Origin of the sequence: Prochlorococcus marinus (assembly GCF_001180245.1) — a bacterium.
In the GTDB taxonomy this organism is placed as follows: Bacteria; Cyanobacteriota; Cyanobacteriia; order PCC-6307; family Cyanobiaceae; genus Prochlorococcus_A; species Prochlorococcus_A marinus_F.
In genome coordinates, this window is the sequence record NZ_CVSV01000131.1 from 226744 (window position 1) to 283978 (window position 57235).

Here is a 57235-nt window from a genome sequence, read left to right on the forward strand (position 1 = left end):
AAAGAGATTTATCAACAGCTTGTGGGGTTTTAATTTCTAAATAATCATTTTTTTTGAGTATTTCTCTTATGTACTTTTCCAGTACTTGGTAGATTGTCCATCCATTTGGATGCCAAAAAATCATTCCTGGAGATTCTTCTTGTATATGAAATAGTGAATGTTTTTTACCAAGTTTTCTGTGATCTCTTTTTTCTGCTTCTTCAATTCTTGTTAAGTAGTCATTGAGTTCTTTTTCTTTTGCCCATGCAGTTCCATAGATTCTCTGTAATGATTCATTCTCACTATTACCTCTCCAATATGAACCTGATAATTTTAGTAATTTAAAGTGCCTTAAATGCTTAGTGTTAGGTACGTGAGGCCCTCTACACATGTCGATGTATTCTTCGTGCTTATATAAATTGATGAGACCTTCTTCAGGAATTTCTTCAATTATTCTTAATTTAAAAGTCTCATCTCTTTCTTTAAAAGTTTTAATTGCCTCTTCTTTAGAAACTTGTAAAATTTCAACGTCATAGTTTGTTTTTATTAATTTATGAATTCTATTTTCAATTTTTCTTAAATCATCAGGAGTAAATCTGTATTCAGAGAAAATATCGTAATAAAAACCATCTTCAATTACAGGCCCAATCGCCATTTTAATATCAGAGTAAATTTGTTTAACTGCATGACCAATAAGGTGAGCGAAGGAATGTCTTATTATTTCAATTCCTTCTTTATCTTTTGATGTGATGATTACAACCTTAGAATCTTTATTTATAGGAATTGTTGCATCAAGAAGAACATCATTTACTTTTCCAGCAATTGTTGCTTTAGCTAATCCAGCGCCTATACTCTCGGCAATTTCTAAAATAGTTACGGATTTTTCGAAAACCTTTTTTGAACCATCAGGCAATGTAATTATTGGCATAATTTATTTCTCCATTTCAAAGAATCCCAATTTTGATTTAACTCTTTTTAAAGTCTGATTTGCTAAATCTTCAGCTTTTTCCTTACCTTCATCAAGGATCTTATTTAGTTGATAGGGATCATTAATTAATAATTTATATTTTTTCTGAATAGGTTCTAGTGATTCAATAAGTTGTTCAGTAATTAATTTTTTAAATGTCCCCCATCCAGTCTCTAAGAATTCATTTTCACATTGAGAAATTTCTTTGCCAGATAATATTGAATAAATCATCAAAAGATTTTTAGATTCTGGTCTTTCAGGGTTGTTAAATTCAATTCCAATAGAACTGTCACTTTTTGCTCTTTTAATTTTTTTTGTGATTATTTCAGGAGGATCTAATAAGTTAATGCGACTGCCCTCATTAGGATCGCTTTTGCTCATCTTTTTTGAACCATCAATTAAACTCATTATTTTTGAACCATTCTTCATGATGATTGGTTGAGGGATCTTTAAAATATTTTTATCCTTACTAAATCTGGCATTAATTCTCTGTTGTGCAATATCTCTCGCAAGTTCAAGATGTTGTTTTTGATCCTCGCCTACTGGAACGAAGTCAGCATCATAAAGAAGGATGTCTGCAGCCATAAGTATTGGATAGTCAAATAATCCAATAGATACATTATTACCTTGTTGTATGGATTTTTCTTTGAATTGAATCATTCTTTCCATCCAATTTATTGGGGTCATGCAATTTAATATCCAACAAAGTTCTGAATGCGCTGAAATCTGACTTTGTACAAAAATTGAGCATATATTGGGATCTATTCCACAAGCGATATACAAAGCCGCAGTAGAGAAAGTGTTTTTAGATAATTCTTTGGGATTATATGAGGCTGTTATCGCGTGCAAATCAACTACACATAGAAATGTTTCATATTGCTCTTGAAGCGTAACCCAATTATTTATGGCCCCAAGCCAATTCCCAATATGTAATTCACCAGTTGGTTGAACTCCTGAAAGAATTCTTTTTTTATTTGCCATCCTCTTCTACTTCGCTAGATTGGATATTTTCAGTTGATGTACTTTTTACAGGTCTTGCAAAAGGGTTTGGTGCTATTTTTGTCTTTTCTTCATAAGGATTTTGTGATTGTCTACTCGGCGAAGAGTTTTTATTATTTTTTGCATATTCTTTGATTGATTCAATTAATTTTTCGTCTTTGATCATTTCGCTAAGTGTTCTAACAGAGAAACCCAGAACTGCAACGGTAGATCTTAATTGAAAGGCATCTTGTATTGATTTGACAGCTTTCATTTCGTTATCACTCAATCTTATGCGGAATCCTCCTCCATCTCTTCTGCCGCCCGATCTATCTCTGAAATTAGACCTTTCATTGTTAGAACGACCTCTGTAATTTTCTTGTCCAGGATTATTGCTGAAATTTGAATTAGACATCTTGATGTTTATTAAGTTATTTAAATAGTCTATTAACTTAGCATCTTGTTATGCAATAAGTATTTTAAAAGGGTTAAATTTTTTATCTTTTGATTAAAGACTTATGAAATTTTGCTTTTCTCATTCACAACTTGCACTAAAATAAAATTAGAAAAAAAAAGTATTGTGTTTGATATTAGTAAAGACAACCTTCTAAAGGATTTCATAAAGTTTCCAAAAAAAAATCTTCTTATTATTTTTTTATTGTTAGGTTTTGGTGAATGGTTTGTAAGTGACTTAATTCATTTTGCAGGAGGCTCAATAGGATTTTTTGCGTTGTGTTTGGGGGGATTTTTTTACTTGAAGAATGATAAGCCTAAATTTAGTGAGCCAAATAATTTAGATGGATGGATAAAACTATGTAATGAAGATTTAACTTTTTTTGAAGAACTTGAAACTACAAACGAATTAGAAAAAAAGAATTCAAAAAGACAAAAAATACTTGAATCGATTCTTAATAGATGTGAAAAAGAAAAAATAAGTTGCATTGGACAAAAAAATTATCAAAGTTTTCAATCTGTTTTGAAAAGTAATTTTAAAGCAGATAAGTTTGATTTTGATTTATACGAAAAACTGCCTAAATACAATTCTTCTCAAGTTATTCCAGAAGAAGCTTTAAAGAGTGATGCAATCTTGTATTTTATAAACTTGCCTTTGTCGGCAAATGACTTTTTGTGGCTGGAAAAGTTTCCTAAAAATATGCCAATTTGGTTGGTGGCTTTAACTGCCAACCAAATAGAAGCCAAAAATCAAATAGAAGACCTAAAGTCTCAAATTTCAAGTGACTTTATAAATAAAATTATTACTTTTGATTTGAATAAGAGTGAAATAACAAATATACCTCTTTCTTTAAGGAAGTTTTTCATAAGTTCATCTAATAATATTGAAAATACAAAAAAAAGGCTCCTGAAAGAACTTCATGTTGACTGGCAATCTGAAATCGAAGGAATAAGAAGAATGCAGTTAAAAGGTATACAAAGAAAAAATCAAATTCTTGTGGCAACAACTGTTTTCTTATCTCCTATCCCATCAATTGATGTTATGGCAATGACAGTACTAAATTCTTTAATGATTAAAGAAATTAAGTCTGTATGGGGATGTAATTGGTCTCCTGAAATTTTAGATAAAGTATCCAAAGAGATTTTAAAGACTGCAATTGCTCAGGGAGTTATTGAATGGAGTGGACAGACTCTAATTGGCATAACAAAATTACATGGCCCAAATTGGCTTGTCTCTGGAACATTTCAGGCTGTCAGTGCTGCTTATTTAACAAGAGTAGTATCAAGTTCTTTAGCTGATTTTATGGCAATAACAAAAGGAGTAGAAGAACCTGATTTGGATTTTATAAAGAAAAATTCTGAGAAAATTGTTGAAAAAGCTTTTGAAAAAGAAAAAATAAATTGGAAAGGATTTATTTATGATCTTAGAAAACCACTTATGAAACTTTCTTTTAATTCATAATCTAAAGATGAATGTTAAATATGAAAAAAAATATTCTTTTTTTAAGTTTGATACTTCTTCTTTCTCTTGCTACAGGATCATGTAAGAGAATATCAAATAAAAATGAAAGTAAAGAAGTAATACTGGCAAGTTTCACTGTTTTGGCAGACATAATTAGCAATGTTGCTAAAGATGATTTTATTGTTAGATCAATAACAAAACCCGGAGTTGAAGTTCATGGCTACCAACCAACTCCAAGCGATTTGGTAAAAGCCTCTAGTGCTTTTGTTTTTGTTGATAATGGATTTGGATTTGAATTATGGGCTGAAAAATTTGTTTCTAATTTAAAAGTTAAAAGAATTACTGTCGCCGAAGATTTAGATCCTATTTTTATCAGTGAAGATTTCTATAATGGTAAACCTAATCCTCATGCCTGGATTTCTCCAAAAAGAGGGATCCTATACGTAGATATTCTCGTGGATTCTTTATCAGAATTGAGACCATCAAAAAGGACATTATTTGAAGAAAATGGAAAAATTTATAAAGATAAACTTTCTAAAATAGATAAAGAATTCTCACTTTTTATTAATAACTTAAATAAAGAAAGGAGGTATCTAGTAAGTTGTGAAGGTGCTTTTTCATATCTAACAAATGATTATGGATTAGAGGAGGTTTATTTGTGGCCAGTTAATGCTGAGAGTCAAATTACTCCCAAAAGAATGACAAGAACAATCTCAATAGTGAAAGAAAAAAATGTTCCATCCGTATTTTGCGAGAGTACTGTAAGTAACGAGTCTCAAATGGTCGTTGCAAACGAAACTGGGGCTAATTTTGGAGGAAATCTTTTTGTTGATTCATTATCTAATGATAGTGGACCTGCTAGTTCCTATATAAAAATGCTTGAGCATAATTTGGATTTGATTAAAAAAGGCCTTTTTTGAATTATGGAAACAATCAATTATCAAAATTTTAGGATTGATGCAGAGAATATATGCGTAGATTACAACGGTAAGGTGGCTTTGTATGATGCCAATTTGAGATTGAAACCTGGCCAGATTTGTGGGTTAGTAGGGATGAACGGGGCTGGTAAAACAACTTTTTTTAATGCTTTAACTGGTTTTGTAAATATTTCAAAGGGAAAAATCAGAATAAATGGAGAGTCTGTAAGATCTGCCCAAAAAGATCAGACAATTGCTTATGTTCCTCAAAATGAGGGAATTGATAGTCAATTTCCAATAAGTGTTTGGGATGTAGTGATGATGGGAAGATATGGTTCGATGAATATTTTTAGGTGTCCTAGAGAGTCTGATGTTCAGGCGGTTAAAGATGCTATTGAGAGAGTTGATCTTACTGATCATTTATCTACACCTATTGGGAACTTATCTGGAGGTCAGCGAAAACGAACTTTTTTAGCTAGAGCAATAGCGCAAAGAGCTTCAATATTACTCCTTGATGAGCCTTTTTCAGGTGTTGATATAAGAACTGAGAAACTCATCTCGGAATTATTTATTCAATTTAAAAATGAGGGAAAAACTATATTATTATCAACGCACGATATGATTCATGTTCGTGAATTTTGTGATTTGGTTCTTTTAATAAATAAAACTGTTGTAGCTTATGGCGAGACCTCTGAAGTGTTTACCCCTGAAAATATTACAACTACTTTTGGAGGGATCTCACCTGATTTCTTGTTTGGACCTGAATCCTAATTTTTAAATTTTATGGAGCTCTGTTCTTTTTTAACTTTAGATAAATTCATTACAGATCCTTTAACTCATGACTTTATGAGAAAAGCACTTCTTATGAGTTCATTAGTTGCCGCTGTTTGTGGTTTACTATCAAGTTATTTGACTCTTAAAGGATGGGCTTTAATGGGAGATGCAGTTTCACATTCAGTAATGCCTGGTGTTGTGGTTGCTTATGCACTAGGTCTTCCTTTCTCATTAGGGGCATTTATTTTCGGAGTTGGTTCTGTAGCCTTAATAGGGTTTATTAAGCAGAAATCTAGAGTTAAGGAAGATACTGTTATTGGGTTAGTATTTACTGGATTTTTCGCTCTTGGAATCGTATTGGTTTCTAAGATTAAAAGTAATATTGATCTGCACTCTATTCTTTTTGGTAGTCCATTAGGAATATCACTTTCAGATGTAAAACAAACCATATTTATTTCTTTATTGGTAGTTATCCTTTTATCAATTTTTAGAAAAGATTTAATGCTTTATTGTTTTGATCCAAGGCATGCAAAAACAGTTGGGATTAACGTTTTTTTTCTTCATTATTTACTCCTCACATGTTTATCTTTGGCAGCTGTTGTGGGCTTGCAGTCTGTTGGAATTATTTTAGTAGTTGCAATGTTGATTACACCAGGGGCTACAGCATATTTACTTACGGATAAGTTTGATAATATGACAGTGATTTCAGTATTAAGTGCAATTATCTCAAGCTTAATAGGTATCTATGTTAGTTTTTGGTTTGATCTTGAAACAGGTGGATCAATTGTCTTAGCACAAACTTTTATATTTTTATTTGCCTTTTTATTCGCTCCAAGATACGGAATATTTAAGTTAAAGAAATTGTTTGCTGGGCATAAATGATAGTGGTGGAAGATTCTTTAAATAAAAAATGGAATTGGTGGCCATTATTCCCCTTATATCCTTATGGAAAAAAGAAAACAATTTTTAGGGAATTAATTCCTGATCAAATATGGTCCTTGGAACAAATACAGGGACTTTATTATGTTGCGGTTCCAATAAGAATGACGGTAATGAAAGTTGATGATGGATTGATGCTAATAAATCCACTGCCTCCGACAAAAGAACTAATAAATGAGTTAGAAAAACTAATTGCGACTCACGGCAACGTAAAAACAATAATTCTACCGAGTGCCTCTGGACTAGAACATAAAATCGGACTGCCAGCTCTTTCAAGAATTTTTAAAGATGCAGAAATTTGGCTTTGTCCTGGACAATGGAGTTTCCCCATAAATCTCCCACTAGATTTTTTAGGAATTCCATCAAAAAGATCAAAAATACTGTTTGAGGATGGTAATCCGCATTCAAACTCCTTTAAATGGTCTTCATTAGGTCCACTGAATTTAGGTCTTGGAAGATATCAGGAGATAAGCTTTTACCATTATCCTACAAAAACTCTTCATGTAACAGATGCAATAGTTGGAATAGACTCAACACCACCTGAGATATTTAATTTTGATCCAACACCACTTCTTTTTCATGCTAGAGAGAGAGGCGATGAACCTTTGATTGACTCCATCGAACAAAGAAAAAAAGGATGGAAAAGGTTAGTCTTATTTTCTTCTTTTTTGAAACCAGGTAAATTAAACATTCCACCTTTAAAAAAAATATTTAAGTATTCATTCAAAAAAGATCTTAGAAATTGGAGATCTCATTTCGGTATTTATCCCTTTTTATGGGATGAAGATTGGGAATCCTCTCTTATTGAAATAATGGGTAAAGATACTCCTAAGATTCAAATTGCACCAGTTTTACAAAAATTAATTTTTCCGCGTTCAAAAGAAGTTTTACTTAAATGGTTAGAAAATATCAAGTCTTTTGAAGATATGGAATATTTGATTCCAGCTCATTTTACGGCCCCGATAAAATTTACAATAGAAGATTGTCAAAAATTAATTGATGAAATTAACTCCCAACAGTGGGACAAACTTCCTGAGGATAATAAATTTTTAATGGGTTTATATAAAAAGTTATTTGAACTAGGAATAATTCCTGAAGAAGTAAATCTCTAAAAACTATTCTTCAATAGACATGTTTTCATCATTTTTAAGAGTTTGTTCCAGCTCTTTTCTTTGCTCCATTTGTCTTAAGAAATATCCTGTCATCATTGCAGAAGATAATAAATTAGCAATGTTGTCTTTTGAAGATGTTATTTTTACATCAAATTGATCTGAAGGAAGCATTCCAAGAAGACCTTGAACATTATGTCTAATAATTTCTTGAATATCTTCACTAGCTGATTTTGCTACTCTTTGCAAAACTTCTGGAGATTGTTTTTGTAAATATTGGATTAAATCATTTTCATCGTTTGGATCATTATTTTCAGTAGCAAGAAATTCTGGATTAAACATTTCTACAACTTCAAGATATACAAACACTACAACATCACGTACCCATTAATCTAAATTATTAAGGGCAGGGAACCGAATAGGTCCAATTTTATTGAACGGCCAATATCTAAAAATAGCTTTACCAATAACCTTTTCATAGGGTAAAAATCCCCAAATATGTGAGTCCATACTGTTATTTCTATTATCTCCCATCACCCATAATGATTCTTCTGGGACAATAAAAGGCCCCATTGAATAATTAATATTTTTGTCAAAAACGTAATTGTTTTGAGCGATATCATTTAAGTAAAGGTTACCATCTCTTACTTCTACCTTGTCTCCAGGTATTCCAATTACTCTTTTTATTAGTGCAGTATCTGCTTCATAACCAGCATTAATTAATTGTTCCGGAACGTTAAAAACAACTATTTTATTTTTTAATTTTGAAAGATTTGATTTAGATGTGATTTTGGGGGTTAGTTTCTCAACAAGAATTTTATCTTGTATTTGAAGAGTTGGAAGCATTGAACCAGATGGGATCCATCTTGGCTCTATAACCTGCCATCGTATAATTAAAGCTATAGATATCCAGATTAAAAGATTTTTTAAATCCTTTATTATTGAATTTCTTTTTTCTTGAGTTGTAGACATGATTTATTTAATTCAGTTATAAGGAAAATCCCAAAGCATTTATATAAATTATGACATCATCTATTGAATGCAAAAATTTTCTTAGAAGTTTACAACTTTTGAATCTTCTTATAAAAATAGGAGTTCAAAATTTAATAATATGTCCTGGAAGTAGATCCGCACCTTTAGCAATAGCTGCTGGAGAATTAAATAAATTAGGACTGGTAAATATTTTTAATTCAATAGATGAGAGATCTGCGGGATTCCACTCTCTTGGGATTTCTGCTGCATCAGGTAATCTTTCTTTAGTTATAACGACTTCTGGGACTGCTGTAAGTAACTTATTGCCAGCAGCAGTTGAGGCAGACAGATCTTGTAAAAGTATTATATTTCTTACTGCAGATAGACCCTTAAGATTAAAAGATTGTGGCGCTAATCAAACAGTAAATCAAGAAGATTTTTTGAGTTCAGTCTGCAGAAGAGTTTTAAGTACAAATCTAAATGGACTTCATGAAACACAAGAAAATGAAATCTTGAATTTAGTTCGAACTATTGAGAAACAAATATTCACCTTCCCTGGCCCTATTCATTTAAATATTCCTATAGATAAGCCTTTAGGTATTTCATTTTTAAATAAAAAAAATGTTTTAGAGGTTTTTGAGAGAATTTATTTAAAGAAAAAATATATATTTCAGGAAGTTGAAATAAAGTCTGATAAAAACAAATTCCTTGAAATTTCAGAAAATTTAAATTTAGATGAATCCGGCATTATTTTGGTAGGTCCCTATCAAGGTTCCATAAACGATTTAACTTCTTTCAATAAGTCTTTAGAACGATTACAAGAGATTACTGGTTGGCCAGTATTTGCTGATCCTGTTTCAGGTGTTTATTCTAGTTTGAGAGGACTAGTCGTGAATTGGGAATTAGTCTTAAGAAAAAATAAAAACTCAATAAATTGTGATCAACTTTTGAGGCTTGGCCCTATGTCATCCTCAATTGATTTGGAGAAGTTCTTGACAAACTTCAAAGGGATACAAATTCTAATAAAAGAAAAAAACTATAGAAAATTGGACCCTATAAAAAAATCATTGGAATATGATTTTGGGCTATCAAATTTCACTACTCAATTGTTAGAAGAATTATCAATCAACGAAAAGAACAAAAAGTCTCTTACTCCGATGGCTTTAAATCTAATAGAGGAAGGCGAGCAGATTAAAGAAATTTTAAAAGAGAAAATTAATCAAGATAATCAAATTACTGAGTATATGCTTGCAAATCTTGTTCCAAAACTTTGGCCAACTGAAAATCCTATAATGCTCTCCGCGAGTAGTCCGATTAGAGATTGGCTCACATTTTCAGAGAATGGTACTTTAACAAGAAATTGTTTCAGCTTTAGGGGCGCTTCTGGCATAGACGGTACTTTATCTCTTGCATTAGGTATTTCTAGAATTAAAAATCCTCTACTTCTTGTGACTGGAGATTTGGCTTTTATTCATGATATAAACGGTTGGCTGATTGAAAATTCAATCGACATGAATTTAACAATTCTTCTAATAAATAATAATGGCGGAAATATATTTAATCGTATTTATAAGAAAAATTTAAAAGAAGATGAATTAAAAAAACTATTTCTTATGCCAAAAGAAATAAACTGGCCAAAACTCGCAGAGGGTTATCAAGTAATCTTTAAAAGTGTGGCAAATTTTAAAAAATTACGAGAGGCATTAGATTGGAGCATTTCTAGCCAGAAATCTGTAATAATTAAAGTTGATGTTGATCCAGAAAATGAAATTTGTGAAAAAAATGCCTTGCTAGAAAAAATAATTGGCAGTTAAATTTATCATTTTCTATCTATGAATAATTAGGTTTCATGAAAGTATTACCTGGAAAAACAACTTTAAATTGGTCAGAATGCAAATCTTATGAGGATATATTGTTTCACAAATCAGATGAGGGAATCGCGAGAATTGCAATTAATCGGCCTGAAAAAAGAAATGCATTTAGGCCACAAACTGTAGATGAACTCATTGACGCATTTGATATCGTAAGAAATGATGAAACTATTGGCGTAGTTCTCTTTACAGGTGCGGGACCTGACAAGAAAGGCATTTATTCTTTTTGCTCTGGAGGTGATCAGAGTGTAAGGGGTAAAAATGGATATAAAAATGATGAAGGGAAGCAGAGATTAAATGTACTTGAACTTCAAAGATTAATAAGAAGTTTGCCTAAAGTGGTAATTGCTTTAGTTCCTGGTTTCGCAATTGGAGGAGGGCAGGTACTTCATCTAATTTGTGATCTCAGTATCGCCTCTGAAAATGCAATATTTGGTCAAACAGGTCCAAGAGTTGGTAGTTTTGATGCGGGTTTTGGATCTAGTTATTTAGCAAGACTTGTTGGTCAAAGAAAAGCAAAAGAAATTTGGTTTTTGTGTAGAAAATATAATTCCAAGGAAGCTCTGAAGATGGGCTTGATAAATGCAATTACAAAGATTGAAGAATTAGAAGCTGAGGGTGTAATCTGGGCAAGAGAGATTTTACGAAATAGTCCAACTGCTATTCGTATTCTTAAAGCTTCATTCAATGCAGAGAATGATGGGATTGCAGGTATTCAAGAATTATCTGGATACACAACTCAATTATTCTATTCGACTGAAGAAGCTCAAGAAGGTAGAGATGCCTTTCTTGAAAAGCGTCCACCAGACTTTTCTGACTATAAGTGGACACCCTAGTTTATTTTTCAAAAGAACTTTTTTAAATAATTATCAATGAGAATTCTTCTTGCCGCTGCTGAATGTGCTCCAATGATCAAAGTTGGAGGTATGGGAGATGTGGTTGGTTCGTTGCCTCCATCTTTGATAAAACTTGGTCACGATGTAAGGGTAATAATTCCAGGGTATGGAAAATTGTGGAGTCTTTTAGAGGTGTCGAATGAACCAGTCTTTAGAGCAAATACAATGGGCACTGATTTTGCCGTATATGAAGCAAAACATCCTATTCATAATTATGTGATTTACCTTGTGGGTCATCCAACATTTGACTCTGACCAAATATATGGAGGCGAAAATGAGGACTGGCGCTTTACATTTTTTGCTAGTGCCACTGCAGAATTTTCCTGGAATTGTTGGAAGCCTCAAGTTCTCCATTGCCATGATTGGCATACTGGAATGATTCCTGTCTGGATGCATCAGGATCCCGAAATTAGTACTGTCTTCACAATTCATAATTTAAAATACCAAGGCCCTTGGAGGTGGAAACTTGAAAAAATGACTTGGTGTCCTTGGTATATGCATGGAGACCACACGATGGCTGCGGCAATGTTGTATGCAGATAGGGTCAATGCTGTTTCTCCGACTTATGCAGATGAGATTAAAACCCATGAATACGGTGAGAGTCTAGAAGGATTACTTAATTACATTTCAGGTAAATTAAGGGGAATTCTTAATGGCATAGATCTTGATGAATGGAATCCAGCCAAAGATCCAGTTTTACCTGCACAATTCAGTATTAAGAATTTAGAAAATAGGCTAGAAAATAAAAAAATTCTGCAGAGAGAAATGGGTCTTGAAGTTAATCCTAAAAAATATCTTTTAGGTATGGTCAGTAGGTTAGTTGATCAGAAAGGGGTTGACTTACTTTTACAAGTTTCAAGAAGACTATTAGCCTATACAGATTCTCAAATTGCTGTTTTAGGGACTGGAGATAGATATTTAGAGTCTGGGTTATGGCAACTGGCATTAGATTACCCTGGAAGATTCTCAGTATTTCTTACCTATGATGATTCTTTATCAAGGCTTATCTACGGTGGCTCTGATGCATTTTTAATGCCAAGTAGATTTGAACCTTGTGGGATTAGTCAACTCCTTGCTATGAGATATGGCTCTATCCCTATAGTGAGGCGAGTTGGAGGTTTAGTTGATACAGTTTTACCTCATGACCCAGAAAATAATAGTGGTACGGGATTTTGCTTTGATCGCTTTGAACCTATAGATTTTTATACTTCTTTAGTAAGATCCTGGGAAGCCTTTAGGCATAAAGATAGTTGGGAATTACTGCAAAAAAGAGCCATGAGCCAAGAGTTTAGTTGGCAAAGATCAGCTCTTGAATACGAAGTTATGTATAAGGATGTTTGCGGAATAAAAGAACCATCGCCAGATGTTGCTGAAGTTGAAAAATTTTCTTACGGACAATCAGCTGATCCATCTTTAAAAAAAAGTATGACTTAATTTTTTAATGGAATTCTCTTTATCAGAATTAAATGATGTTTTGGGAGATATTAGAAATCTTAGAGAGGGGGAAAGAGATTTTTTGAATTTTAAAAATATAAGTATTGATAGTAGAACTCTATTAAAAAATGATCTTTTTATAGCTATCAAGGGTAAAAATTTTGACGGACATAGTTTTCTTCCAGAGGTTTTAAATAAAGGAGTTAAATCTGTTGTAATTAAAAAAGGGATGCAGAGATTACTGCCTAGTAATTTTCCTTATTGGGTTGTAAATGATACAACAGAGGCTTTTCAAAAATTAGCATTGCTAAAAAGAAAAAAATTAAATATCCCTATTGTTGCAATAACTGGCTCAGTGGGTAAAACCACAACAAAAGAAATGATTGGTGGAGTTTTAAATAAACTTGGAAGAATTAAATTATCTCATGCAAATTTCAATAATGAGATTGGTGTTGGTCTTACTATTCTTGCTACAGATATAGAAGATAAAGTTTTAGTTCTTGAGATGGGGATGAGAGGTCTTGGACAGATCGAGAATTTATCTAAATATAGTGAACCCGATATTGCAATTATTACTAACATTGGGACAGCTCATATTGGATTGTTGGGCTCAAAAAAAAATATTACTCATGCAAAGTGTGAAATTAGCAAGTTCTTAAATCCAAAGGGAGTTGTAATAATTCCAGCAGATGATCCATTCCTAGAAAAAACTTTAAAAGGATTTTGGAAAGGTAGAGTGATAAAAGTAAAACTATTAAATATAGAAAATCAAAAGGATAGTTTTAAGAAAGATGATAATTTGCGAGGATTTTATAATCCTTCGAGTAAAACAATTTTAATTGAAGAAAATACCTTTGAAATTTCATTTGAGGGATTTCACAATGCTTCGAATTTCTTATTTGCTTATGCAGTTGCTAAAGAGCTAGGCATTGATTTTGCAAGTTTTAATAAATTTGATTTTGTAAGTTTAGGTGGAAGAAATAAAATTCTTAAATCAGTAAAAACAACAATATATGATGAATCATATAATGCTTCGCCGGAGTCAGTAAAAGCATGTATTAAAAACCTACTTGAAAAACCGAGAAATAAATTTTTCATATTTGGAAGTATGCAAGAATTGGGAAAAGAATCTGAAAAGTATCACAAAGAAATATTCAACTTAATAAATAATTCCGATATAGAAAAGTGTTTATTTATTTGCGATAAAGAAAATGAAAAAATTTACTCCAATTATCTAAAAGACAAGAATAAATTCTTAGTTTTAAATAATATTAAAGAAGTACCTCAAGAGATAAACAAATCTACAAAAAAAGGTGATTCTATTCTTATAAAAGGGAGCAGATGTTGGCAACTTGAAAAAATTATTGAATTAATTAACTAAATCAGGATTTCTTTTTTTCCAATTCTCTATATTTACTTGCTTAGTTCTTGAGATCGCTAATGAATTATCTTTAGAGTCTTTTGTGATCACTGAACCAGCACCTGTTGTTACTGATTCTCCTAGATTTATTGGTGCTACAAAAACTGTGTTTGCTCCAATACTGGAATTTTTGCCAATTTTTGTTTGATGTTTTTTCTGTCCATCAAAATTTGCAGTAATAGTGCCTGCTCCAATATTTGTAGAGCTTCCAATAATAGAATCACCAATATAACTAAGATGGTTTACTTTAGATTCTTCCTCTAGTTGACTATTTTTGATCTCAACAAAATTACCTATTTTGCTATGGGAAGATATTTTGGAATTAGGTCTTATATGACTATAAGGTCCAATTTTTATATTATCCATTATCTGAGAATCATAAACAGTAGAGTTTAAAACTTCACAATTTAATCCCACATTAGAATTCTCAATAAAAGTATTTGGACCGATAATGCAATGACTATTTATTTTCGTATTTCCTCTAATGTGAGTATTAGCGTCTATGATTACATCCTTACCAATTTCAGCTTCTTCACTAATTGAACAACTTGCTTTATTTATAAAAGTTACACCATTAAGCATATGTTTTTCTTTAATTGAATTCTGAATACATTCCTCGCACTCTGACAGTTGAATTCTGTTATTGATTCCTTGAAGCTCACCATTATCCTCTACCTCGAGACTTGAGGAATTTTTTAGCAGAGATATTGTATCTGTTAAGTAAATCTCATTTTGATTATTATTACTTTGTAAGTTATTAATAATTTCTGATAAGTTACCCCAGTTAAAACAGTAAACACCTGCATTGATTAATGGATTTTCTCTTTCTAAATCATTGCAATCTTTTTCTTCAACAATTCTCTCTATAAAACTCCCCTTCAAAAAAACTCTGCCATATCCATGTGGATTTGTTTTCTTTGTAGTAATTAAAGAAACATCAGCATTTTTTGAATCGTGTAAACATAGAAGTCTTTTAAGAGTACTAGGCCTAATGAGTGGCACATCGCCGTTTAGTACCAAAAGTTTTCCTTCATGTTTTTTTACTTCTTTACAAAGTACCTGGATAGCATGACCGGTTCCTGATTGAGGTTCTTGAACAACAACATGGATTCTTTTATCGTTTGGGATTGACTTTTGCACTTCTTTTGATTTGTGTCCAGTAATTACGAAAATCTTATCGGGCTTTAATTCGACACATGAGTCAATTACTCTTTGTAGAAGACTTTTGCCAGAAATTTTATGTAAAACTTTTGGCAATGAGCTTTCCATCCTAGTGCCCTTACCTGCCGCTAATATCGCAACACTTAACATGTTTATTTGAAATCCTAATTCAAATCTAACTCTTAAAGGATAACTTCGTCATTCCCCACTTCTCTCTCCATTTATTTGTTGATAATAGATTTGAGAATAATTGCTCATCTAGTCTTCTCCTGATTATATCGTCTTTACTTGAGTTCAAATCTAGATCTCTATATGGAATACTAGCTTTAGTTAAGAGATGTTCTTCTTCCATTAAAGATAACTTTTCAAAATTGAAATTAGGTTTCAATTTATCCTTATCAAATTTTGATATTGCGACAGTTCCCTGACTCCAAAAAGGTCTGTTTTTAAAACTTGGCTTAATAGTAAAAATTTCTAATCCAAAATTTCTTAGAGTTTTTCTTACTGCCGCTGATGAAGAATAAGTTATTAAATAACCATAAGGATTGAGATTTTCTGTTACTTTGGATAAAAATTCAATCGTCCATACTTGTGGGCATTTTTGAGGAGAAAAACCATCTAAATAAATCAGATCGAATTTAATAGAGGAAGGAATAATGTTGATTTTTTTTCTAGCATCACCCCACAAAATATTGCATTTAAAAAATTGATCCTCAAAGTAATCTTTTCGATAAAGTGATTCAAATATTTTTTTGACTTTTGGATCCCATAATTTAAGGAAAGATTCATTTCTAAGCGAATATTCAAGAGGCTTTTTATCAAGCTCCAATGCATACAAATTTAAATATGATTTTTGTTTAATTAATTCATCTAATAAAGAAGCGGAATTGTATCCTAAACCAAAACATATATCCAAAACACTTAGAGATTTGCCCTTAAATCTTTGCAAATTAGAAGTAGCTGTAAACTTTGACTTTGTTTCCTCCAATGCACCCAATAAACTATGGAAGTTCTCTTGAAAAAACACACTTCTTAAAGAGTATGTACCATCTTTAGTTAAAATTTCTATTAATTCAGACAAAAACTTTTTTAGGCTAATTAGTTAGTTGGGCCAGCTCTTCCCAAAAAGTGGGATACGAGACGCTAGCAGCATCAGATCTCATGATTTTTGAGGTACCTTTAGCAAGAAGTGAAGCGATAGCAAGACTCATTGCTACTCGATGATCTGTCTCACTATCTACCTCCGCAGAATGAAATTTTGATTGCCCATTAATAATTAACCCATCCTCTTTTTCTGTTATTTCAGCACCGAATTTTTGTAACTGTCTTGCCATGACTTTTAATCGATCTGTCTCTTTAACTCTTAATTCTTGTGCATCCTTAATTTCAGAAACCCCATTACAAAAACAGGCAGCCACAGTAAGGATAGGAATTTCATCTATAAGTTTAGGGAGAATATCTCCTTCAATAGTGAATGATCTTAAATTATTTGAAGTCTTTACTTTAATAGATCCAATAGGTTCACCTGCAATAGTCGATTTATCTAAAATCTCATAATCACACCCCATTGAATCCATTACATTTAAAATCCCGGTTCTAGTGGGATTTAGTCCTACATTCTGAATTAAAATCTCTGAATTTGGAACAATAGATGCCGCAATCATCCAAAAAGAAGCCGAGCTTATGTCTCCAGGAATCAATATTCTCTGGCCAATTAAGTTACCCCCTGACTTGATAACGACATTCCTTCCTAATTCTCCTCTTATACTGATGTCTGCTCCAAATGCTTTTAACATTCTTTCAGTATGATCTCTTGAAGAAGCTGGTTCAATAACAGAAGTGGTTCCAGAAGCTTTGAGGCCTGCCAATAAGATTGCAGATTTTACTTGAGCACTCGCTACAGGGGTTCCAATTACACACCCTTTTAATTTATTACCATCAATTGAGATTGGAGCTTTGTTACCCCTTTCCCTTCCATAAATTTTGCCACCCATCAAAGATAATGGTTTGCCCACTCTCCCCATTGGCCTTTCATTAAGAGAAATGTCACCATTTAAGATGAAATTCTTGCCTTCTTGACCGGCAAGTAACCCCATTAATAATCTCATGGTGGTTCCCGAATTCCCGCAATTTAGAATTTCTTTGGGCTCTTTAAATCCATTTAGACCCAATCCTGAAATCCTAAAAGGCTCATTTTTTTTTATTTCAGGTATTTTTACACCTAACTTTCTTAGGCAATCAGCAGTTGAAAGTGGATCTTCAGAATGTAAGAACCCCTCAATAGTCGTCTCACCCTTAGCAATACTTCCAATTATTAGAGCTCTATGAGAAATAGATTTATCTCCAGGTACTTTTACTTTTCCTTTTAAATTTACTCCACCTTTTATTGTGCGGATATTATTCATTTTCAAATTAATTACTTGATAAAATTTCTGTAAAAACAAATTATTTTTATATTATCAATAAGTTTGTTTTTTAAAAAAAAATAATCAAATTAAGTAACTGTTTTCTATAATAAAAACAGAAAAGGGATTTGATTATTAATCTTACTTATTATCACGTTGCAAAGGATGTTCCTGAAAATAATCCAGACGTCGCAGTGGTCATTGATGTTTTAAGAGCTACAACCACAATTTCTTGGGCTTTAAAAAATGGAGCTGATTCAATACAAGTTTTTGCAGATTTAGATTTATTAAAAGAATCTGCAATTAAGTGGCAAGCTGAAAAAAGACTAATGCTTGGAGAGAGAGGCGGAAAGAAGATTGAGGGCTTTAATTTGGGAAATTCTCCTTTATCAGTTACAAAAAAAGTTGTTAATGGTAAAAGACTATTTATGAGTACGACTAATGGGACTAAATCATTGCAAAAAGTTCAAAATGCTAAGCATTTATTTGCTATGGGTCTCCCAAACAGAAAAGCAGTTGCCGAAAAAATAATTTCATTAAAAAGTGAAAATGTTTTAATACTTGGTAGTGGTTGGGAAGGTTCTTATTCACTTGAGGATTCTTTAGCGGCTGGTGCTTTGGCTTCTTACCTAAAACAGAACTGTGATTTCGAAATTAATATTATGAATGACGAATTACAATCTGCTTTGGCACTTTGGGATTTCTGGAAAAATGATATTTTGAAATGTTTAAAAACAGCAACCCATGGCAAAAGATTGACAAGTCTTGGAGATTATGAGGATGATTTTAAATGTTGCTCTGAACTTGATTGCTTAGATATTGTTCCGGCTCAAGTTGAAAGAGGTGTGATTCGTGCATCATGATTTACGAATTGGTTCATTAGGAGTAAAGTCTTGACTGATTTTTTGGTAGCTGCATTGCAAATTACGAGTACTTCAAATGTTGAAGAAAATTTTACTGAAGCAGAAGAACAGATTGAATTAGCTGCTAGAAGAGGTGCTGAGTTAATAGGATTGCCTGAGAATTTTGCTTTTTTAGGAGGAGATGATGAAAAACTTAGATTAGCTTCTGAATTGTCAGAGAAGTGTACAAATTTTCTAAAAACTATGTCACAAAGATATCAAGTATTTCTTTTGGGAGGAGGGTATCCTGTCCCTGCTGGTGATGATAGTCATACTTTTAATAGGTCAGCCTTATTTGGGAAAGATGGACAGATTTTGGCAAAATACGACAAGATTCATTTGTTTGATGTTGATTTGCCAGATGGAAATCTATACAAGGAATCATCCACTATCTTATCTGGAGAAGAGTATCCACCTGTTGTAGATGTCCCAGGTTTATGCAAAATAGGATTATCGATTTGTTACGACGTTAGGTTTCCTGAACTCTATAGATATTTGTCTTCCAATGGTGCTGAGCTAATTATGATTCCCGCAGCTTTTACAGCATTCACTGGAAAAGATCATTGGCAAATCCTATTACAAGCAAGAGCAATTGAGAATACAGCATATGTAGTCGCTCCAGCTCAAACTGGCATTCATTATGGAAGAAGGCAAAGTCATGGCCATGCAATGGTAATCGACCCTTGGGGTACAGTTTTATCTGATGCGGGAAAAACTCAGGGAGCTGCAATAGCTCCAGCTGATAAAGAAAGAGTGAAGAAAATTAGGGAGCAGATGCCAAGCCTTAAACATAGAAAAAACAAATTGTTTTCAAAGTAATGATAAAGTTTTTAGCTAATAAACTTTTTCGTTATTTATCCGTTTTTTTATTTTTAAATTCTTCAATCCTTCCAGTTAAATCTTCAAGTGCCCTTGCCGCATGGGCTATTAATACTAATGGGGTTTTAGAATTAAGAACTAAATCAAATACAAATTTAAAAGCATACTTTCAGAAGGCTAACCAAATATCGGGAGATAGATTCTGGGTAGATTTCCCAGGAGAATTAAAAACTCCCAGAACAATAAAAGGTAATGGCCCAATAAAAGAAATTAGATTAGGTAAACCAGACAAGGGTAAAACAAGACTAGTAATTGAATTTAAGGAAGAGACTTATTTGAACCCTTTGACTTGGCAAATGGTTGGCTTAGATCAAAATAGATGGAGAATTAAACTATTTAACTCAAAATATTCATTTAAAAAAATTGGTGAAGGTTTAGTTGAAAAGAAAAGAGGAAATTTCAAAGCAAATCAAAATGTAATTCATAAGAAGAAAAATAATTATGGTTACTTGAAACTACCAGAGGTAAAACTAAACAAGTTTGAGGTTGTAATCGATCCAGGGCATGGAGGACCTGATCCAGGAGCGATAGGTATAGGTGGTATTAGAGAAACAGATGTTGTCCTAGAGGTTTCAAAAATAGTTAAAAATTTACTTTCTGAAAAAGGTGTCAAAGTAAGGTTGACTAGAACAAATGAAGTTGATTTGGATTTGCCTCCAAGAGTTTCCATTGCTAATAATACGGATGCAGATATTTTTGTAAGTATTCATGCAAATGCCTCAAGAGGTAAAAGAAGAGACATAAATGGATTGGAAACCTTTTATTACAGAGGGTGGAGAGGAAGATTACTCGCGAAAAAAATTCAAAAACAAATTTTAAGAGTTTCCCCTGGAAGTCCTGATCGAGGGGTTAAACAAGGTCGTTTTTATGTAATTAAAAATACTAGGATGCCCGCAGTTCTTGTAGAAATTGGATTTTTAACGGGAAGGTTAGATGCAAGAAGATTAGAGAAAATAACCCACCGAAAAAGATTAGCCTATGCAATTGCAAAAGGCATCCTCGAATATTTAGATAAAGTAGGGTGAAACTTAAAATAGGTATTTTTGATAGCGGAATAGGTGGTTTTACTATCCTTAATTCTTTACTAAAAACTCGTAAAGATGTAGAAGTTTTTTATTTGGCGGATACAAAAAGGATACCTTTTGGGAACAAAAATCCTAAAGAGATTAGATTAATTGCAAAGGAGATTTGTACTTTTTTTGTTGATAAGAATTTAGATGCACTTTTAGTTGCTTGTAACACTACAAATGCGTGTGCGCTTGATATTCTAGAAGATAAGCTAAAGGTCCCTTGTTTTGATCTTATAAACTCAGTATCGGAAATTGTTGATAAACAAATAATTGGTGTCCTGGCAACGCAAACAACTGTTCGATCATCGTATTACGAGAAAGCTATAAATGCTAAAAAAGAGAATAAAATAATATTTCAGCAAGAATGTCCAGAATTTGTATCAGAAATTGAAAAAGAAAAATTAAATCTTGATAAGTTAAATATCCTATCAGACTTATACTTAAGACCACTTATAAACAAAAATATTGAAGAATTAATACTTGGATGTACTCACTATCCTTTAATTTATGACTTTTTAAGAAAAAAATTAGATTCAAATATAAAAATTATTGATCCATCAGTAGCATTAATAAAAAAATTTAATGAAACTTTTAATATTCCAGAAACTGACCGCTATGAGAGTATTTCTTTCGACAATGTAAAATTTTTTGTTACTTCAGAAAGAGATGAGTTTTCCAATAAAGTAAAATTTTGGCTTGGAATTAATAAAGAAATTAGGTTGGTTAACCTCCGAAGTAATGTTTGATTCCTTAAGATATAAAAGAGGTCAATCATGAATACAGTAACAGAGCTACTACAACCAGTTGAAAATGATCTTGATGATCTTATTTTGGAACTGAAAAATCTAATAGGAGCTGGTCACCCAATTCTTCAAGCCGCAGCAGAACACCTTTTTAGTGCTGGGGGGAAAAGGTTGAGACCTGGAATAGTTTTGTTGATTTCAAAAGCCATATCTCCTGAATTTTGCTTGACAACCAAACATAAAAGGCTTGCTGAAATAACTGAGATGATTCATACAGCCTCATTAGTCCATGATGATGTGGTTGATGAGGCGTCTACAAGAAGAGGAGTTGATACAGTTCATAGTAGATTTAATACCAGAGTAGCTGTTTTGGCGGGAGACTTTTTATTCGCTCAAGCAAGTTGGCACTTAGCAAATCTAGACAATGTAAATGTAGTTAAATTACTTAGTAGAGTAATAATGGATCTTGCAGAGGGTGAGATTAAACAAAATTTAAATAGATTTGATTCAGCTCAATCTTTTTCCAAATACATCAATAAAAGTTATTGTAAAACAGCATCACTAATAGCCAATAGTTGCAAAGCAGCTGGAGTTTTGAGTCGGATTAATGACGAAAACTTAACCTCTTTGTACGATTTTGGCAAAAATATTGGTTTGGCTTTCCAAGTTGTAGATGACATTCTTGACTTTACTGGAAATGATAAACAACTTGGAAAACCTGCTGTAAGTGATCTTGCCAGTGGTTATCTTACCGCCCCTGTTTTATATGCCTTAGAAGAAAATAAACAATTGTCAGTTCTAATAAACAGAGAACTTGCTGAAAAAGATGATTTAGATGATGCACTTAACATCATCATGAACTCTAAAGCTATTGAAAGTTCAAGGAAACTAGCTGAGGATTTTGCAATGCTTTCTAAAGAAGCTATAGTCTGGCTTCCTGATTCAGAATATAAAAGAGCTTTAATGGCTCTTCCAGAATTTGTCCTAAGCCGTATTTTTTAGATTTACTAGAAATAAATTTTTTGAGCTAAATTAATATTAAAATTTCTGAAAACCCTAATTTTTTCGACTAAATTTATTAAGCATAGATTTATTTAATGTCATTAGATAAAAAAAATTCAATCAATAACATACTTGAAGAAAAGAGAATTTTCCCACCATCAAAAAAATTTGCAGAAAACTCAAATATTAGTTCTCAAGAAGAATTACTAAGTCTAAGAAAACAAGCATCAGATAATCCTATTCAATTTTGGGAATCTTTTGCAAAATCAGAATTAGATTGGTTTGAGCCATTTCAAACTGTATTAGATAACGAAAATGCGCCCTTTTTTGAATGGTTCAAAGAAGGGAAACTCAATATTACATACAACTGCTTAGATAGACACATTAAGAGAGGGCTTGGAGGAAAAACTGCACTTATATGGGAAGGCGAACCTGGAGATAGCAAAAAATATACTTACGAAGAACTTCTTAAAGAGGTATGTAAAGCAGCTAATGCATTAAAAGCAATAGGTGTAAAAAAAGGAGATTTGGTATGTATTTACATGCCCATGATTCCAGAAGCGATGTTTGCGATGTTAGCTTGTGCAAGAATTGGCGCGCCTCATTCAGTTGTCTTTGGAGGATTTTCTTCAGAAGCGTTAAAAGATAGGTTAATTGATGGAAACGCCAGATTTGTTGTTACTGCTGATGGTGGCTTTAGAAAAGATAAGGTAATTGAACTTAAGAAAGCAGTTGATGCGGCCATTGAAAGTGGGGCAGATAAAGTTGTTGAAAAAGTAGTAGTTGTTCAACGAACCAAAAAAAATATTTCGATGGTTGATGATAGAGATTTATGGTGGCACGAATTATTAAAAGATCAAAAAGATCAGTGCGAACCAGAAGTAATGAATAGCGAGGATAGACTTTTTATTCTCTATACATCAGGCTCTACTGGAAAGCCCAAAGGTGTAGTGCATACAACAGGTGGTTACAATCTTTGGTCCCATTTAACATTTAAATGGATTTTTGATTTGAAAGATGACGACATTTACTGGTGTACTGCTGATGTCGGTTGGATTACAGGACATAGTTATATAGTTTATGGGCCTTTATCTAATGGTGCTACAACCTTGATGTATGAGGGAGTGCCAAGACCCTCAAATTTAGGGGCTTTTTGGGAAATTGTTCAAAAATATAAGGTTTCTATTTTTTATACTGCACCAACTGCAATAAGAGCATTTATGAAGTCAGGACGTGGAATCCCTGATAAATATAATCTTGAGAGTCTTAGACTCTTGGGAACAGTTGGAGAACCAATTAATCCTGAAGCATGGATGTGGTACAAAGATGTTATTGGTAATAACAAATGCCCTATTGTTGATACTTGGTGGCAAACTGAGACTGGTGGTGTGATGATAAGTCCCTTGCCTGGAGTCGTTGCTACAAAACCAGGTTCAGCTACTTTCCCTCTGCCAGGAATTGAAATTGAAATCGTCGATAAGAATGGAAATAAGGTTAAAGAGAATGAGGGTGGCTATTTAATTATTAAGAAACCATGGCCAGGAATGATGAGAACAATTCACGGAAACTCAGAGAGATATTTGGAGAGTTATTGGGAATATATTTCCTTTAAAGGTGAAGAAAATGTTTATTTTGCTGGAGATGGAGCACGTATTGATGAAGATGGATATATATGGATTATGGGAAGAGTTGATGATGTCATAAGTGTTTCAGGACATCGGTTAGGAACAATGGAAATAGAATCTGCTTTGGTAAGTCATCAATCAGTTGCAGAGTCTGCAGTCGTTGGCAAAAAAGATGATTTAAAAGGTGAAGTTATAGTTGCTTTTGTATCTCTCGAGAAAGATGTGAAAGGTTCTTCAGAATTAGAAGAGAATCTAAAGAAACATGTTGTTAATGAAATTGGAATTATCGCAAAACCTGAAAAAATTATAATTTCTGATTCTCTTCCGAAAACACGTAGTGGAAAAATTATGAGGAGAATTTTGAGATCTTTGGCTGCTGGAGAAAAAATTAGTGGGGATATAAGCACTCTCGAAGATAGTTCTGTTTTGGAAAAATTGAAAGAATTATCCTAATTAAGATTCATCAATTAAATTAGAAATTTTTTTTATAGTATTTCTTTTGAATTCATCATCGGCCCAGTCTCCTAAAAAATTCTCTCTTAGTCCTGCGCTTGCAATTATGGTATGTGTACCTTTTAGCATTATCCCCTTAGAATTATCTTCTTTTCTTGCTTTTAGACAAGAAAATAATTTATCTGTTTGATCTAATTCGTCTGAGTTGAATTTTATTAGGAAGTTATTTTTTTGACTATATGTTTTTTCAATTAATCGCAAAGTTCTTTCGGGACTTGGGCTAAATTCACTGTTGAATTCTAATTTTTGAGAAATTTGTCTCAATAATGGAATTGATTTGTTAGCACTAAAATTATTAAAACTAATAGATATGAATTTTTCGCAATTTCTTCCGCCATCAGGAGAAATTAAATGAAGTTTACAACCTAGGCTATGACCAATTCTTATTGAAGGAATTGATGCCCCTATTCTCTTGGATAAAGATATTCGGCAATTCTTAAAATCTTTCCATGCTTTGATAGCAAGTTGTTGGTGATCAAATTGTGGTGTGTATTGATATGCATGTACTGCATAATTTTTATTAATTAAACTCTCTATGAATCTTCTATAAGTTAAATCTGGCTTAGAAGCTAAATAACTTCCACCAATAAATTCAATAATTTTTTTTGGATTTGAAGGCCAATAACAGAAATTGTTAAATTGAAATTTTGTAAAAGTCATCTTTCATAAACTAAAAATGTTTCAAAAAATATTTTCTAGCCTTTTTTTAAATTTATATTAATTTAAAAGAAATATTTTTTAAATGCGTCAAGATAAATGAAAGTATATTGAGTTAATTGGAACTATTTAACAAAAAAGAATTAAATCAATTGGATTTTCTTCATAAACAAATAAACACAAATCCCTCTGAAGAGAGAGTAAAGAATAAAAATAAAAAAATTGAAAAAATTTTAATTCTTGATACTGAAACAACAGGTTTAGACGAAAATAAAGATGAAGTGATAGAAATAGGTTGTATTTTATTTGATGTATCTTTTAAATGTGTACTCTCACAAGTTTCTTTTTTATTTCCAACTAATAATAATGAAGCCGAATATGTAAATGGTATATCTGCAGAAGTAACTAATATCTCTCAACCATGGGAAGATGGATTGAATTTCTTTCTAAAACTTGTTGATTCTTCAGATTTCATCGTTGCTCATAATGCGGAGTTTGATAAGAAATGGTTTGGGAAAGGAAGATTGCCTAAGCTTAATAAGAAATGGATATGTAGTTTAGAGGATATTAATTGGTCTTTTCAAAAATCACTAAAAACAAGACCTTCAGTAACTGATCTAGCCTTATCTTTTTCAATACCAGTTTGGAATTTACATAGAGCTTTATCTGATTGCATTTATATATCTGAGGTCTTTAAAAAATGCGACAACTTAGAGGAACTTTTACTTAAAGCTACTGAACCGAGGTTTTTATACAAGGCTTTGGTTAGTTATGAAGATAGGTCTTTAGCTAAAAATGCTGGGTTTAGATGGAATAGTCCTGTGCAAGGAGCTTGGTCAAGAAAATTAACTACTGATGAGGCAAAAAATCTTGATTTTAGAGTTGAGATTTTGAATTAATATTTTTTTAATTTTTTACTTAGAAAATATTTAGTGCATCTTACAAGGCATCCATTTATTACCCATTTTATGTGCTCCAGTACATCCGTATTTTGAAGCAGCTTTTTCAGCCTCTTGTTTAGTGTTAAATAGATCTGACATCATATTTTCCTTATTTGAATTTGAAATTTGTTTGGAATGATTATGATGATTTTTATGAGAATTAGGTGAATACTCCCATATCCCCATAGTAGTAACACCTGCAGAGATAATTCCCATCCCGACTACTGATAAATTGACTATTCCCATTGCAACTGCACCAAAAGAAAATACACCCATTGGGACTACCCCTATACTTATTACTCCCATTGGCACTATTCCTATTGAAACTATACCAAGAGGTGCTATTCCAAAAGCAATTTTTTTGGGTTTTGTACCGCAATGTTGATTCTCTTTACTTTTTTTAATTCCCAATAGTTTTTCTAAATGTTAAATTAAAATTGTCTCACAAAATAACCAATCAAAGATTAATTTCTAGATGAATTAAAAATTTTGAATTATTTTTTAGAACTTTGAATAACTTAAAAAACCTAAGAGGAACAGTAGACCTATTTCCTGATCAATTAATAAAGTGGCAAAACGTTGAAAAAATTTTATTAGAACAGCTTTCAAGGGCATCCATCAAAGAAATAAGAACACCAATATTGGAAATGACCGAATTATTTATAAGAGGGATTGGTGAAGGGACAGATGTTGTCAGTAAGGAAATGTATTCATTTCTTGATAGGGGGGAGAGATCCTGCACTCTAAGACCTGAAGGAACAGCCTCAGTCGCACGAGCGTTAATACAAAATGGAATATCGTCTAATCCGCTTCAAAAACTTTGGTACATGGGTCCTATGTTTCGATACGAAAGACCTCAAGCAGGCAGGCAAAGACAGTTTCATCAATTAGGTGTTGAGTTTATAGGATATGATTCAGTTAGAAGTGATGTTGAAATTATTGCGTTAGCTTGGGATATCTTAGGTAAATTAGGAATAAAAGAACTCAATCTTGAAATAAATACATTAGGTGATAAAAATGACAGGTCAAATTTTCAAAAATCTTTTTTAAAATGGTTAGAAACAAATAAAAATTCTCTAGATTTAGATTCTCAGAACAGAATTAATAAAAATCCCTTAAGGATTTTGGACTCAAAGAATATTCAAACTAAAAAAGTTCTTGAAAATGCACCAAGATTATTTAATTTTTTATCTGAAAAAAGTTATAACAGATATTTAGACTTAAAAAGACAATTAGAGGTTTTAAAAATACCTTATGTAGAAAATTTTAATCTTGTAAGAGGTTTAGATTACTACACTCATACAGCTTTTGAAATTACTAGTGGAGCTCTGGGCTCCCAAGCCACAGTTTGCGGAGGAGGGAGATACGACGATTTAATAAAACAAATGGGAGGGCCAAACACTCCTGCAATTGGTTTCGCTATTGGTTTAGAAAGATTAATTTTACTCGCAGGAAAAGAGCTTGAAATTCCAAGAAATACTGATATTTACATCATTAATCAAGGCTTAATTGCTGAATCATTAGCAATGGATTTATCTAGAAAATTAAGAAATTACGATTTGTTAGTTGAGTTAGATTTAAGCGGAGCCTCATTCTCTAAGCAATTTAAAAAGGCAAATAAACTTAAATCTAAAAGTATTATTGTGATTGGTGATGATGAGGCAGTTAATGGGGAATTTATTATAAGGCTCTTTGATCAATCAGGTAATGGTAATGAAGAGGAGGTTATATCTTTTGAAAATGATATTAAATTAGAAAATTGGATAAACAATAACTTACATGTAAAGTGATGTTCTTGAAGATAGTGATAATTTTTCTTTTAATATTTATTTTTTTTAATTTAAGGAATTTTCTTAAATTAATTAGAAAACAAAAAGTTTTTAATTCTAAAAAAATAACAACTTTCAATAAAAAGAATCTTAATAATTGGATGAATTTAACTAAAAAAGAAAGATATAACTTAACAAAACAAGATTCTCTTAACTACATGGATAAAAGAAAACTTTTATTAGACGAAATTAGAAATGAATATAAGAAAATATCTAGAAAAAATTCTGAGGAGAACATTAAGAAAAAATAATTATGGAAAATTACTGGACTTCTAATAAAACCATAAAAGGATTAAGACATTTTGTTTTAGTAAATGAGACTAAAGAAAAAGGAAATATTAGTTTTTTAATGGTTTCCGTCCTTGATTCTGAAATCAACTTAAAAACTAATTATGAAGAATTAATAAATAGTGGAAATTGGCACAAGGGTTGGATCAATCTTTCAAGGCATCAATCGATTACAGAAGAATACGCTAACTATAAATCCATCAATAAAGGAAAAGGCATGGATGAGATATTCATTAATGAAGATTCTTTATTTAATATTTCTTAATTAGATATAAATCTTTGAAATCTCTTTTCTTTGCAAATACTAGTTTTTTTGTGACTTAATAATTATTTAAAAGTTTTACCCCTTTCAAAAAAATAAAATTAACGTTATCAAGGATTAATAATATTTACTCAATTCAATGTTAGGGGATATGTGGAGCTCATCTGAGTTGACCTCGGAAAAGCTGGGAATAACTGAAATTAAACTTTCTTTTTTACGTGAAAATGGAATACTTAAGCCTGGGATTCATTGGAAAAGCTCTCCACTTGGTCAGAAAAAACCTTGGAAACCCAAAGCGCTTTATAATATAAAAATGTGCAGAGAAATTATTAATAAATTTTATTCTGAAGAACACTATAATATTGCAGCCTAAAAATGATATTATCCTGTTTATTTGGGAAAATATAAAAAATTTATTCGATTAGATTCTCATCCCTACACTCAATAAGAGTGTTTTGCAAAGTTGGATATAAGTTAATCATATTTATATATTGTTTCGATTTTCTGTAAGATTTCGCAGCCTTTTTGTAATGAACTTCAGATTTCATTTCTAGTGAAATTTTTCTAGAAGACTCTTGAGAAGTAGTCATAATATTAGATGTCTTATCCCATATTTAATAATTGTTTGAAAATGAGGCAATAACCACCACGGTGTAATGAAACAAAACATCGTTTAATGTCAGCAAAATAAAATTTATTTAACTTATTTGAATTTAAAAATACTGATTTATTTGATAAAACTTATATCTCTGAGAATAATTTTTCTTCATTAAATCTACCTTCTTTACTCTTGTCTTGCCCTACGAACAATTTTTGTTTAGTAATAGTTAGGATTACTAACCTTTACAATTTTGTTATGAATTCAACTGTTTGGTGAAATATAAAGTATTCTCAAAACGTTTAAGCTAATCAATTCCTAAATGCAAACCTATGGAAATCCAGATACTACCTATGGATGGTGGGCTGGTAATTCAGGTGTAGCAAATCGCTCAGGAAAATTCATTGCTGCTCATGTAGCTCATGCAGGATTAATTGTTTTCTGGGCGGGTGCATTCACCCTTTTTGAACTTTCACGATTTGACCCAAGCGTCCCAATGGGTCATCAACCTCTAATCGTTCTTCCTCACTTAGCAACTCTTGGAATAGGGTTTGATGCTAATGGTGTTGCGATGGGAGATACTAAACCTGTTTTAGCGATAGCTATAGTCCACTTAGTCTCTTCTATGGTTTTAGCCGCCGGAGGACTTTTACACTCTTTACTTCTTCCTGGAAATCTAGAAGATTCTGATGTAGCAAGAGCTAGAAAATTCAATATTGAATGGGATAATCCAGACAAATTGACATTTATTCTTGGTCACCATTTAATTATTCTTGGTTTCGCAGTTATTGCTTTTGTTGAATGGGCAAGGGTTCATGGAATTTATGATCCAGCTATTGGTTCTGTAAGACAGGTTGAGTACGAATTAAATTTGGCCAAAATTTGGAATCACCAAACAGACTTTTTGACTATTGATAGCCTTGAAGAAGTAATGGGAGGCCATGCTTTTCTTGCTTTCGTTGAGATCACTGGTGGTGCTTGGCATATTGCTACTAAGCAAGTTGGTGAATATACCAAATTTAAAGGTAAAGGACTTCTCTCTGCGGAAGCTGTTCTCTCATGGTCACTAGCTGGAATAGGCTGGATGGCTATTATTGCAGCCTTCTGGAGTGCAGCTAACACAACAGTTTATCCAACTGAATTCTTTGGTGAACCACTTGAATTGAAGTTTAGTATTTCTCCTTATTGGGTAGATACTGTTGATCTTCCTGATGGTGAGTACACTTCAAGGGCATGGTTAGCTAATGTTCATTACTATTTTGGATTCTTCTTTATTCAAGGTCATTTATGGCATGCTTTAAGAGCACTAGGCTTTGATTTCAAGAGAGTTACAAATGCTATCAGTAATATTGATAGTGCAACAGTTACTCTTAAAGATTAATTTTCAAAATTTCTTACCAATATCAAAAAGGCTCCTCCTAAAGGAGCCTTTTTTATTTGAAAAATATTGATTATTAATTTAGATTTAGAATTATATGTTTTTGAAATCATTGAATATTTTTTCGATACAGAACAAAGATATTTTTTCAAATTCTCTATTGATAAGTTTTTTGGGATTGTTAATTATATTTTTTTTGTTGATTTTTGGAAGGAAATTTAAACTAGCTGTTCAACTCGAGAGATTTGGATTGCCGATAGCAGTCATATCAGGAATTTTAGGTATATTTATAGGCCCATTTGGTGCGATACACTTTTTACCAAAGGAAACAATAAATGTTTGGAGTAATTTTCCTACTCCTCTTTTATCATTAGTCTTCGCAACTTTAATGATGGGAAGACCTATACCGAATATAAATGGTTTAGTTAAACCGATTTTTAATCAATTTCTATTAGCTCTTTCACTAGGTTTCGGACAATTTTTTATCGGAGGCCTTGTTGTTAAATATTTTCTGCCTCCATCTATGGACGCAAATCCTCTAATGGGTTGTTTAATAGAGGTAGGTTTTGAGGGCGGTCATGGAGCTGCATCAATAATCGGTGAAAGTTTTAATAAACTAGGTTTCCCAAATGGTTTAGATCTTGGTTTGGCTATGGCAACAATGGGTCTTTTATCCTCTTCAATATTGGGTAGCATATTCATCTTCCTTGGTAGAACTTTAGGTCTTTCAGATACTGAGGAAATTCTTGAACAAAAAGATACTCTTAAGGGAAAAAATAATATAGGAATTTTTGCAGATTTAAGAATTTTTATAATAAATCTTGGATTCTCTGGTTTGGCAATTTCTTTTGGTATTTTGCTACTTAGATTTTTAAGGTATGTTTCAAGTTCTTTTGGAGATTTTTCGAAGGAAATTATTTTTTCACTACCAGTATTCCCTTTTATCCTTATAGGTTCGCTTCTTATAAGATATATTTTAGAGAAAACCAAAAATACAGAATTTATTTCAAATATTCTGCAAAGGGAGATTGGTATTTTATCCACAGATTTGTTGATTTTTACAGCTATGGCAAGTTTAGATATCGCAGTTGTTTTTGATAATTGGATACTTATTTTAGTGTTTACTATTTTCGGTTTATTTTGGAATTTAATCTGCATTGCTTATTTCGCATACTTTATTTTTGATGATTATTGGTTTGAAAAAAGCTTGATAGAGTTTGGAAATTCTACAGGTGTAGTAGCTTCTGGGTTACTTCTTTTAAGGCTTGCAGATCCTAAAAATATTTCTAAAACTTTACCAATTTTTACGTCAAAACAGCTTTTCGCTCAGTTAATTCTCTCTGGGGGACTATTTACAGTTCTTGCACCATTAATGATTTCTAAAATTGGGTTAGATTATTGGACAGAAATTTGTGCCCTAATTACATTCGCAATTCTTTTTATTGCATTGATTTTTAATAAGGTAGAGATGAAAAAGTTTCAATAAGAACCCTAGAATAGTATTATCCTAAATTTTATTTTAATGTCATTTACTCCCTACGATATTCCACCTCAAGAAAATAAAGGGAAGTGGTTTAGGAGTCATTTACTCGGAAGAGAAATAGAACTAGGAGAATTGTATAGTCTTGGATCAAATGATTTAGATTTGCTAATGGCGGAGACTGCAGAAATTAGAAGCGATCTTGATTTTAAGGAAAAAAATATTGGAAAATTTAGGACTGCAGGATATTTTTTGGAGTTAGCAAGAATAATTGAAAAAAGGAAGTTGTTAGAAAGTTAATTAAAAGGAAAATAATTCTTTCTATAATATGGTTCCCACAATTCGTATTTATACATTAAGGGTTTAAATTCTTTATTTTTCTCAAATGAATCTAACCAGTTTTTTATAGAGGGTTCAAAATAATTTATCCTTTTTTGACTTTCACAAGCGATTCTAAATTGTCTTACAAAAGGCCAAACAGACCAATCAGCGATTGTGGGGCTATCTCCAAAAAAATATTTGTTTTCTGTAAGTAGTTCGTTCCATCTCTTTATAAATTTAATAGCATTTGTGAAATGAAATTCTTCATCACTATCTTTATATCTTGTGGCATATTTAAATCGATCTAAATGATATTTGAATTCGTTATCGTTTTCATTAATTATTTCCAAAATATCTTCCTTTTTGTTCTCAGGGAAATACATTAATTTGATGTTTTCCTTTTTCGACTCTGAGAGAGCCCACAGGATGATTTCAAGACTTTCTTCAATAACTTCACTATTTTTTTTTATAAGAATCGGAACCGTTTTCGTCTTTGAATTATTTAAAAAATCTAGAGGTTTATTTTTTAAATTAATTTCTCTTATCTCAACTTTTATTTCGCAAATTAACAGGGCCCATCTTGCACGAATTGCATATGGACATCTTCGAAATGAATATAAAATATCGTTTTTCATATTGTAAAAACTTTTAATTTCCCTAATTCTTTTAGTATTATCTAAGTAGGAACAGTTTTAATTTTACAAGGCAAATGTCGGGATATGTTTATCTTATTAGAGTAGGAGACCTTTATAGGATTGGGAAAACGGATAATCTTGAAAAGAAAATTAAAAAATTAAAGCCAGATGAATTACTAACATCAATTATGACTAAGGAGCCAGAAACTCTTGAAGCAAGACTATTAAGAAAATATAAGTCGCAAAGAATTCCTGAAACTGGTTATTTAAAGCTTTCTAAAAGACAAATTAAAGAATGTAAAAAGCAATTTGAATTAAAGGGTAGCTTACCGCACACTTTAGATGCTGAAGTTTCTATAACTCTATTTGCATCTTTTTTATTGTTTTCATTAGGTTCTTTTATTTTTAATTATTTAAATTTTGGATTTGTAAGATCTATTTCTTATTCTTTCGGAATGGCATCTCTACCAATGGTTATATTATTTATAACAGGTAGTTTTGGCGGATACTTTTCTGAAGATTTATCTCTTTTTTCATTGTTTACTAATCGAATAAAAGGTTTATTTATTGCAATTGCAATGCTTTCAATAGCTTACTTAATTTTTAATTTAGGTTAAATTTCATAGTTACAATTTAAGGCAATTTCAAATGGAACTGATTGGGTAGGTAACTTAAGAATAGTTGAGCATATTTCAGCAATATCTTCAGGTTGTGTCATGCTTGATTTGTCTAAAGAAGAGATATTTTGGGCCATTTTTGTATTAACCCAGCTTGGGCAAATTGCAGAAATCCTTATATTTTTATCCCAACCTTTATTTTTCATAGTTTGGCATAATCCCATCAAAGCAAACTTTGAAGAAGAATAAGCGGCTAAATCACCTTTGGATCTTTTTCCACTCATTGAAACCAAAACAATAATTCTTCCTCTTCCAGAGGTACATAAATGATCCCAAGAAAGCCTACATAAATGCCAAATTGCTAAAAAATTGATATTTAATGTATTTAAAATATCTTCTTCATCACCATCTTTGTATAAGAAAGGAACTTTCGATAATACTCCAGAACAATTTATTACTGAATCAAATCCTCCAAATTCATCTACGGTATTTTTTATCCAATTTTTGGCTGTAATTTTTTTTAAAGCATCATAGTGGTTGATTATAATTTTCCCTTCTGGCCATTTTTTTGGATCAATAGCGCTTCCTTTTAATGATTCTAAATCTCTAATGCCAACACTAATTCTATTGCCTTCTTTTAATGCTTTATGTGCAATTTTTAGTCCAATTCCTCTACTGGCTCCACTAATTAATATGGTTCTCATTTTTTAACTATATGTTTGGAAATATTATCCTAAGTAACATTTTAAATTCTCTTCCATGCATAATCATAAGACCTTTCTTTACACTCCATGGAGCCTTTATAAACATTACGCACATAGCATATACAATCTCTTTTAAAGAAAGAGTATCAGTTAGAAAACCATACCATTGATTTTTAGGTAGTTGGAAAAAACTGCCAAAAAATTCTCTCAATAGTTTCTCATCAAACCTCATGAGTTTTTCTAATCCAAATTGGTAAAGTGATTTCTTCCTAATTAATTCTTTTGACCATAAAGTTTCCCAACCTTTTCTAGCAATATGATAGGTACTTAGATTTTTGTTCTTAATTGCTTCTGAGACTGCCTTTGCGACAAGTGGAGCTCTTCTTAAAACATTACCAATTAAATATCCAGATGCAGGATGTACCATTGAAGCAGCACCACCATATCCAAGTATTTGTTGTTTGAAATCAGGGATTGGCATATTCATAGGAAGAAATAAGCCAAGCTCTTCGTGCTGCATGCTTGTGATTGATATATTTCGATAAGAAAGCCTCTTCTCTAGTCTCTCTTTTAAATTTTCCATTGTTAGAGGATTTACCAAACCAAGAGATGTCTCTTCAAGAAAATATTTCCCATCCCCCATATCCATGGCATAAAGAAAAGTTGGCGGTTCTTTTTTTTGCTCATCGTTAAGATGATCATTTCTATAGTCCATCAATACAAACTGCCCTTTCTTAAGTGGAGGTTTACTAAAATTACCTACTATCCCATAACAAGTCTGGACTGCTAAGGGACCACAGGATTTTAATTTAAGAAAAACAGGATCATACCCTGTTGCATCTACTACTAATCTTGCAGAGAAAGTTTTGCCATCTTTTGTAGTTACTGTACTTTTGTATTTTTCAAAATGTATTTTGTTTGCAAAGCCTTGATGCCATTTAATAAAAGACTTATTGCATTCGTTAAACCAATAATTGTGGAGTTTCTTCTTATCAAATAGTCCATAATCTAGTGAATGTTCCGTGGCCTTATTCTCGTCGTCCTGCTCTTCTAAAGCGCCATGCCCAAAAAAACTTACAGTATTCTTCCATCTATATTCAAGTAAATCCTGAAGCCCGAGTTGATCAACTTCTTTCCCCCAAATGCCATATGTATTTGGCCAAGGTTCATCTGGTCCATTTGGAGAAAGCACTTCAACATCTAATTTTTCCTTCCCTAAAGCTGAGGCAATAGCCATACCTGCAGGCCCTGCACCCAAAACAAGAACATCTGTCATATTTTCTTTTGACATTAAATATAAATCTTATGATTAAAGAAATTTATGGAACAAATTAGTACTTCTGGGCCTAGAATTATATTATTCATCCAATACTTATAATGAGAGTAGATTAATAATAATAAAATTACTCAAATACTAGTGACTAAGCTTTCGGTGTTTTAACAATAATTTATAAGATTACAAAATAAAAAAAACTTTATTTATTTTTTATCATAAAAAAAATATAGGAATTTAAATGATTAAAAATAAAAATATTTTAATTACTGGAGGTAATTCAGGAATAGGGTTTTTTGCCATTATTAATTTACTGAAGACGAAAAATATTTTATATGTTGTAATAAAAAACGAATTTAGCAAGAATGAATTTCTCAGAAAAATCGAGAAATATTTTGATAAAAATTACCTTAGTAAATTTTTAAATATTATTGAAAATTGTGATCTTTCAGATTTAGAGAATATTAAAATAATTAAAGATCACTTTATTAGTAAAAAGATTTTTTTAGATGTTCTTGTTTTAAATGCAGGATTGCAATATACAGGGTCTTTTTACCCTAAAGTTTCAAAACAAGGTATAGAACTAACTTTTGCAGTAAATCATCTTGCACATTTTTGCTTGGTAAATGTCCTAAAAGATTTTATTAGAGATAAAGCAGAATCTAGAATCATTATTACATCATCAGATGTACACGACCCCAAAAGTTCAGGTGGCAATATAGGAAGGAAAGCGGGACTTAATAACCTTGTTAATTTAAGAAAAAAAGTAACTGGGCAATTTTTAAATTTTAATGCTGATGAAGCTTATAAAAATAGTAAGTTATGTAATATTTTGTTTGCTAAAGAACTTGAAAAAAAATTAAAAATTTCCTCTAGTAAAATTTCTGTAATTACTTGGGCGCCTGGTCTAGTAATACCAAATGATGATCTTGGTTTTTTTAGATATAGTAAGCGTTTTAATCCCTTTGGATATTTAATTTTTTCTAAAGCTGCAAAAAATATTTTTGGAATTTCTGAAAGTATAGAAAATGCTGGTAGGATACTTTCTGAAATTGTTTTTGATTCAAATTTAAATAATATTGGTTACGTTCATTTAAGTAATAAACTTATATCTTTTAAAAAACATAAATTAGTTGAAAGTAGGGTTAGTGATGAGGCAAATAATTCTGAGTTGGCTTCAAAACTCTGGATTTTAAGTGAAGAGATTTGTAGATCATTTGGCTTTGTTACTTTCAATATTTAAGGTTTGAGTTGGGAATGCAAACTCTATATTATTAACCGCAAATTCCTCAATAATTCTTAAATTTATAGATTGTTGAGCTTCCATTGCGGCGAGATAATTATTTGTTGGGATGTAATAAACAAGTTCGAAATTAAGACTGAAGTCGCCGAAATCTGTGAAATGACATCTATCAAAAGAAGCATCTTTTGTCTCTTCAACTATTTTTTTAATTATTATTGGAATCAATTTCATAAGTTTTGGAGAGGTTTCATAAACAACCCCCAATTTATGCACTAACCTTCTTTTTTCCATTTGTGCGTAATTTGAAATTATTCCATTTGTTAGGGCGCTATTGCTCATTACTATTACTTCTCCATTAATACTTCTTATCCTTGATGATCGTACTCCCACTCTCTCAACCATTCCGAGGACTCCATCAGATTTTATAAACTCACCTTTTTGAAAAGGTTTATCAAGCAAAATTGTTATATATTCAAAGAACTCCTGAACTGGATCTTTCAAAGCTAATCCTGCTCCAATACCTCCTGCACTTAGCAAAGCCCAAATAGCAGTCATTTGAACACCTATATTTTGTAGGAAAAAAATTGAGCCAATAGTCCATGTTAATGCTTTTATCAATGGAGTTAGTGAAGATACCATCGAACTAATTGAGGAATCATTAATTTTCGAGGTCGATTCTGTTAAAGATCTTATTAAAACTTTGTTGAGAGCTTTTATGATGATTATTAATATAAATAATTTCAAAATATTCAATAATACAGAGATGAAAGTTATTTCATCAGAAAAAAAATAGTCAATTGAAAAATAAAATGATAGGAGGAAACCTATAGGTTTTATAATTCCAGAGATCACCTCAAAAATAAAATCATCGAAATTTGTTTTTGTTCTTTTGGAAATCTTTTTAAAAAATATTTTTGAAACTTTTGAAATTATTATCGACAATAAAGTTCCAATAAAAAAAATAGATATTGCCAGAAGGAAGTTTTCAGTAACTAATTTCATATTCAAATAAACCATTAAAATTTATATCTAATAAAATTTTAAATTATCTCAAAACAACAAACCAGTCTTTATTTTTGTTTAACTCATTATTATGTTTCTAATATCTTTAAATTCTTCTCTATCCGCAGTTTTGCATAATTCAAAAATTATTGATTCAGTTGTTGTTAAGATCGCCCCACTCTGAGTCATTCTTTGTAATGCTATTTCATGATCTAACCTATTTCGACTTCCCATGGAATCTGATATGAGAATAACTTCAAATCCTTTTTGTAAACAATCTAAGACTGTTTGTTGAATACAAATATGCGTTTCGATCCCACAAACTATTAAATTAGTAATTTTCTTATATTTAAGTTCTTTTAAAAAATCTTCTAATTTAGCTAGGCTGAATTCCATTTTTTCAAATTTTCTAAATTCTGCTATGGGTGATAATTCAGGAATCGTAACTCCCAATTTGAGTGGGTTCTGTTCAGATATAAATATGTTTTCTTCTAAAATTTGGTAAGCATTTATTAACTTTTTAATGTTTTTGATTATTGAATCCTTATTAAAAATTGATCTTATTATTTTTTCCTGAATATCAATAATTATCAAGGCATTTACTTTCGATGATAATTTATAAGAAGAGATTTCTTGATCATTCATCATTTACATATAAAGATACACTTAACATAATATTTTGAAGAACTTTAGTAAACATTTTAAATAAATAAGTTGTTTTACTCTCATCTAGAGTTATTATTGAGAATAGCTATGGGTTAATTTTGTCATTATCCTCTCAATACAAAGTAATCACATCTCCTCTTGGTGTTGGATTACATAAAGATGGGAAGAGATTAACTCCTCAGAGGTTAAAGGTTCTCAATTTATTTGAAAATATTGGCTCTGGAAAGCATCTTAGTGCTGAAGAGGTTCATGAAAAGTTAGTTAAAACAAGTTCCAAAGTTTCACTAGCAACAATTTATAGAACTTTAAGACTTCTAGTGCAAATGGGTTTGCTTCATGAATTAGAACTTAGTGAGGGTGGACACAGATATGAATTGCTTAGTAACGACACACCGGATCATCATCATTTGATTTGCATTAGGTGTGGAAGAACAGAAGAATTCGAAAATGATGAGGTTTTAGAGGCAGGCAAAGTTGCAGCAAAAGTTAATGGTTTTAAACTAATTGAATCCTCTTTAAATGTAAGAGCAATTTGTCCTAATTGTATTTAGCAGGTTTTAACTTAAAGTCCCTCCACAACTTGACCCTGCACCTGCAGTGCAAGCAAAACAATGTTCTTTTACAGCTACCCCGTAGTCAAAAGTAAATGATTCATCCAAGAGATCAAAAAGTGTCTTTGGTCCTTTATTCTCTCGGAAATTTATCTGTTGGTTAAAGTCACAATCATAAATTTCTCCTAGCCAATTTACACTAATTGTCTTTTTACACATTAGATTTTCTAAATTTTTTTCATTAAAATTTTCTTTTAGTAATTTGTAATAAGTATTTAGTTTCCCTTCTCTTCGAAGAGATTCTTCATATCTATTTATTGGCATATTAGTTATTGTGTATAAATTATTAAAAACGATATTGTATTTTTCGAATAGAATTTTTTTATAATCCTTCTCCAATATTTCCTGCGAAGGAGGAAGAATTGGACTTACAGGATTGTAAACAAGATTTAATTGCAATTCATTTTCTTTTTTCCCATAGCCTAGATCATTAAGAATTTTTATAGCTTTAATACTTTTTTCAAAAACCCCAAGACCCCTTTGAAACTCAACATTATTTTTTTCGTAACATGGTAGTGAAGCAGTAACTATCACTTTATTCTTTGCAAGAAATTGAGGAAGATCTTCATAACCTTCTTCAAAGAAAATTGTCAAATTACACCTGTCAATAATATCAACTTGTTTTGTGCTCAAACTATTTACAAGTTTTTTAAACTCTGGATGAAGTTCTGGAGCACCACCAGTAATATCTAAAGTCTTGATTTTGTATTTTTCAATTATTTTTGGAATAAGAGATATTATTTCATTTGACATCTTTTCTGTCCTTAGGGGACTCGAATTGACATGACAATGTTTACACGCCTGGTTGCATTTATAACCTATATTAATTTGTAATGTTTCTATAGGTTCTTTATATATTGAAGGGAATTTTTCTTTCATATATTACTTATAAATTGTCATTCCAAAATTAAAAAGTCAACTATTTTTTTTAAAGTTTGATCTCTTTTTTGCAAGTTCAATGAACCAACTTATATATTCTTTGGGACCATTTTTAAAAACCATATCAAACTTTAAGTTGTCATAATTATCACTAATTCCTATTAAACCAGTTTTTTTTGTAGAAGGTCTTTCAACTTCGCCAGAACTACTATCCACAAAAATGATTTTATTATTTATACCAAATTCATTACCTAATATTTGTATAAATTCTAGAAAAGATCTATCACTTCCTCCTCTTAAAAAACTTTTCTCATCATTATTTTTTTTTGATGTCACTGTGTCTCCTACTCCTATAATCAAAGGCATATCTTCTCTTTGAATATTTAATTTGCATAAATCTATTTTTTCTGCAATAGAATTTGGAGAATTTCTAAAATTAAAATTACTTCCAAAAGGAGCTTTGCCAGTTTTAAGGTTAATGAATTTATTTAAAAGAAATAAAACTCCAGAATCTTTAACTGCTCCTTTTATAAGTAATTGTATATCTGTCGATCCAATATCATCTTTAGAAGAAAGTTTAATTAGTTCTCTATCATTTTTATTACCTAAATTTGGTGAAATATGAAGAAAAAATGAGTTCTTGAGGCCTTCGGATTCAGCTTTTAAGATGATTTCATTCATCATTTTCTCAAAACTAATTTGAATAAGTTTTCTTTTCTCAGAATCATTGTTAACTAAATCAAATAGACTATTAAAATTAATGGTTGGTGAGAAGCGCGTTTCGCATATTGATTTTACTGCGTGAAAATTGATATCTTCTTGGCTAAGTTCAGGAAAAATATTCTTAACTATAAAATTAAACTTTGGTCTTATTAGACTAGGTACTTTAGATAAAAAATGTAGTTCTTTTTCTGATACTCCTTCAAAACTTATTTCTCCATTGTTATCTTGATACTCTACTCCACAGGCTGCTAAACCTCTAAAGTATAGTTCTTTGCTTTTAGGCTCAGTTGTACTTCTTAAACTCCTTTCTATTATTCTGTTAACCCCTCTTGGACCTTCATGTTCCCCGCAAGTTAATACAAAGAATTCCTCTGCAAATTCTTTTACTGCATAGATATATTTTGGTTCTAATTTTCTAGTCATTGGATCTTTAACTAGAGGGATACAAACTCCGTCAATGTCTTGAATAATTAAGATATTTTTAGAAGAAATTAATTGTTTTTGTGTCTTTAAATTACTTGCCATATATTCCATATTTATAATTATTTCTCTTTTAATTTAATTTCGATATCTCAAAGAAATTATAAATTAAAAAATTCAATATTTACAATAAATAATTTGCTATGGTCAAGAATTGCTTTAATGTAGAAAAAGTTTGGTATGAGTTAGAAATTAAAAAATTTATCAAGAATTTCCAAAAATGAAGAATAATTTTATTGAAAACATAAAAGATGAAAAAAATTTTTATTCATTTATTGAAGATTTAGAAAACAGCAAAGTTGGATTTTACAGTGTTGGTTTATATCCTGCATCGTTAGCATATAACTGTGCTATGCATGGAAAATCTAATAATATTCTCTTAGCGCCTAGGGAAGATAGAGATTTGTTAGGCGCTTTCACAAATGATGTCCTTTCTGATATGGATGATGAAACTATTGAAAAGATTAAGAGAATGGGACATTATTCTTTAGAGGGAATAAGAAAGTCTTTTGACCTTAAAGATCTTCTCTTGGAATGTGAGATAGTTATTCTTGCTTCAAACAGTAACCACATTCAAGATGATGTTAAAAATGCTTTAAAACTTAGAAAAACTTTAAAAAGAGAAAATGTGGTTCTTGGCTGTCTCGTTGGTTCTTTTTGCGTTGATAATAAAAACAAAAACCCCTTTATTCTCTGTAATAAATATCCAAATTTAGCTTTTTTTACAGGATTTCATCGTCACGGTGCTTTACGAAATCCTAATGATAGTTTTACTGCGAATTTCTGCCATCCTGATGCCCTAACTGCTTTAATAGGAGCTCGAATTTTGAATCAATTGTCACCGAAAATCCAAGTTTCTCCTGGAGTTCATAATATTGAATGCCAATACATAAAATCAATAAAAAACATCTCATCCATATTTGCAGGTTTTGTAAATAACTTCCATTCCGATAAGCCAGGTATGCTACCCACCATTAATACGATTTTGTTGACACAATGTTTGGATCAGGCCGCAACAGTATCACTACAAGTAAGAAAAGAAAATAAATTAGACAATAAATATCTTTCATTAAAGGAACTTGGTTATGGTGAAGAAATAATTAGTGCAAAGGAAAAAATTGATGATAAATTTTTTGAAAAAGGAGATTATACTTTTTCTCAATTAAATGCTGTTAAAGCTGATGTTTTAGGGAGCATGACTCTCCCAACTGAAGGAAAACCAACAAGGAATTTCCAGGCAGGACAAGTTCTCTCAGATATGCTTTTGCAACTCAAAAGATGTCCAAAAGATGTCTCAGAATTTGTGAATTGGTGTAATAAATACTCCCTCAGTCAAGGAGGTTTAGAAGGTCTAAAATCCTTAAAATTTTGGCCAGAAATTTATAAAGAATTCAAAATTAAAAATAATAATTGTTCAATGATAAATCTGATTTATTTATGCTTTAATGCTAATTCAGAAGAAAAAAAAGAAATTTATAAGGTTTTAATTAGTTCAGAAGAAATCACTAATTTTTGCCAAGAATCTGTGAAATCTGAATTATCTTTAGAACTAAATGAAAAATTAAAAGGAGATTATCTTTTTGATGATATTGAAATTTTCTTCAAGAAATTTTTTATTGACAAAGAGCAAAATGATCTTAAATATAATGATTCTAGTAATCAAATTTCAAAAAAAAATCCAAATTATATTAATGTATTGAAAATTATTAATAATTATTTTAATAATTGATTATTTACTTAATTTACAAAAAACTAATTTTTTCATTTATTTACTAATCTTGATTGCAGGGTTAGAATTATTATAATTTAAAAGGTTTTTTTGAAAAAGGAATTATCACATCGTTCTCATGAACTCAAAACTCTTGGTTGGAATCAAGAAGATTTGACAAGATACGAAGATTTATGGGAGTACAGTCAAAGATGGGGATTAATAAATTTAGAAAGAGAAGATAGACAGTTTTTGAAGAAAGCAGAAAAGTTACTCCCAAAGATTCAAAATAAAAAGATATCCGTTAAAAAAACTATTGAAGAAAAATCATATTATTTATGGTTAAATTTTTACCTAGATGAAATTAATATTTTTAGTAATTCTAATCTTCCAAAAAATAAACATGCTGTTTGGACACTCTTAATTGAAGAGGAATTAAAACTTCTTAAGGAATTACAACCAGTTATGGGTCTTCCAGATACTTTAAAAGCCAAGAATCTATTCGAAAATAGAAAACAGCTTATAAATAAAGCGTTTAGCCAATTTGACGCTAAAAAAAACGATAAGGTTTTCAACTTTGATGAGGTTTTAAACAACTCTGAAAAAGATGTTAGTAAGAATTGGAAATCAATTGCTGAAAAAGACCCCGAGTTTAATAAAACTTTTCCAATAATTGAATCTGCAAGTATTGAGAAACTCAGATCTGCGATTAAAGAGAATTTGAGTTTATATATGAAAGATAATTACCCCTCATTAAAAAAGGATTTATAAATATTTATCTTTTTTTTGTTTTTTTTTTGGACTTTTCTAAGTTAAATAGATAATAGGATTATTTTAAAAATTTTGAGCAACCAAAAGTTCGAGACACTTCAGTTACATGCAGGCCAAGTTCCTGATCCAACTACAAATTCTAGAGCAGTACCCATTTATCAAACTAGTTCTTATGTCTTTGATAATGCAGAGCATGGAGCGAATCTTTTTGGACTAAAAGAATTTGGAAATATTTATACTCGACTTATGAACCCCACCACAGATGTCTTCGAAAAAAGAATGGCAGCTTTGGAGGGAGGAATGGCAGCACTTGCAACATCCTCTGGACAAGCTGCTCAATTCTTGGCAATCGTGAACTGCATGACAGCAGGTGATAATTTTGTCTCTACATCTTTTTTATATGGTGGGACCTACAATCAATTTAAAGTACAATTTCCAAGATTAGGAATAGAAGTTAAATTTGCTGATGGTGATAGCATCGATAGTTTTAGAAATAAAATTGATGATAAAACAAAAGCAATATATGTTGAATCAATGGGAAATCCTCGGTTCAATATCCCAGATTTTGATGGACTTTCTGCTTTGGCTAAGGAAAATGGAATTCCTTTAATAGTTGATAATACCCTTGGTGCTGGTGGTGCTTTAATAAGACCAATTGATTTTGGAGCCGATGTTGTTGTAGAAAGTGCAACGAAATGGATCGGTGGACATGGAACAAGTATCGGAGGGGTTATTGTTGATGCCGGAACCTTTGATTGGGGAAATGGTAAATTCCCACTAATGAGTGAGCCAAGCGCTGCTTATCATGGACTCGTTCATTGGGACGCTTTTGGTTTCGGTAGTGATATCTGCAAATCTTTAGGAGTACCCGATAATAGAAATATAGCTTTTGCGTTAAGAGCAAGACTTGAATGCCTGAGAGACTGGGGATCAGCTCAAAGTCCTTTTAATTCGTTTTTGTTATTACAGGGTCTGGAAACTTTAAGTTTAAGAATAGAAAGACAAACTTCTAATGCTCTTGAATTAGCAAAATGGTTGGATTCTAATTCTAATGTAAGTAGTGTAAATTACCCAGGTCTAGAATCTGATCCATATTACTCAAGTGCTAAAAAATATACTACTGGAAGGGGAATGGGTTGCATGCTTATGTTCTCTCTTAATGGGGGTTATGAAAATGCAGTAAAGTTTATTGATTCCTTAAAATTAGCGAGCCACCTTGCTAACGTGGGTGATTCAAAAACATTAGTAATTCATCCGGCTTCAACAACTCATCAGCAATTATCTGAAGAAGAGCAATTATCTGCAGGTGTGACACCTACGATGGTAAGAGTTTCTGTAGGAATTGAACATATTGATGATATAAAAGCAGATTTCGAACAAGCACTTTCACAAATCATATAGGAAAGAAGATTTATTGGCTTTAATAATTCCTAGTAACTATCACAAAATAAGTGATGTTGAGAAAAATCATATATCTTGGATTGAACCAGAATTGGCAAAAAGACAGGATATACGTCCTCTTAGGATTGGTATTTTAAATATCATGCCTCTTGGAAAGCAGTATGAATTTAACTTACTACATCCACTTGGTTTATCTCCTCTTCAAATTGAGCCAGTTTGGATAAAGCTTGAAACTCACTCTTATAAAACATGGGATCTTAATCATCTAAATAATCTATATATAACTTGGGAAGAAGCAAATAATCCAGATCCGTTAGATGGAATCATTATTACTGGAGCACCTATTGAGCACCTAGCCTTTGAGGAGGTTAATTATTGGGATGAATTTGTGAAAATTGTACATGAAGCGAGAAATTCTTGTGCGAGTACTCTTGGATTATGTTGGGCGGGCTTTGCGTTGGCTTATTTGGCAGGGGTTGATAAGCAGGTTTTTGATAGGAAATTATTTGGGGTATTCCCTTTAAAAAGTCTTGTTCCTGGACATCCATTGATGGGTACACAAGATGATGAATTTATATGTCCTCAAAGTAGATTTGCGGGATTATCAGATTTGGAAATGGAGAAGGCCCAAAAAGAAGGAAGATTGAATTTGTTGGCTTATGGAGAAAACGTCGGATATACAATATTTGAATCTAATGATCAAAAACAACTTATGCATTTAGGACATCCTGAATATACGGTGCATAGAATTATTAGTGAAATTGAAAGAGATAAAGAAAAGGGAGATGTTCCTCCTCCTAAAAATTTTGATCCAAATAGTTCAAAAACAACTTGGAGGTCTCATAGGAATTTGCTTTTTCAGCAATGGCTATGGTTTTGTTATCAACAAGTTAGTCTTAATTAACTTCTTTAATGAGCGCTTTCTATACCACCTAGTCTTTCAAATAAGTTAAGACTTTCTTTATTTAATCCTACAATTTCAACCTTAGTACCACCATTATGGAACTTTCTAATGATTTGCTCAAGAGCAACAACGCCACTTTGATCCCAAATATGAGCTGAAGACATATCAATCACAATATTTTCTGGATGATCATGAATATCAAATCCTTGTAAAAAATAAATTTTGCTTACAAAAAATAATTGTCCTTTTACTTTGTAGGTAGTCAAATTATTTTCTTTCGCTCTTGAGACAGTAATAACTTTTGCGACTTTTCTGCTGAATAGAATTGCAGCTAATGCAACTCCTGCAATAACTCCAAGTGCAAGATTATGGGGTTTTGTAAGCATAGTAACTGCAAAAGTCGTTAGCATAACTGAAGTATCACTTTTAGGTATCTTTCTAATATTTTTTAATCCATTTATATCTGCTGTACTTATTGCGATAGTTATCATGATTGCTACTAAAGCAGCCATTGGTATTGCTCCAATCCAAGACTTCAAGAGGATAATCATAATTAGAAGAGATATACCTGAGGAGAGGGTTGATAATCTAGATTTACCACCATTTTCAGTATTCATAACAGATTGCCCAACTAAGGCACATCCTGCCATCCCACCAAATAAGGATGCCACAATATTTGCTATTCCCTGTCCTCTTGCTTCTTGATTTTTATTAGAACTTGTATCAGTTACATCGTCTAAAATGTCTTGAGTCAAGAAGGTTTCCATTAGACCCACAAGAGATATTGCAAGTGAAGTCGGTAAAATTATTCCTAATGTTTCAAGACTAAAAGGTACTTTCCCATTTTCTATTGATCCAAAAGGAAGCGAAATACTTGGTAATCCATCAGGCAATTTACCCAAATCGCTAACTGTTGGGACATCTAGATTAAAGAATATGCTTATAAGAGTAATTACTACTATTGCGACAAGTTGAGACGGGACTACTTTTGTGATTCTTGGAAGCCCATAGATAATTACTAATCCTAGGGTTACAAGAATCCAAACTACTGGAATCTGAGAGTTTACTGGATATTGACTTATAGTTTGTTCAACTAATCCTTTTGACTCTTTAATACCTATTCCTAACTGAGGTAGTTGTGCTTGAAATATTAAAAGTGCTAGTGCATTTACAAATCCACTTAATACTCCTGTTGGAACGAATCGCATTTGGTAGGCAAGTCTTAAATATCCCCAAATAATTTGGAATATTCCAGTTAATATTCCAGCTGCAATCAGATATGGGACTCCTAATCCAGGCGCTTGTGATTCTCCATAAGCAACAAGTCCAGTCATTAAAAGAGCTGTTGAACCTGTGGCTGAAGTGATCATCCCCCTTCTTCCTCCAACAATCGCACTTGTTATAGATAAGCAAAATGCACCAAAAAGGCCAACTTTAGGATCTACACCAGCTATACCTGAAAAAGCAATTGCTTCTGGGATCATTGCAAAAGCAACAACTAAGCCTGAGAGAATATTTGACTTTGGATCATCTAACCAATTTTTTGATAAATATCTTGAGAAATTTGCCATTGTAAGTTTCTTTATACTTTTGAAGTTACCTCATAAAGGAGGCAAAATACCTTTTGGGTCAAAAATATTCTTTAAAGTTTTTAATTCATTCACTCTATTTCCAAAAGCTAAGTGAAGTTCTTCCTCATGAGAATTCAAATGATTATGCAATTGGGCCAAGTGAATATTTGGATAAAACCTTTTCAACTTATTCCATGATTTATAAATCCATTCCAAAGCGACTTCTTTTTCTTGAAGATCATTTTTTTTCCATGATGCATATATCCATGGTTTCCAAGTACTTTTTCTGTGAACAAAAAAGCTTGAGCCATGATTTAACTTTTTAGTTTTGCAACCTAATTGTTGAGAAGCAATGTAACAGGAATTATTAGGTTTACTATCCATTATTTCATCCAAACATTTTATGAAAATTGGGATATTATTTTTTAAATCTTCTCCAAGAAGACTAATTACCTCAGAATGGTTATTTGCATTCAGCTCATATAAATTCAATTCCTTTGGGAAGAAATTTATTTTGTTAAAATTCTCATAAAATTGTTTTTCTAGAGTAGGGAAATTGTCGAGAAGCATTAGGCATTCTTCTGTTCTTTTATCCTCTAAATTATTTTTGAGTTCAGCAAAAATATATATATAAATTTTTTGGGCATAAATCCATTGAAGACTTATATTTTCTGGAAATTCCTCTGATAGTTTTATTATTTCTGTAAGTTCATTTAGATTTACAAATCCTTCAATAACCTTAATTGAATTAGATTGAATAGTCTTAAGTTCTATTTCGGTAATAATTGAAAAGAAGGGTGCTGCGCCTTTAATTGCTTCCCAAATTAATTGTTCTTCTGGATTTATTTGATTTTTTTTTAAAGAAATAAATCTGCCATTTCCCAAGAAACCTTTTATTGATTCAATATTATCAATGGCTAATCCGTAGGCTCTACTGAGCGGGCTGACTCCACCAGTAAGTATATAGCCTGCTCCAGGAAGTTTAGAAAGTCCGATTGGGAAACTTCGATTATGTTTTTGTAAATAATTTATTAGGTCCCCCATTATTACTCCACCTCCAATTGTTACTAAATTAGTTTTTCTATCTAGGTGAATTTTGCTGTAATTTCTTCTTAGATCAAGAGTTGTAAAACCATTTTTTGCACAGCTGGAGGTTGTACCTCCACTACATACGCAAAGGTGCTCAAATTTTTCACTAGAATAAATACTCCCATTAAATATTGAGTCATCAACTTCATAAATTAATTTCTTAAATTTTGCATCCTTTGAGTTGATATTTGGAACTTCAAGCAAGTTATTTTTATTTTTCACTACATGATATTGTTCTTTACTATTATGGTATAAGTAATAATTTGAATTTGGATAATTTAGATTTGAAGTTAAATAATCAAGTTGCGATACTTATCTGTGGACATGGGAGTAGAAATAAACTAGCCATTAGTGAATTTCAAGAATTAACTAATTTCATCCAAAAAAGATATCCAAACTTTTTAGTTGAATATGGTTTCTTGGAATTTGCTAAACCTTCGATTGTTGATGCTTTAGACAAGTTAAAAGATCTTTCTATAAAAAAAGTAATTGCAATACCTGCAATGCTTTTCGCTGCTGGCCATGTAAAAAATGATATACCTAGTCTGCTCATGAATTATTCAAGTAAAACAGGAATTGAAATAATTTATGGTAGAGAATTAGGCATTAATAATTTAATGATTAGTGCAGCTTGTGAAAGAGTAAAAGATGTATTTAAACAAAATAATAATCTCAAACCTGAAGAATCATTATTAGTTGTTGTGGGTAGAGGCTCTTCTGACCCAGATGCGAATTCCAATGTTTCAAAAATTACGAGAATGATCGTGGAGGGTATTGGTTTAGGGTGGGGGGAAACAGTTTTTTCTGGAGTAACTTTCCCCCTTGTTGAACCTGGCTTGAAAAATGTTGTGAGACTTGGTTATAAAAATATAATTGTTTTCCCTTATTTCCTTTTCTCAGGTGTCCTTGTTACAAGAATAAAAAGGCAAAGTGATTTAGTTGCGATTAATAATCCAAATATTTCATTTATACATGCAAAATATCTTTCGTCGCAGTCTTATGTGGTCGACACTTTTGTAGAAAGGATTGAAGAGATTCTTAATAACGAAGGTAATAATTTTATGAATTGCTCAACTTGTAAATATAGATCAAATTTATTTGGCTTTGAAAAAGAAGTTGGAATGGTCCAAGAAAGTCATCATGACCATGTAGAGGGCTTGGGTATCAGCTGTGATTTATGTGATCCTGAATGTAATGGTGCTTGTGAAATACAAAATCAAATCCCAACTCATAATCAAGAAAAATCAGACACAGGAGTAGATGATTACTTAGAACATGAACATGTAGAGGTTCATCAACATGAACATAATCACCATCACCATCACCACAGTATTTATCCAAATTCAAAACATCCTTTAGGACCTGTCACGCTTCGCTTGCCTAATAAAGACTAAATCTTAAGAAAATCAGTTGAAATCAATGAATCACCTGTCTCTTTCTCGAGTAAGTCTTAATAGACTCAGTATATATAAGTATTCTTAATATAAAATCATGAAAGTATTTTTAGCTAGATTTTCCACAATTTGCAGGTTGTTTTCCACGTCCAAATCCACACTGGATTAGAAATGGCAGTATTTTTAAAAAAAAACAGGACTTCAACATTATTGTTGACTTTTTTTTAAGATCTATTCAATTTCCTTATTTGAAAAAGAAGTTTTTTAAAAACCCACTTATAACATGAGTCTTATTTGATAATTTGAAAAGTTTACCAGAAGGTTTTTCTTGAAATTTTTAGAGAAAAATATCATTATTGTTGATGTAGAAAAATAAATTTATGGATCAAATCAAACAAACAAATTTAACTGATAAGAAACTCGTAGAGTGCTCTTCAAATAAAGTCTCATTAGAAACAGAGCTTTCAGAAACTCTTTATAACACTATGAAAGATTTCGTATTAAGTAATCCTACTTGGGATCAATATAAGCTTATAAATTCAGCATTAGCTACTTTTCTCGTTCAAAACGGTTGTACAGATAATTCAGTCTCAGAAATTTATTTAAATCAATTATTTACACCCTCTAAGTCTTTTTAATATTTAAACAGGCTCTTCTACTCAAGGCCATCATTGTAAGTGTGGGGCTTTGCCAGGATGATGTGGGCCAGCATGCTCCATCTAGTACCAGTACATTTTTACATCTCCACAATCTGTTAAATTTATCAACTACGCTGTTTTCTTCATTTAAACCCATTGGTGCTCCCCCTACCTCATGAATATAATATCCAGGAGGGGGAGGACTATCTGAAAGTGCTATCAAATTTTTTGTAAATAAACTCCCTAATGGAATATTCATTAGTTCATCAATATTTTTTATTTTCCCATTTGCAGCTTTGACTGATTTTTGAATTGTTTTTTCCATATGTTTTGCCATATTTAACTCATTCTCGCTCCATTCAAATTCAATGTAGGGAATTGGTATTCCCCATTCATCTGTTTTTCTTGAGAGAGAAACTGAGTTTTTCTCTCTAGGAAGGACTTCACCATGGGCGATAAGAAAGCCAATGGATTTGTTTGCCTCTTTTTGTAAAAATTTAGGTATCCCTAATCTATCAATTGCCCCCCAGATTCCATAACCTCTATGGAAATTTATGTCGTCAATTTCTGGTAAATCTGAACCAAAAGGAATAAAAAAGCTTCCTGCTCCAGAAAGATCGGGTGGATTATCTAGTGATTTATCTGAGTTTTTTGCTTTTGGGACTGAAAAAAATCTACAGATAGATATGTGATCCATTAGGTATTTACCTAATTTTCCAGAATTATCTTTAAACCCCGAGGAATTTGATTTGTATTCTGAGTTCAGTAGTATTCTCAGTGTTGAAATTGTTGATGCGCAAAGAAGAATCAAATCACAATCCAATACTTCTTTGTGTCCATTTTCTAGGTTTACAATCGTTAGTTTTGAGGCAAGCTCTGTTATCTTGTTAATCTCAAAAGACTCCACTAGGTAATTAGAGATTATTTGTACGTTTCCAGTATCTAAAGCTTTTTTTAAAGAGCTTCCTACGCTCGAGGACTTGGGCCAATTTTTTTCTTTTACAGATGAATTACGGTCAAATCCTCTTGATTGGATAAATGGATAATTTAATTTTGATTTAACTTTGCTGCCAAAAACATTTTCGTTTTCTGTAAGAGGAATTTCACCAATATATTTACCGTTTGGAACCTCCTTGATATGATCTTTTCGTCCATAAATTCCGCAGAAATTTTCAATAAAATCGTAGTGCGGGGAAATTTCTTCGTATGTAATAGGCCAGTTTGGCCCGAATCCGTCTTTTTTAGCCGGATGAAAGTCTTCTGGGGAAAGTCTTAATGTTATTCCTCCCCAAGTTAATGATCTCCCCCCATATTGTTTACCTTGTGTCCAAAGAAATGGCTTTTTTTTGGGGAAGTCATAGGGATGCTTCAATTCATTTGAATATAAGTCAGGATTATTTTTCCAATAACCAGGATGTTGACACTGATTGGTATGTTTTTTTGTTATGACTCCTGATAATCTTTTTAATGTACTTTTTGGCTCATGATTACTAGCTTCATCCCTTTTAACTTGAGGTCCTGCTTCTATTATTAAAACTTTGATCCCTTGTTCTGCCAATGTAAGTGCGGCTATTCCTCCTGTAGCTCCAGAACCAACAACAATTGCATCATAAGGACTTATATCCAAAACCTATTTCGTGATTTGCTATTTCAATAAATATAGCATTCAGTAAATAATTAATTTTTAGATTTCAGCTTAAGAAGTTAGAATTTATTGAAATACTACTCAAACAAATGAGATTTATAATTTTAACTTTTTTAATAGTTGTTTTAACCCTCCCTTCTAGAAGCTTCGCTGCGTTGGATTATGGTAAACAATCTTTGGTAGGGGCTGATTTTTCTGGATCTGATTTAAAAGGAGCAACTTTCTATTTGACTGATTTACAAGACGCAAATTTATCAGGTTGTGAGCTCCAAAATGCGACTCTTTATGGAGCAAAATTGAAAGATACTAATTTAAGTAACTCCAACCTAAGAGAAGTAACTTTAGACTCGGCTGTTTTAGATGGAACAGATTTATCAAATACTAACTTGGAGGATTCTTTTGCTTATAGTACCCAGTTTGAAAATGTAAAAATACAAGGCGCAGACTTCACAAATGTTTTTTTGCCAAAAGATATTATTAGGAAATTTTGTGAAAGTGCTAATGGAACTAATCCAATTACAAATAGAGAAACCAGAGAAACTTTAGAGTGTGATTACATTTAAATTTATGCACATACAAGTTCTTTTTTAATCTTTCTTTGTTTATAAAGTGATCTTCCAATAGGCCAACCTAAAGTAGATAAATGTTTCATTAAAGAACCTGAGTATTTGAAATATAAATTGTCTGAATATTTGATGCCAAGTTCATTTAGAGTTGTTATTAATAAACATAGATCTTTCTTTTTGCCTTTTTTCATATCCAACAATATCAAGGCTTCACTTGATAATTTTTTTTCTATTACCTTATCATTTTCAGCAAAACCAACTTTAAGTGAATTAAATGCATCAGAATAAAGAGTATAAATTATTCCATCTTTAAATTTATCTACAGAAGTATCTACATTAAATCTTGATGATATTAATGTTTTGGATCCTTTAATGATTTTTCTGTTTTTCATAATTATTTGATTTCATTCTGAGCTAATTCGTATTTCTCCAATAGATTGTTTACTTCTGCTAGTGCAATCCTCTTTTGACAGGCCGAGTCATATCTATTTACTGCTATTGAAGGTATTGAACCTTTGCTTTTCATTTCCCTTATACCAGTTTCTAAACATTGAAAAGCAACACTTGATAGGTCTCTTCCTTCTGCTGCGGCCCAAACTTTCAAAAGATAAGTAAGATTTGATGGTACTGAGATCTGTACTTTGTTTGAATTTGAAGTATTTAATGCAATATCGTCGAGACTAATTTCCTTAGAGGAAATAGTTTCTTTAACCTTTTTCTTCAAAAATTTTACTTGGCTTATAGCGTCCTCTTTATTCTTTATTTTTTGTTCTATTTCAAATAACTCTTCTTCAGAATTAATTAAAGCCTCTAATGCCCATTTAGCATCATCTTCCGCAATCGCGGTTCTATCAAGCCATTCATCTCTTATTTTTGACCAATTACTAGGCATAAGCTTTATAAGATAATTCTATGATATATAAATCTATATAGATTGTCTACGTATTCTAAATAGAATTAATATAGATTGTAAATTTTTAATTTTATTTTTAATAATTCCTGGTCTTAGAAATAATCTTACATAATGATTGAAACTTCGGAATCCATCCAAAGTGATCTTAGAGGTATTTTTCGCTAATTTAAAACGATATATTTGATAATTCAATCTTTTTAAATTTTAGATATTTGTTTATTTAATTAAAAACTTCTGAGCTTTTAATCTCTTTCAATAAGTTCAATTTTATATCCATCAGGATCCTCAATAAAAGCCAAGACAGTAGTACTGTTTTTCATTGTTTTAGGTTTGATTGTAATTTTACAACCATTTTTTTCTAATTCTTGGCAAATTAGATGAATATCTTTTACTCCAATAGCTATATGACCATACTTATCTCCAAGCTCATAGTCTTCAGACTTTTTGTCCCAGTTATAAGTTAATTCAATTACTGAGTTTTCTTTTTCTGAGCCATAACCAACAAATGCCAAAGTGAATTTTCCATGAGGGTAATCCTTTTTTCGTAATAAATTCATTCCTAATCTATTGACGTAGAAATCAATGGATTTATCTAAATCTCCAACCCTCAACATTGTATGTAGGATACGCATTTTGAATTATGAACCTGAATCAATTATCTAATATTTAATAACCATCTGCCAAAGTTGATTTTTTTGAAAGTAAGTCTTTTTAATATGTTCAAAAAATTAGGCTAAAATATAAATACGAAATTTCAATAATATATTGAATCAGATATTCCAAAGACTCTCATCAGTATTTTTGTATACTTTGCCATTAAAGGCATCAATACCTTTTGGATATTTTTTGTTCTATAAATATTCTTTTTTAAAAATACTATTATTACTAACTTTTCCGATAGCAATAATTGAAAAATCTTTGCCTTTTGGTAGCTTTTTATTATTTATAATTTTGTTTGCTGGATTAGTAAGAAATCCAAATATTCCCTATTTCGTTAGATATAATGCATGCCAAGCTTTATTAATTGATATTGCTTTAATAATAATTTCATATCTCTTGAGAATATTTCCCATAGTTGAATTAGGCTCAATAATTTTTATATTTACACTATGTATTTTTATTTATTCGATTTCTCAATGTATTTATGGAGTTGAACCTGAAATTCCCTTAATTAGTAAATCTGCAAGAATGCAAATTTAAAAAGATTTATAGATTTACTGACTTTCGTCAGCACTCATTCAGAATTGATTCCCATCTTTGTTGACTTGCCTTTATTGCTTGCATTGGTGGATTAGCTCCCTCTATTTCAAAGGCTTTAATTAATGATTTATTAGCTAATAGGCCTAATCTTGCGGCTTCTCTTTGCCTAGAACATACTTTTTTTCTTGATCCCTCCTTTAGACTATTTTCGATTTCTTTAAGAATCTGGCTAGCTTCATTCGATTTAGAATAAAAATCATTCATGTACACATCAAGTGCCGTATCAGCAAGGATTCTTACTGGAGAGATTATTGTGACTAAGCACACTATAAAACTTGTAAATACAAATGTTTTCATAAGAATCTTAAGTAAATTTTTTGCCCGATCTCTTCAATACTAAATAAAAGGTTAGAACGCTAATTGTTCCAGATGGGCCTATTAAAATATGCCAAAATTGATCGCCACTAATTGAGAGCTTTGTTCCAAAGAAAGTCGTAAGAAAAATACCAAATATTGGGTAAAGGATAAAAAGCCAATCTTTAAAAACTCTTTGCCAATTAATAATTAGAAGGATACTTATTATTACTTGAAAAAGAAGAGCAATAGATTTATCAAATAAAAAATATGAGATTATTGAACATAAAGAAATACAAAAATTAGTTTTTTGAATAAATTTATTTTTTATAACTGATATCGATAAACATGTTAGACCTAAAGATAGGAAAGAATAAAATAACCAATTAAATAAAGAGGCATGATCTACATAAATCCAAGATGTTTGGGTATGATCTATCATTTCAGAAATCGATGCCAATCCTAAAAAAATAAAACCGAAAGGTATCAATTTGTTCTTGCTTATATGTTTGAATTTATTGAGCGATCTAATACCTAATAGTATTGGAATGATTGCCGCTTGAAAGTGGGCAAATAATAAAATTGAAAAAAACAAAATAAATTCTCAAACTTAATTCATCCTAATTTAAATAAAAGCACAGTTTAGGGTCATCTTAGTAGAGAAATGTACCATTGCCCGATCACTATAATCAATATTGTAAGAACAAAAGGGAAAGCAGGATATCGCGTTTGAAAATTAGCAGGTGGCCAAGGAGACCAAGATATTAATCTTCCTTGCGGTTCACTTGAAATAACTTTTTTTGATTTTTTGGATACTAAATTATCTGTGGCAAATCCTTTACTCATATATCTAAATAAAATTTATCCTAACAAAAACGTTTCAGAAAGGCGTTTATATTATTCGGTTCCCTTTATTTGAACGGAGGGGGTGGGATTCGAACCCACGGTACCCTTGCAGATACGCTAGTTTTCAAGACTAGAGCCTTAAACCACTCGACCACCCCTCCAGCGGGTTATTCAGCTGTATCCGAACTAAATAATTATAGCATAAGAAGGCAGTCATAGTCTAGTAATTGATGTCATAGTAATAGCTTCAACGGGTTTAGAAATATAGGAATTTCATTGAGTACCTCTGACGGGACGAATTGGTATAAAGGTCTATTTCTGGCTATATTTAGGCCACATTAGTAGGCCACGCTAAAAATTAGTTGGCTCTAGTCCCTCCGAACAAACAAAAATGACACTATTTCAAAACAAATTAGAAGCAATTAATAATGAATTAAAAATAGATAAGGTTGGCGTTACTATTCAGAACCGAAGGCAAAGTTTATATCTTAGGGCAATGCTTCCAGATAAATATGACCCTGATTGGACAAAGTTAAAACAACAGCGGATTCCAACTAGATTGACTGCAGAGGATACTAATTTAATTAAGGCCAAAAAACTTGCTCTTAAGTTAAGTAGTCAAAAAATTTCTAGATTATTTATATGGAATGAATGGTTGGCTGACGAAGAAAAACTGGCTGCACAAAAGAAGAGCCTAAAAATTAGTGATATTTATAAAGCCTTTGAAGAAGATTTTTGGAGTGGCGAAGTAGAAATGACTCCTAAGAAAAAAAGAAACTGGAAATCTATTGCTCAATACTTAGCCCCAAGAAATAAACTTACTAAGCCAGACTCAATCAAGTTAGAACATCACAAACTACTTACTGCTGATTACATAATTTCTACTGTCAAAAAGTTTAAAACTGAAAAAACTAGATTCGACATGATGAAATATTGTCTAAGGCTTGCCACCTTTGCAGAGATTCCAGATTTAAAAGAAGTTAAGAAGTTTTCTGAAAAACTTAAATATGAGCCATTAACTAGAGAAGCAAAAGATCCAGAGTTAATGTATAACACCGTTAAAGAATTAAGAAGCCACCCAAGATTCGGCTGGGCTATTGCTGCAATTTTTACTTATGGTTGTCGAGTTAGTGAAGTATGGACTCTTAAACCAGTAGAAGGTCATGTTGCTGAATGT

Annotated in this window: 62 protein-coding genes and 1 tRNA gene (2 of these 63 running past the window's edge); 35 read left to right on the plus strand and 28 right to left on the minus strand. The window is 31.6% G+C overall.

The annotated features are described in order from the left end of the window. The 3 genes in view from thrS to AMO19_RS06495 are tightly spaced (at most 3 nt apart) and all read right to left on the minus strand, a layout consistent with a single transcriptional unit that may run on beyond the window. Positions 1-907, minus strand: partial view of a threonine--tRNA ligase gene (gene thrS / locus AMO19_RS06485; protein WP_075507780.1) — the 5' portion only. Its footprint begins 1010 nt before the window's first position; only the first 907 of its 1917 coding nucleotides appear in the window; it begins with the start codon at positions 905-907; its stop codon lies beyond the left edge, outside the window. A 3-nt stretch (positions 908-910) separates the two neighbouring features. Continuing rightward, positions 911-1927, minus strand: coding sequence for a tryptophan--tRNA ligase (trpS, locus tag AMO19_RS06490; protein WP_075507781.1), 1017 nt, complete (start codon positions 1925-1927; stop codon positions 911-913). Continuing rightward, on the minus strand, positions 1917-2339 hold the full coding sequence (locus tag AMO19_RS06495) for a hypothetical protein (protein WP_075507782.1): 423 nt from the start codon (positions 2337-2339) through the stop codon (positions 1917-1919). Before AMO19_RS06495 ends, trpS begins: the two co-directional genes overlap by 11 nt. A gap of 165 nt (positions 2340-2504) precedes the next feature. Here AMO19_RS06495 and AMO19_RS06500 point away from each other — a divergent pair, with 165 nt between their 5' ends. Genes AMO19_RS06500 through AMO19_RS06520 form a run of 5 tightly spaced genes read left to right on the plus strand, consistent with a single transcriptional unit; the run spans position 2505 to position 7581 of the window. Then, positions 2505-3839 (plus strand): YcjF family protein, encoded by a 1335-nt coding sequence (locus AMO19_RS06500; RefSeq protein WP_075508048.1) that lies wholly within the window; start codon positions 2505-2507, stop codon positions 3837-3839. Between the two features lie 20 nt (positions 3840-3859). After that, a complete protein-coding gene (locus AMO19_RS06505; RefSeq protein WP_075508049.1) occupies positions 3860-4759 on the plus strand; it encodes a metal ABC transporter substrate-binding protein in 900 nt (299 codons plus the stop codon). A 3-nt stretch (positions 4760-4762) separates the two neighbouring features. Continuing rightward, the gene (locus AMO19_RS06510) at positions 4763-5527 is read left to right on the plus strand and encodes a metal ABC transporter ATP-binding protein (protein WP_075507783.1); all 765 of its coding nucleotides are present in this window, start codon (positions 4763-4765) and stop codon (positions 5525-5527) included. Positions 5528-5539: 12 nt separating this feature from the next. Next, positions 5540-6412 carry a metal ABC transporter permease gene (locus AMO19_RS06515; protein WP_075507784.1) on the plus strand — a complete coding sequence of 291 codons (873 nt, stop codon included), beginning with the start codon at positions 5540-5542 and terminating at the stop codon, positions 6410-6412. Next, entirely contained in the window at positions 6409-7581 is a 1173-nt protein-coding gene (locus AMO19_RS06520) for a DUF4336 domain-containing protein (RefSeq protein ID WP_075507785.1), read from the plus strand. Before AMO19_RS06515 ends, AMO19_RS06520 begins: the two co-directional genes overlap by 4 nt. 3 nt (positions 7582-7584) lie before the next feature. On the opposite strand, the gene AMO19_RS06525 is transcribed toward AMO19_RS06520, so the two are convergent. After that, positions 7585-7920 (minus strand): DUF760 domain-containing protein, encoded by a 336-nt coding sequence (locus AMO19_RS06525; protein WP_012007422.1) that lies wholly within the window; start codon positions 7918-7920, stop codon positions 7585-7587. A 45-nt stretch (positions 7921-7965) separates the two neighbouring features. Then, positions 7966-8550, minus strand: a complete 585-nt coding sequence (gene lepB, locus AMO19_RS06530) for a signal peptidase I (protein ID WP_075507786.1) — start codon at positions 8548-8550, stop codon at positions 7966-7968. Positions 8551-8600: 50 nt separating this feature from the next. On the opposite strand from lepB, the gene menD reads away from it, so the two are divergent. Genes menD through AMO19_RS06550 form a run of 4 tightly spaced genes read left to right on the plus strand, consistent with a single transcriptional unit; the run spans position 8601 to position 14132 of the window. Then, positions 8601-10364 carry a 2-succinyl-5-enolpyruvyl-6-hydroxy-3-cyclohexene-1-carboxylic-acid synthase gene (menD, locus tag AMO19_RS06535; protein ID WP_075507787.1) on the plus strand — a complete coding sequence of 588 codons (1764 nt, stop codon included), beginning with the start codon at positions 8601-8603 and terminating at the stop codon, positions 10362-10364. Between the two features lie 35 nt (positions 10365-10399). Then, a complete protein-coding gene (gene menB, locus AMO19_RS06540; protein ID WP_075507788.1) occupies positions 10400-11257 on the plus strand; it encodes a 1,4-dihydroxy-2-naphthoyl-CoA synthase in 858 nt (285 codons plus the stop codon). A 36-nt stretch (positions 11258-11293) separates the two neighbouring features. Further along, positions 11294-12751 carry a glycogen synthase GlgA gene (glgA, locus tag AMO19_RS06545; protein ID WP_075507789.1) on the plus strand — a complete coding sequence of 486 codons (1458 nt, stop codon included), beginning with the start codon at positions 11294-11296 and terminating at the stop codon, positions 12749-12751. A 7-nt stretch (positions 12752-12758) separates the two neighbouring features. Further along, positions 12759-14132, plus strand: coding sequence for a UDP-N-acetylmuramoyl-tripeptide--D-alanyl-D-alanine ligase (locus AMO19_RS06550; RefSeq protein WP_075507790.1), 1374 nt, complete (start codon positions 12759-12761; stop codon positions 14130-14132). Here AMO19_RS06550 and glmU read toward each other — a convergent pair. Genes glmU through aroA form a run of 3 tightly spaced genes read right to left on the minus strand, consistent with a single transcriptional unit; the run spans position 14121 to position 17743 of the window. Then, a complete protein-coding gene (gene glmU, locus AMO19_RS06555; RefSeq protein WP_075507791.1) occupies positions 14121-15482 on the minus strand; it encodes a bifunctional UDP-N-acetylglucosamine diphosphorylase/glucosamine-1-phosphate N-acetyltransferase GlmU in 1362 nt (453 codons plus the stop codon). The two genes, AMO19_RS06550 and glmU, sit on opposite strands and share 12 nt — an antisense overlap. A gap of 25 nt (positions 15483-15507) precedes the next feature. Then, positions 15508-16413: an MnmC family methyltransferase gene (locus AMO19_RS06560; RefSeq protein ID WP_075507792.1), complete on the minus strand. Its 906-nt coding sequence runs from the start codon at positions 16411-16413 to the stop codon at positions 15508-15510. A gap of 13 nt (positions 16414-16426) precedes the next feature. Further along, complete coding sequence (aroA, locus tag AMO19_RS06565; protein WP_179850543.1) at positions 16427-17743, minus strand: 3-phosphoshikimate 1-carboxyvinyltransferase; 1317 nt, start codon at positions 17741-17743, stop codon at positions 16427-16429. 128 nt (positions 17744-17871) lie between these two features. On the opposite strand from aroA, the gene AMO19_RS06570 reads away from it, so the two are divergent. The 6 genes from AMO19_RS06570 to acs all read left to right on the plus strand — a co-directional run bounded on the left by AMO19_RS06570 (position 17872) and on the right by acs (position 24411). Then, positions 17872-18600 (plus strand): 2-phosphosulfolactate phosphatase family protein, encoded by a 729-nt coding sequence (locus tag AMO19_RS06570; protein WP_075508051.1) that lies wholly within the window; start codon positions 17872-17874, stop codon positions 18598-18600. A 30-nt stretch (positions 18601-18630) separates the two neighbouring features. Then, positions 18631-19458, plus strand: a complete 828-nt coding sequence (locus tag AMO19_RS06575; protein WP_075507793.1) for a carbon-nitrogen hydrolase family protein — start codon at positions 18631-18633, stop codon at positions 19456-19458. Continuing rightward, positions 19458-20543 (plus strand): N-acetylmuramoyl-L-alanine amidase, encoded by a 1086-nt coding sequence (locus AMO19_RS06580; protein ID WP_075507794.1) that lies wholly within the window; start codon positions 19458-19460, stop codon positions 20541-20543. The genes AMO19_RS06575 and AMO19_RS06580 overlap by 1 nt, the downstream gene beginning before the upstream one ends. After that, a complete protein-coding gene (murI, locus tag AMO19_RS06585) occupies positions 20540-21334 on the plus strand; it encodes a glutamate racemase (protein ID WP_075507795.1) in 795 nt (264 codons plus the stop codon). Before AMO19_RS06580 ends, murI begins: the two co-directional genes overlap by 4 nt. Positions 21335-21361: 27 nt before the next feature. Next, positions 21362-22333, plus strand: coding sequence for a solanesyl diphosphate synthase (gene sds / locus AMO19_RS06590; RefSeq protein WP_075507796.1), 972 nt, complete (start codon positions 21362-21364; stop codon positions 22331-22333). Between the two features lie 95 nt (positions 22334-22428). Further along, positions 22429-24411 (plus strand): acetate--CoA ligase, encoded by a 1983-nt coding sequence (gene acs / locus AMO19_RS06595; RefSeq protein ID WP_075507797.1) that lies wholly within the window; start codon positions 22429-22431, stop codon positions 24409-24411. Here acs and AMO19_RS06600 read toward each other — a convergent pair whose 3' ends face one another. Further along, on the minus strand, positions 24412-25131 hold the full coding sequence (locus tag AMO19_RS06600) for a DUF1350 family protein (protein WP_075507798.1): 720 nt from the start codon (positions 25129-25131) through the stop codon (positions 24412-24414). 116 nt (positions 25132-25247) lie between these two features. On the opposite strand from AMO19_RS06600, the gene AMO19_RS06605 reads away from it, so the two are divergent. Further along, on the plus strand, positions 25248-26027 hold the full coding sequence (locus AMO19_RS06605; protein WP_075507799.1) for a 3'-5' exonuclease: 780 nt from the start codon (positions 25248-25250) through the stop codon (positions 26025-26027). A gap of 30 nt (positions 26028-26057) precedes the next feature. Here AMO19_RS06605 and AMO19_RS06610 read toward each other — a convergent pair whose 3' ends face one another. After that, entirely contained in the window at positions 26058-26480 is a 423-nt protein-coding gene (locus AMO19_RS06610; RefSeq protein WP_075507800.1) for a hypothetical protein, read from the minus strand. 98 nt (positions 26481-26578) lie between these two features. Here AMO19_RS06610 and hisS point away from each other — a divergent pair, with 98 nt between their 5' ends. The 4 genes from hisS (at position 26579) to AMO19_RS06630 (ending at position 28821) form a co-directional block, all read left to right on the plus strand. After that, a complete protein-coding gene (gene hisS / locus AMO19_RS06615; protein ID WP_075507801.1) occupies positions 26579-27859 on the plus strand; it encodes a histidine--tRNA ligase in 1281 nt (426 codons plus the stop codon). A 140-nt stretch (positions 27860-27999) separates the two neighbouring features. Further along, positions 28000-28149 (plus strand): hypothetical protein, encoded by a 150-nt coding sequence (locus AMO19_RS08795; protein WP_257008973.1) that lies wholly within the window; start codon positions 28000-28002, stop codon positions 28147-28149. Between the two features lie 2 nt (positions 28150-28151). Next, a complete protein-coding gene (locus AMO19_RS06625; protein ID WP_075507803.1) occupies positions 28152-28451 on the plus strand; it encodes a TIGR02450 family Trp-rich protein in 300 nt (99 codons plus the stop codon). Between the two features lie 136 nt (positions 28452-28587). Then, positions 28588-28821, plus strand: a complete 234-nt coding sequence (locus AMO19_RS06630) for a hypothetical protein (RefSeq protein WP_075507804.1) — start codon at positions 28588-28590, stop codon at positions 28819-28821. Between the two features lie 40 nt (positions 28822-28861). Here AMO19_RS06630 and AMO19_RS08570 read toward each other — a convergent pair whose 3' ends face one another. Then, entirely contained in the window at positions 28862-29038 is a 177-nt protein-coding gene (locus AMO19_RS08570) for a hypothetical protein (protein WP_179850528.1), read from the minus strand. Between the two features lie 330 nt (positions 29039-29368). Between AMO19_RS08570 and AMO19_RS06635 the strand changes: the two genes are divergently transcribed. The 3 genes from AMO19_RS06635 (at position 29369) to AMO19_RS06645 (ending at position 32204) form a co-directional block, all read left to right on the plus strand. Further along, positions 29369-30427 carry a chlorophyll a/b binding light-harvesting protein gene (locus AMO19_RS06635; RefSeq protein ID WP_011818131.1) on the plus strand — a complete coding sequence of 353 codons (1059 nt, stop codon included), beginning with the start codon at positions 29369-29371 and terminating at the stop codon, positions 30425-30427. A 94-nt stretch (positions 30428-30521) separates the two neighbouring features. Then, on the plus strand, positions 30522-31910 hold the full coding sequence (locus AMO19_RS06640) for a sodium:solute symporter (RefSeq protein WP_075507805.1): 1389 nt from the start codon (positions 30522-30524) through the stop codon (positions 31908-31910). A 36-nt stretch (positions 31911-31946) separates the two neighbouring features. Beyond that, on the plus strand, positions 31947-32204 hold the full coding sequence (locus AMO19_RS06645; RefSeq protein ID WP_011862645.1) for a hypothetical protein: 258 nt from the start codon (positions 31947-31949) through the stop codon (positions 32202-32204). Here the strand turns inward: AMO19_RS06645 and AMO19_RS06650 are convergent. Then, a complete protein-coding gene (locus tag AMO19_RS06650; protein ID WP_075507806.1) occupies positions 32201-32860 on the minus strand; it encodes a glutathione S-transferase in 660 nt (219 codons plus the stop codon). The two genes, AMO19_RS06645 and AMO19_RS06650, sit on opposite strands and share 4 nt — an antisense overlap. 74 nt (positions 32861-32934) lie before the next feature. Between AMO19_RS06650 and AMO19_RS06655 the strand changes: the two genes are divergently transcribed. Then, positions 32935-33477 carry a GIY-YIG nuclease family protein gene (locus AMO19_RS06655; protein ID WP_075507807.1) on the plus strand — a complete coding sequence of 181 codons (543 nt, stop codon included), beginning with the start codon at positions 32935-32937 and terminating at the stop codon, positions 33475-33477. Here AMO19_RS06655 and AMO19_RS06660 read toward each other — a convergent pair. Together AMO19_RS06660 and crtL are read right to left on the minus strand one after the other, a co-directional pair. Then, positions 33474-34181: an SDR family NAD(P)-dependent oxidoreductase gene (locus AMO19_RS06660; RefSeq protein WP_075507808.1), complete on the minus strand. Its 708-nt coding sequence runs from the start codon at positions 34179-34181 to the stop codon at positions 33474-33476. The two genes, AMO19_RS06655 and AMO19_RS06660, sit on opposite strands and share 4 nt — an antisense overlap. A gap of 7 nt (positions 34182-34188) precedes the next feature. Next, positions 34189-35472, minus strand: a complete 1284-nt coding sequence (gene crtL, locus AMO19_RS06665; RefSeq protein ID WP_075507809.1) for a lycopene beta cyclase — start codon at positions 35470-35472, stop codon at positions 34189-34191. 223 nt (positions 35473-35695) lie between these two features. On the opposite strand from crtL, the gene AMO19_RS06670 reads away from it, so the two are divergent. Next, positions 35696-36697 (plus strand): SDR family NAD(P)-dependent oxidoreductase, encoded by a 1002-nt coding sequence (locus tag AMO19_RS06670; RefSeq protein WP_075507810.1) that lies wholly within the window; start codon positions 35696-35698, stop codon positions 36695-36697. On the opposite strand, the gene AMO19_RS06675 is transcribed toward AMO19_RS06670, so the two are convergent. Next, on the minus strand, positions 36668-37699 hold the full coding sequence (locus AMO19_RS06675; protein WP_075508052.1) for a mechanosensitive ion channel family protein: 1032 nt from the start codon (positions 37697-37699) through the stop codon (positions 36668-36670). The genes AMO19_RS06670 and AMO19_RS06675 overlap by 30 nt on opposite strands. Positions 37700-37777: 78 nt before the next feature. Continuing rightward, entirely contained in the window at positions 37778-38344 is a 567-nt protein-coding gene (locus AMO19_RS06680) for an isochorismatase family protein (RefSeq protein ID WP_075507811.1), read from the minus strand. 119 nt (positions 38345-38463) lie between these two features. Between AMO19_RS06680 and AMO19_RS06685 the strand changes: the two genes are divergently transcribed. Further along, positions 38464-38916 carry a Fur family transcriptional regulator gene (locus AMO19_RS06685; protein ID WP_075507812.1) on the plus strand — a complete coding sequence of 151 codons (453 nt, stop codon included), beginning with the start codon at positions 38464-38466 and terminating at the stop codon, positions 38914-38916. A gap of 6 nt (positions 38917-38922) precedes the next feature. Here AMO19_RS06685 and arsS read toward each other — a convergent pair whose 3' ends face one another. Both arsS and stpA read right to left on the minus strand, forming a co-directional pair. Further along, positions 38923-39855, minus strand: coding sequence for an arsenosugar biosynthesis radical SAM (seleno)protein ArsS (gene arsS, locus AMO19_RS06690; protein ID WP_075507813.1), 933 nt, complete (start codon positions 39853-39855; stop codon positions 38923-38925). A 36-nt stretch (positions 39856-39891) separates the two neighbouring features. Next, positions 39892-41112, minus strand: a complete 1221-nt coding sequence (stpA, locus tag AMO19_RS06695) for a glucosylglycerol 3-phosphatase (RefSeq protein WP_075507814.1) — start codon at positions 41110-41112, stop codon at positions 39892-39894. Positions 41113-41278: 166 nt separating this feature from the next. Between stpA and AMO19_RS06700 the strand changes: the two genes are divergently transcribed. The 4 genes from AMO19_RS06700 to AMO19_RS06715 all read left to right on the plus strand — a co-directional run bounded on the left by AMO19_RS06700 (position 41279) and on the right by AMO19_RS06715 (position 45842). Continuing rightward, entirely contained in the window at positions 41279-42787 is a 1509-nt protein-coding gene (locus AMO19_RS06700) for a hypothetical protein (RefSeq protein ID WP_075507815.1), read from the plus strand. Between the two features lie 90 nt (positions 42788-42877). After that, on the plus strand, positions 42878-43537 hold the full coding sequence (locus AMO19_RS06705) for a hypothetical protein (RefSeq protein ID WP_075507816.1): 660 nt from the start codon (positions 42878-42880) through the stop codon (positions 43535-43537). Between the two features lie 72 nt (positions 43538-43609). After that, positions 43610-44938 carry an O-acetylhomoserine aminocarboxypropyltransferase/cysteine synthase family protein gene (locus AMO19_RS06710; RefSeq protein ID WP_075507817.1) on the plus strand — a complete coding sequence of 443 codons (1329 nt, stop codon included), beginning with the start codon at positions 43610-43612 and terminating at the stop codon, positions 44936-44938. Positions 44939-44951: 13 nt separating this feature from the next. Next, on the plus strand, positions 44952-45842 hold the full coding sequence (locus AMO19_RS06715) for a homoserine O-succinyltransferase (RefSeq protein ID WP_075507818.1): 891 nt from the start codon (positions 44952-44954) through the stop codon (positions 45840-45842). Positions 45843-45847: 5 nt separating this feature from the next. On the opposite strand, the gene AMO19_RS06720 is transcribed toward AMO19_RS06715, so the two are convergent. After that, the gene (locus tag AMO19_RS06720) at positions 45848-47413 is read right to left on the minus strand and encodes a SulP family inorganic anion transporter (protein ID WP_075507819.1); all 1566 of its coding nucleotides are present in this window, start codon (positions 47411-47413) and stop codon (positions 45848-45850) included. 30 nt (positions 47414-47443) lie between these two features. Next, positions 47444-48724 carry an FAD-binding oxidoreductase gene (locus AMO19_RS06725; RefSeq protein ID WP_075507820.1) on the minus strand — a complete coding sequence of 427 codons (1281 nt, stop codon included), beginning with the start codon at positions 48722-48724 and terminating at the stop codon, positions 47444-47446. Here AMO19_RS06725 and AMO19_RS06730 point away from each other — a divergent pair. Both AMO19_RS06730 and AMO19_RS06735 read left to right on the plus strand, forming a co-directional pair. After that, positions 48691-49896, plus strand: a complete 1206-nt coding sequence (locus tag AMO19_RS06730; protein WP_075507821.1) for a sirohydrochlorin chelatase — start codon at positions 48691-48693, stop codon at positions 49894-49896. The genes AMO19_RS06725 and AMO19_RS06730 overlap by 34 nt on opposite strands. Positions 49897-50276: 380 nt before the next feature. Beyond that, the gene (locus tag AMO19_RS06735) at positions 50277-50534 is read left to right on the plus strand and encodes a DUF2811 domain-containing protein (RefSeq protein WP_075507822.1); all 258 of its coding nucleotides are present in this window, start codon (positions 50277-50279) and stop codon (positions 50532-50534) included. On the opposite strand, the gene AMO19_RS06740 is transcribed toward AMO19_RS06735, so the two are convergent. Beyond that, positions 50521-52161 carry a GMC oxidoreductase gene (locus tag AMO19_RS06740; protein WP_075507823.1) on the minus strand — a complete coding sequence of 547 codons (1641 nt, stop codon included), beginning with the start codon at positions 52159-52161 and terminating at the stop codon, positions 50521-50523. The genes AMO19_RS06735 and AMO19_RS06740 overlap by 14 nt on opposite strands. Positions 52162-52268: 107 nt before the next feature. Here AMO19_RS06740 and AMO19_RS06745 point away from each other — a divergent pair, with 107 nt between their 5' ends. Then, positions 52269-52742: a pentapeptide repeat-containing protein gene (locus AMO19_RS06745; protein WP_075507824.1), complete on the plus strand. Its 474-nt coding sequence runs from the start codon at positions 52269-52271 to the stop codon at positions 52740-52742. Between the two features lie 2 nt (positions 52743-52744). Here AMO19_RS06745 and AMO19_RS06750 read toward each other — a convergent pair whose 3' ends face one another. From AMO19_RS06750 to gloA, 3 genes are all read right to left on the minus strand, one after another. Beyond that, positions 52745-53137 carry an LEM domain-containing protein gene (locus AMO19_RS06750; protein ID WP_075507825.1) on the minus strand — a complete coding sequence of 131 codons (393 nt, stop codon included), beginning with the start codon at positions 53135-53137 and terminating at the stop codon, positions 52745-52747. Positions 53138-53139: 2 nt separating this feature from the next. Further along, positions 53140-53637 (minus strand): VHS domain-containing protein, encoded by a 498-nt coding sequence (locus AMO19_RS06755; RefSeq protein WP_075507826.1) that lies wholly within the window; start codon positions 53635-53637, stop codon positions 53140-53142. 263 nt (positions 53638-53900) lie between these two features. Beyond that, positions 53901-54290 (minus strand): lactoylglutathione lyase, encoded by a 390-nt coding sequence (gene gloA, locus AMO19_RS06760; RefSeq protein WP_075507827.1) that lies wholly within the window; start codon positions 54288-54290, stop codon positions 53901-53903. A gap of 133 nt (positions 54291-54423) precedes the next feature. Between gloA and AMO19_RS06765 the strand changes: the two genes are divergently transcribed. Continuing rightward, complete coding sequence (locus tag AMO19_RS06765; RefSeq protein ID WP_075507828.1) at positions 54424-54858, plus strand: Tic20 family protein; 435 nt, start codon at positions 54424-54426, stop codon at positions 54856-54858. A 27-nt stretch (positions 54859-54885) separates the two neighbouring features. Here the strand turns inward: AMO19_RS06765 and AMO19_RS06770 are convergent, their stop codons facing one another. The 4 genes from AMO19_RS06770 to AMO19_RS06785 all read right to left on the minus strand — a co-directional run bounded on the left by AMO19_RS06770 (position 54886) and on the right by AMO19_RS06785 (position 56219). Then, complete coding sequence (locus AMO19_RS06770) at positions 54886-55215, minus strand: hypothetical protein (RefSeq protein ID WP_075507829.1); 330 nt, start codon at positions 55213-55215, stop codon at positions 54886-54888. Positions 55216-55222: 7 nt separating this feature from the next. Then, a complete protein-coding gene (locus AMO19_RS06775; protein WP_075507830.1) occupies positions 55223-55807 on the minus strand; it encodes a hypothetical protein in 585 nt (194 codons plus the stop codon). 53 nt (positions 55808-55860) lie between these two features. Then, a complete protein-coding gene (locus tag AMO19_RS06780; protein ID WP_075507831.1) occupies positions 55861-56058 on the minus strand; it encodes a hypothetical protein in 198 nt (65 codons plus the stop codon). Positions 56059-56132: 74 nt separating this feature from the next. Further along, positions 56133-56219: transfer RNA gene (locus tag AMO19_RS06785), tRNA-Ser, on the minus strand. Positions 56220-56449: 230 nt separating this feature from the next. On the opposite strand from AMO19_RS06785, the gene AMO19_RS06790 reads away from it, so the two are divergent. Then, on the plus strand, positions 56450-57235 hold the 5' portion of the coding sequence (locus AMO19_RS06790) for a hypothetical protein (protein ID WP_075507832.1). It continues 378 nt past the right edge of the window; only the first 786 of its 1164 coding nucleotides appear in the window; its start codon is at positions 56450-56452; its stop codon lies off the right edge, out of view.

What these genes read in the sequence shown, in the direction of transcription:
- stpA (WP_075507814.1), bottom strand. Translation starts at nt 41,112, where the DNA reads ATGGAATATATGGCAAGTAATTTAAAGACACAAAAACAATTAATTTCT.
- AMO19_RS06745 (WP_075507824.1), top strand. Translation starts at nt 52,269, where the DNA reads ATGAGATTTATAATTTTAACTTTTTTAATAGTTGTTTTAACCCTCCCT.
- AMO19_RS06640 (WP_075507805.1), top strand. Translation starts at nt 30,522, where the DNA reads ATGTTTTTGAAATCATTGAATATTTTTTCGATACAGAACAAAGATATT.
- AMO19_RS06520 (WP_075507785.1), top strand. Translation starts at nt 6,409, where the DNA reads ATGATAGTGGTGGAAGATTCTTTAAATAAAAAATGGAATTGGTGGCCA.
- AMO19_RS06780 (WP_075507831.1), bottom strand. Translation starts at nt 56,058, where the DNA reads ATGAGTAAAGGATTTGCCACAGATAATTTAGTATCCAAAAAATCAAAA.
- glmU (WP_075507791.1), bottom strand. Translation starts at nt 15,482, where the DNA reads ATGTTAAGTGTTGCGATATTAGCGGCAGGTAAGGGCACTAGGATGGAA.
- AMO19_RS06650 (WP_075507806.1), bottom strand. Translation starts at nt 32,860, where the DNA reads ATGAAAAACGATATTTTATATTCATTTCGAAGATGTCCATATGCAATT.
- AMO19_RS06645 (WP_011862645.1), top strand. Translation starts at nt 31,947, where the DNA reads ATGTCATTTACTCCCTACGATATTCCACCTCAAGAAAATAAAGGGAAG.
- AMO19_RS06525 (WP_012007422.1), bottom strand. Translation starts at nt 7,920, where the DNA reads ATGTTTAATCCAGAATTTCTTGCTACTGAAAATAATGATCCAAACGAT.
- AMO19_RS06660 (WP_075507808.1), bottom strand. Translation starts at nt 34,181, where the DNA reads ATGAGAACCATATTAATTAGTGGAGCCAGTAGAGGAATTGGACTAAAA.
- AMO19_RS06720 (WP_075507819.1), bottom strand. Translation starts at nt 47,413, where the DNA reads ATGGCAAATTTCTCAAGATATTTATCAAAAAATTGGTTAGATGATCCA.
- AMO19_RS06515 (WP_075507784.1), top strand. Translation starts at nt 5,540, where the DNA reads ATGGAGCTCTGTTCTTTTTTAACTTTAGATAAATTCATTACAGATCCT.
- AMO19_RS06735 (WP_075507822.1), top strand. Translation starts at nt 50,277, where the DNA reads ATGGATCAAATCAAACAAACAAATTTAACTGATAAGAAACTCGTAGAG.
- AMO19_RS06750 (WP_075507825.1), bottom strand. Translation starts at nt 53,137, where the DNA reads ATGAAAAACAGAAAAATCATTAAAGGATCCAAAACATTAATATCATCA.
- AMO19_RS06670 (WP_075507810.1), top strand. Translation starts at nt 35,696, where the DNA reads ATGATTAAAAATAAAAATATTTTAATTACTGGAGGTAATTCAGGAATA.
- sds (WP_075507796.1), top strand. Translation starts at nt 21,362, where the DNA reads ATGAATACAGTAACAGAGCTACTACAACCAGTTGAAAATGATCTTGAT.
- AMO19_RS06680 (WP_075507811.1), bottom strand. Translation starts at nt 38,344, where the DNA reads ATGAATGATCAAGAAATCTCTTCTTATAAATTATCATCGAAAGTAAAT.
- arsS (WP_075507813.1), bottom strand. Translation starts at nt 39,855, where the DNA reads ATGAAAGAAAAATTCCCTTCAATATATAAAGAACCTATAGAAACATTA.
- AMO19_RS06635 (WP_011818131.1), top strand. Translation starts at nt 29,369, where the DNA reads ATGCAAACCTATGGAAATCCAGATACTACCTATGGATGGTGGGCTGGT.
- gloA (WP_075507827.1), bottom strand. Translation starts at nt 54,290, where the DNA reads ATGCGTATCCTACATACAATGTTGAGGGTTGGAGATTTAGATAAATCC.
- AMO19_RS06550 (WP_075507790.1), top strand. Translation starts at nt 12,759, where the DNA reads ATGGAATTCTCTTTATCAGAATTAAATGATGTTTTGGGAGATATTAGA.
- AMO19_RS06700 (WP_075507815.1), top strand. Translation starts at nt 41,279, where the DNA reads ATGAAGAATAATTTTATTGAAAACATAAAAGATGAAAAAAATTTTTAT.
- crtL (WP_075507809.1), bottom strand. Translation starts at nt 35,472, where the DNA reads ATGTCAAAAGAAAATATGACAGATGTTCTTGTTTTGGGTGCAGGGCCT.
- AMO19_RS06580 (WP_075507794.1), top strand. Translation starts at nt 19,458, where the DNA reads ATGATAAAGTTTTTAGCTAATAAACTTTTTCGTTATTTATCCGTTTTT.
- AMO19_RS06655 (WP_075507807.1), top strand. Translation starts at nt 32,935, where the DNA reads ATGTCGGGATATGTTTATCTTATTAGAGTAGGAGACCTTTATAGGATT.
- AMO19_RS06755 (WP_075507826.1), bottom strand. Translation starts at nt 53,637, where the DNA reads ATGCCTAGTAATTGGTCAAAAATAAGAGATGAATGGCTTGATAGAACC.
- AMO19_RS08570 (WP_179850528.1), bottom strand. Translation starts at nt 29,038, where the DNA reads ATGACTACTTCTCAAGAGTCTTCTAGAAAAATTTCACTAGAAATGAAA.
- AMO19_RS08795 (WP_257008973.1), top strand. Translation starts at nt 28,000, where the DNA reads ATGAATTTAACTAAAAAAGAAAGATATAACTTAACAAAACAAGATTCT.
- AMO19_RS06495 (WP_075507782.1), bottom strand. Translation starts at nt 2,339, where the DNA reads ATGTCTAATTCAAATTTCAGCAATAATCCTGGACAAGAAAATTACAGA.
- menB (WP_075507788.1), top strand. Translation starts at nt 10,400, where the DNA reads ATGAAAGTATTACCTGGAAAAACAACTTTAAATTGGTCAGAATGCAAA.
- menD (WP_075507787.1), top strand. Translation starts at nt 8,601, where the DNA reads ATGACATCATCTATTGAATGCAAAAATTTTCTTAGAAGTTTACAACTT.
- AMO19_RS06630 (WP_075507804.1), top strand. Translation starts at nt 28,588, where the DNA reads ATGTTAGGGGATATGTGGAGCTCATCTGAGTTGACCTCGGAAAAGCTG.
- acs (WP_075507797.1), top strand. Translation starts at nt 22,429, where the DNA reads ATGTCATTAGATAAAAAAAATTCAATCAATAACATACTTGAAGAAAAG.
- glgA (WP_075507789.1), top strand. Translation starts at nt 11,294, where the DNA reads ATGAGAATTCTTCTTGCCGCTGCTGAATGTGCTCCAATGATCAAAGTT.
- lepB (WP_075507786.1), bottom strand. Translation starts at nt 8,550, where the DNA reads ATGTCTACAACTCAAGAAAAAAGAAATTCAATAATAAAGGATTTAAAA.
- AMO19_RS06600 (WP_075507798.1), bottom strand. Translation starts at nt 25,131, where the DNA reads ATGACTTTTACAAAATTTCAATTTAACAATTTCTGTTATTGGCCTTCA.
- AMO19_RS06675 (WP_075508052.1), bottom strand. Translation starts at nt 37,699, where the DNA reads ATGAAATTAGTTACTGAAAACTTCCTTCTGGCAATATCTATTTTTTTT.
- trpS (WP_075507781.1), bottom strand. Translation starts at nt 1,927, where the DNA reads ATGGCAAATAAAAAAAGAATTCTTTCAGGAGTTCAACCAACTGGTGAA.
- AMO19_RS06770 (WP_075507829.1), bottom strand. Translation starts at nt 55,215, where the DNA reads ATGAAAACATTTGTATTTACAAGTTTTATAGTGTGCTTAGTCACAATA.
- AMO19_RS06625 (WP_075507803.1), top strand. Translation starts at nt 28,152, where the DNA reads ATGGAAAATTACTGGACTTCTAATAAAACCATAAAAGGATTAAGACAT.
- AMO19_RS06510 (WP_075507783.1), top strand. Translation starts at nt 4,763, where the DNA reads ATGGAAACAATCAATTATCAAAATTTTAGGATTGATGCAGAGAATATA.
- AMO19_RS06505 (WP_075508049.1), top strand. Translation starts at nt 3,860, where the DNA reads ATGAAAAAAAATATTCTTTTTTTAAGTTTGATACTTCTTCTTTCTCTT.